Genomic DNA, 57,671 nt, shown 5'->3' on the forward strand with positions numbered 1-57,671 from the left:
ATTGCATCCCATCGAGAAGGAATTCTGGCTCCGTCATAAGCGAGCGTATACGCGGATACATGGACGTAGCCGCCTGGAATGAGGCTTCGGTCCGTTGTCGGTTTCCCGTTGACGACCGTATAATCATACCCTTCTGCAAGCCCGTATGCGTAATTCCCATCGCCCGTGCCTTGATGATCGAAGAGATAGTTCATATAGGTGAACAACAGCTTAGGATTAGTCATGTTCTTATTGATCAATAAGGCGCCGTTGCTGGGCGGATTCGCTCTGTAATAAGAGACGGGCGCGGAGCCGGTCGGCAACGGTATGGCTATTATCCGTGCATCGGGATTGTTCGCTTTCAGACTGTCCAGCGGCCAGTAGCTCATCCAGTGCGGGCCTACGATAATACCCGCTTTGCCTTGCGAGAATAAGTTAGCGGCCATTTCCTCGTCCTGCCACATCGCCTCATCGGCGATATACCCTGCAGATTTCCATTTTCGAACCGTTTCCAGTCCTTGTTTGGCCTTTGTTTGTATGGAGCCATAAGAAAGGAAGTCGCCCTCCGTCGCATTCCACTGGCCTGGCAGTACGCCGTACATGCCGAATACCCAACTGATATCCGACATCCAAGTATTGAACGAATTCTGCAGACTGGCAGCCAGTCCATACGTGTCGTTGACGCCGTTCCGATCAGGGTCCCGATTCGTGAATGCGTCGAGAACGCTTTCAATTTCGGGCAACGTCGTGGGTATAGCCAGTCCTAGATTCTGCAGCCAATCCTCTCGGATCCACATGATCGTATCGGAATTGTAATTATAATCGAGAATCGGGATGGCGTATCGTTTGCCATTGCGAATGTAGGGGTACCAGACGGAAGGATCCTCTTGCATGGCGGATTTCCATACAGGAGAGGCGTACTGGTCGAATAAATCGTCGACAGCCATGAATTGCCCGGAATCGATCAAGTCATGTACAATCTCGGTTCGAACAGGGACAATATCGGGCATTTCCCTTCCATTCAGAAGGTGAAGCTTGAGTTTGGTCGTAAACGTGCTTTCGGGAGCTGTCCATAAATATCGAATATGGATCCCGAGATGATCCCGCACCCATCGAAGATGCACATTGTCTTCAATGCTTTCTCCGTTCTTGAATTGAAGCGAAGGGCTCAGGCTGAAGACAGTCGTGATTTCAGATCCGCGCGGTTCGCTCTGCGGATCGTTGCGATTACCCAGTAAGTTTGGATGGAATAGAGAAAATGCAAGTGAAAGCAGTGCTGCGGACATAAGAGTGACGATGATTTTGACTCGATGTTTTCTCACAACAAACCCCCTTTCCTATTGTAGCATGCTCGGGGCGGGTAAGGTATGCGTATGGCGGGATGAACCGCAAATGGTTAACGATTTCGTATAAAAGCTAAGGAGTAGTTATATCGAATATTGCACTCAATTTCTATAATCTAGTCAATACAGAGAAAAGGAGAATGGGTTTGCAATGAAAAAATTATTCATGATCTGCCTGATAATGACTACGCTAATGGCTAACGGATCTGCGATTTCATACGCTGATTCAAGCATTGACAAACAGGCATTGAAGGATACCAAAGGGCATTGGGCACAATCCGTCATTGATAAATGGACGAATCTTGGTGTTATTACGGGATATGCGGACGGAGAGTTCCGCCCGAATGAAACGATGACCAGAGCGGGCATAACGGTCATGTTAAACCGTTTGTTCCGTGCTGAAGGAAAGCCAGCCGATTATCGCGATGTGTCTAGCGGTGCTTGGTATGCGGAATCGATAGCGGCAGCGAGCGCCGCCGGTTATATTGAAGGTTACCCGGACGGGACATTTAAGCCGAACAATGCGTTGACGCGCGCCGACGCAGCGGTCATTCTGGGCAAGGCGTTTCAATATCAAGACACGGGGTTAAAAACAGACGTTCTTCAAGCTTTCAAAGATCGGGCGAACATTCCGGGTTATGCACAGCCGTTTGTCACCATGCTTGTAGAATCCGGCTATGTCGCGGGTTATCCGGACGGAAAGTTTCACCCGGAGAGAAGCTTGACCAGGGCTGAGGCCGTTCAGTGGATGGACAGGCTGGCAGGCCAGCTCTATAACAAGGCAGGCGTGTATGACGCTCACGAGCAGCTGTCCAATGCGATTGTGAATACGGACGGCGTCGTTATCCGCAATAAGAACGTTGCAGGGCAGTTGTATCTTGCTCCGGGAATCGGAGACGGAGAAGCGAGAGTCGAGAAGAGCACGGTGAAAGGCCGCACATTCGTCAATGGCGGGGGATCAAACAGCATCCACCTATCGGAATCCGATCTCGGAGCGGTCACTGTAAACCGTCAGGGAGGATCGATCAGAATCGTCATCGATAGCGGCTCCAGCGTCAAGGAGCTCAAGCTTCAATCTGCCAAACGGGCGAGAATCGAGATTGCCGGACAGGTTGGAACGCTTACGCTCACACAGTCTGCGGACATCGTATTAGCAGACGGCGCATCGATTCAACAGATTATCTTGGAGGACGGCGTGACGGAGTTATCGATCGAAGGCGACGGCGATATTGAGACCATCAGCGTGCTGAATAACGGTACCGCTATCAATGGAACTGGGGTCGATGGCAAGAAGGTATATAGCTGGAACAACGGCAAATTAGAGGAAGTAAACAGCACGCCTACCCAGCCAACGGGAGGGCAAGGCTCGAATCTGGGAGGCGGAAGCAACGGAGGGGAATCCCAATGGGTGCCCGCAGCTGCAGAAGGCTCCATCCACGGCACGACGAAGGTGAACGCTGCTGTAGCAGCCGGGAATCAGCTGGCAGTCAAGATTTCGAGCGAACCGATTTCCGCGCCGGCTGCGGGAGCAGCATTAGTCGAGGGGAGGACCGTTGCTTACCCTTACGAGCCTAATAGCGACCTCTCCGGCGTTGACGCTGTAACGAACAAATACCTCGGTGTGTATGAAGTGGACCGCAACAAGACAATTGTTCGGTTCAAGGAAATCGTCTTGTCCGCTTCGCAAATTCGTTCGGAAGCCTGGACAATGGTGTGGAACGACGAATTCGACGGCGCCCAAATCGACCAATCGAAATGGAACTTTGTTCAAGGCGGCGGCGGATACGGCAATAATGAGCTGCAGAACTATACGAACCGTACGGACAATGCGAGATTGGAAGACGGCCAGCTTGTAATCGAAGCTCGCCAAGAAAATTTCGGAGGCAATGCCTATACGTCGGCGAAGCTTACGACGCAAGGCAAAGGCGATTGGACCTACGGCAAGTTTGAGATTCGCGCCAAGATGCCTTCCGGTCAAGGCATATGGCCTGCCATCTGGATGATGCCATCCGACGAGAATCTCTACTCGGGATGGCCGGCAAGCGGCGAAATCGATATTATGGAGCTTCTGGGCCATGAGCCTAACAAAGTCTACGGCACGCTTCATTACGGGGTGCCGCATGGAAGCTCGCAGGGCACTTATACGCTGCCTGGCGCTGAAAGCTTTGCAGACAAGTTCCATACCTTCACGGTAGAATGGGAGCCCGGAGAGTTCCGATACTACGTGGACGGCATTCTTTATTCCAAAATGAACGACTGGTTTACCAAAAATGCGCAAGAGGGCGGAAACTACACGTATCCTGCGCCATTCGACCGCGATTTCTTCATGCAGCTCAACCTGGCTGTAGGCGGAAGCTGGCCGGGCAATCCGGATGCTACAACGGTCTTCTCTCAGAAGATGCTGGTCGACTATGTTCGCGTGTATGAGCTTGAAGGCGGGCAATATCGTAAGCCTGTCGACCCTGCCGACGGCAGCGACTCCGCGATCATCAGGGAGCCCGGCGCTGACGGCAATTATGTAACGAACGGCGGATTTGACGCCGGCCTGCACGATGGTTGGGTATTCCAGCCTTTCGCGCCGCCTGCGGATCTGTTCGGCGGCAGCGGGACTACCGCCCTCGATCAGGGCGCATTGAAAACAAGCGTCGATAAGGAAGGCAATGAAACCTACGCCATCCAGCTGGTCCAAGCGAACCTGCCTATCGTGAAAGGCTCGACCTATCAATTAAGCTTCGATGCATGGTCGGAAGGAGCGCGCGCGATGGTGGTCGACATTTCGGGACCGGATCGGAATTACAGCCGTTATCTGTCGGATCAGACCGTGCAGCTCTCGGATCAGAAGAAAACGTACACGTACACGTTCACGATGAAAACCGAGACCGATCCGAACGGACGCCTAGAGTTTAATATGGGCAAGGCTGGCCTGCTTCCGGTATGGCTGGACAATGTTCGCCTGATCCGGACGGCGGAAGCCGATCCGAACGAACCACGAGACGTTCTGCCAAGCGGTAATTACGTATATAACGGCACTTTCGATCAAGGCAAAGATCGGTTAGGGTTCTGGACGATTGGAGGCTCGAGGGCGAAGGATGTTCAATATGCTGTAGGAAGCAGCATCGAAGATCGCCTTCTGCATATTCACTCGGAGACGTCGGGGCAAGCGGACGACTTGCTGCTAAGCCAAGATCGCATGAAGCTTACGCAGGGCAAATTGTATGTATTGTCATTCGATGCCAAGTCGGATGTCGGCGGCACAATCGCAGCGAAGCTTATGAGCATGAAAGAGCCATCGGTATACGGTAGGCAATCGTTTACCATTGGGAAGGATATGCGCAGCTATTCGGCTATCTTTACAATGAACGATGCAACGGAACCATATGGCAAGCTCGAGTTCGAGCTTGGAAGTTTGCAAGGCGATTTGGCAATGGATAATGTCGTGCTGAAAGAAATGGCTCCGCCTGCAGCGCTTCAAGGCATTACGCGAGTCGAAGCAGAGAACTACTCGGATATGTCCGGCGTGCAAAAAGGGGAAGACGGCAAAAGCGTGGGCTGGATCGACCCGGGCGATTGGATGCAATACATCGTCGACGTGAAGCAGCCTGGCAAATATAACGTATCCTATTTCGTCGCCTCGGGCTACGAGGGCGGAGGTTCCTTGACGCTGTTGACGAAGCCGGGAAGCGTATATACGGGCAACTTGCCGGTCGGCGAGATTGCTGAAGCGAATGCGGAACATAAATATGAACTAGTCGTGCCGAATACGGGAGACTGGGGAGCATTCACCATCATGAAGCAAGAGGTCGAATTGAATGCCGGCATTCAGACGCTACAGCTTTATGCTCCGCATGTGAATGTGGACTATATGATCTTTGAAGGTCAGGGACAGGCCGCGCGATTGCAGAACGTGGTTCAGAACGGAACATTCGATCACGATGTCAGCAATTGGACAACGTATCAATCCGATAAGCTGTCGATCTCCGCGGAACAGGGCAGCATGAAAGTCCATCTTCCGGCACTTGAGCCCAATGCGTGGGATCAGCAAGTGTATCAAGAAGGGCTGGCCTTGCAGCAAGGAGTAGCTTATACGCTTTCCTTCCAGGCTAGATCGACGGTGGATCGACCGATCCAAATCGGTGTAGGGAATATCGACCCGAATAACAACTATGCCTTTACCGATTATTTGAATGGCGCGAATCCGCAGTTCTCGTTAACGAGCGATCCTAAGACTTACACGTATACGTTCGTCATGAATCATGCTTCGGATACGAATGCGAAGTTGGAGTTCGACTTGGGACAACTGACGGTGGCAGGAGCGGTATACAATGAGGGCGGCGACATTTATCTGGATAATATCCGTTTAGTAGGCAGTCTCATCCGGAACGGCCAATTCGATTCGAATGCGGATAACTGGACAGCCTACTGGGGAGATGAATGGAACGGCTACTCGACAGGAATCGTTGAACAACGCGGCGGCGATCTGGCAATCCAGATCGACACGACGGGAAGTCAGAATTGGAATCCTCAGATCAGTCAAGAAGGATTAAAGCTGGAGCAGGGGAAAACCTATCGACTATCGTTCGATGCGAGAGCGGAAGGCGAGCGGAAGATCAATGTCGGCATCGGCAAGAAGCTTGATGCGGATCCTTGGTATAATGCCTACTTCGGCAGCGATGTTCTGTTAAACACGGATAAGCAGCGTTTCACATTTACGTTCACGATGAACAGCGCATCGGAGGATAATGCCAGAATCGACTTCAACGTCGGAAAGTATGATCAATCCGGCTCCGAGTTGTCGGACGTATTTCTTGATAATGTCATGCTGATCGAAGTGGAATAACAATGAAGTGAAGATGACCTCTGAATCTTTCAGGGGTCATCTTTTTCTGTTGGGTTCCTACTCCGAAAGGGTGAACATATACGCGTCAACGGGTTGTTGGCATATATGGTAGGGGTTACAATCTCTGCCGAGAGGCTGCGATTCGAAGCGGTTCAGAAGAGCTTATCGCCGAGCTTCCTCAAGGCTACGATACGCTTCTGACCAAGCAGTTCAGCGGGGGAACGGAACTGTCCGGCGGGCAGTGGCAGAAGCTTGCCATCGCCCGCTCCTATATGCGCGATGCGGAAATCGCCATGCTGGACGAGCCAACCTCTGCGCTTGATCCGAAGGCGGAATCGGATGTGCTTCGCCAATTTCTAGCGACTACGGAGAACAAGACGGCTTTCATCGTATCGCACCGCTTGGGGCTCGCCCGTTTCTGCGATCGGATCATACTGATGCAGGATGGGCGGATTGTCGAGCAGGGTTCGCACGAGGAGCTTGTTGCGAGAAACGGCGAGTATGCGCAGCTATGGGCGATGCAGTCGCAGTGGTATAACTAGTGCATTCATAAATGCACGATTCAACTGGAAATAGAAAAAACCAACCGACGGTTGGATCGCTCAAGTACGCCTCCATACCTTCGATTTCTATCAGGGAATATAATCGACTCGGGAGCAACGAAGCTGATGGGAGATTCGGTTCCGGCTCAATGATGATGAATACGAGAATGGAGTGACGAAGGATGGATAAGGAATTATGTCTACGAATCGCGGAGCTTCGGCATCGTAGAAGATGGACACAGGAGCAGCTCGGTCAGCAATTAGGCGTATCGGGTCAAGCGGTATCGAAGTGGGAGAATGGCGATTCGCTGCCGGATACGACGCTGCTCGTCAGTCTTGCACGGACACTCGATTGCACGACGGACTACTTACTCGGAGCCGACGCGGAGGGAATCGTCAGTCGTTATATCCCGTCATTGGAAGCAGGTACACGTAAGCTAGCGCCTAGCGAGAGCATTGACATGGCTTTTCGGTTGTTTCATATGCTCGATGACATTTCACGGGTGCATACCAAGGCAGTGCTGGAAGGAGAGTCAACTTCCGATGAAAAACGTTTCGTCCATGCCGGACCCGAAGGAATCACGTTATGGTGGAGCGGCAAGCTATTCTGCACCCTATCAATGGATGCGCTTAAGGAAACACCAGCATGTTTTCATGATGACACCTTGCCGTTCGACCTGTTCCCGGAAGGCTGGGATCGCGTATTGACGGCTGTGCTGCCGCAGCATCCTCTCTTCTTCTCTGGTACAACAGCAGTTGATAACCTGCGAGATCTTACCAATGCATTGGATGATGGCGATGAAGAGGTTATTCAGGCACTCATAGATTCCGGCTTCCTCGAGAAAGGCAGAGGCGGATACCGAATCGGCATTCAAGCGGAGGTGCTTCTTCGCGTGATCGGAGCCATGATGCAAATCATTGGCAAGCCGACTGATTTGTCACGTAGATCCAATTTGAGCGTGCCTACCGATTCTATATGAAACACGGTATGAGATTACTACGGGAAGAGATGTCGTTTTTGAATCAACCCGTCTTACGATTGTACAAGAAGCCGTTGAGCTGATTGATAAAGAATTAGCGAGAGCCTGGGCATATTTCATGCCTTAGGCTCTTGTTGGTTTATATGGTTAATTCTAATTATTATTTACCTATATATTCATGGGTATATTTGTAAGTTTCTGTTGTGATATGGTCTTATTTGAGGAAGAGAAATAAAGGTTGGTTTGCAGCAAATGGAAGACCGTATAGAGGAGACAATGCATTTAGGAGGTACCGATGGAAATCTACAAGCTCCGAGCGGAAAGAAGCACGCTGCATGGCTCATTTTCAAAAGAGATAGAACCTGCATTAACGATCAACTCCGGCGATTCCGTGCAATTCCAAACCCTCGATGGAGGCTGGGGCTACTATTGTCAAACCAACGGGAAGAGAATGAAGTTCCCGGAACGAAATCGTGAAACAGATAAGGGGCACGCTTTGTGCGGTCCGATCTATATCCATGGCGCTAAGCCCGGAATGACGCTTGAAGTACAAATCAACAATCTGGTTCCGGGAGCCTGCGGATTTACATCTGCCGGCCAATGGCCGAATTGGCAAAACCAGAAACTAAATTTAATGCAATACAATGAAATCACATTAGATTGGAAACTGGATGTTCAGGAAATGATCGGGCAAACGACGATCCGAGATCGAATATTCTCGGTTGATCTAAAACCTTTTATGGGTGTTATGGGAATGCCGCCGGATGAACCTGGGACTCATTCAACATTTCCTCCGCGTTTCTGCGGAGGAAATATCGACTGCAAAGAGCTGACGAGAGGCAGTTCTTTATTTTTGCCAATCCCTGTTGAAGGGGCGCTCTTCTCCGTAGGCGATGGGCATGCCTTGCAGGGCGATGGGGAAGTCAGCTGCCAGGCGATCGAATGTCCGATGGAATTGGCGGACTTAACCTTTTATATCCATGACCAGATGTCAATTACGATGCCTCGAGCGAGAACGCCGCTTGAATGGATAACGTTTGGCTTTCATGAAGATTTAAATGAGGCTGCCGTGCAGGCGCTGGACGGCATGCTGGATCTGCTTAGGGAGCAGTACGGTATTCATCGGGTTGAAGCAATGGCTCTAGGAAGCGCTGTCATTGATCTAAGAATTACGCAAATCGTAAATGGCATCAAAGGTGTGCATGCCTGCATATCGCATGAAGCATTACGGGTGTCAGGAGTCTGATGATGCACATTCGACCGTATGAGAATAAAGACGAAACAGGCTGGCTGCGATGCAGAGTCCTTGCATTCCTTGATACGGCTTATTACGATCATGTGCTAAAGGAGAAGGAGCGCTATTCCAATCCTTCAATCGAATTGGTCGCGCTGGACGATGAAGAGATCGTAGGGTTGATCGATATCGAATTTGAAACAACGCCAGGAAGTGTATGCTCGAATCGCTCGCAAGTCGGCGGGATGATCTGGCATATCGCTGTGCATCCCGATTATCGACGGAGAGGTATAGGCCATTCCTTGTTGGTAGAAGCGATTGATCGGGCCCAAAAGTTAGGCATTCAGCATCTTGAGGCTTGGACGCGCGATGATCCATGGGTGCAGGACTGGTATCTAAGAATGGGCTTTACATGGGTTGAGTCCTATCTCCAAGTCTATATGGATGGGGGCAAGGAGCTAAAAGGTTCCATTGAGTCCCGAATTCCTCAGTTATATCCCGTCCATGTGTTCGCGCATTACACGGGTGAGGATAAGGCGAATATAGGGGAACGATTCTCAAGAGTTCATGAAACGAATCTATATCGATTGATATTGCAGCAATGAAGAAAGGATGGAGGCGATGAATATACCGGAAGTAGTGAAACATCCTGTGTTTCAACATATATTTCAGTCCATTGAGCACCCGGAGGAACAATACCAACATATCGGTGATGCACTAGGCAGAGATTGCATGATTACTAGATTCAAAGATGGATGGATGCGTATGTACGATGGCGACGGTACGCGCAATGAGGATTGGTATACTTGGGGAGCGGATGTGCTTGCCCCATTCGACGGCGTTGTGAAATCTGTTTATATCAATCCAATCTCTAATTCGCCTGGGACATTGATACCAGGAAAAGCGAGTTCCATTGTATTTGCCAGAGAAGACGGCGTATTGGTTACCTATGCTCATGTGATGGATATCCGTGTTACGGAAGGCGATATGGTTACTGTTGGTCAAGTTGTCGCCAAGGCTGGCAACAATGGTTACTCCAGACACCCCCATATTCAAGTTGGTGCATGGATTGGTGAAACCCCGTTGCAGGTCCGATTTGACCTGCAGGCAATGGGCAATCAGATGAAAGCACTCGGCGAAAGACATTATTTATGCGGAGGGGAGTGTTAAGATGTTGAACGAAACAGATCGTTTAAAGATAAACAAGGACGGATGGAATAAAGTTGCCGATCAGTTTTTTCGAAGGTTCGTTTAGTTCTATAATATACGGCGTCTATTCTCCTTCTGAAGAAGAGCTTAATCTGTTGGGCGATATTAGCGGTAAGGTTATTGTAGAGGTTGGCTGCGGGAGCGGTCACACGTTAGAATATTTGGCAAAAAGAGGGGCTCGCGAACTATACGGTGTTGATTTATCTACGAAACAGATAGAGACCGCACGACGAGTTACCAGTTTATGAATATGAAGGCCCGTAGGCTCGCGCTAGCCTGTTGGCTAATTATTAATTGGAATAGGAGGAATATGTCTCTGTGAAAATTAAAGTCGCTGTATTTATGCTTCTTCTTTTCTTTATGGCGAATTCATTCGCCAGTGCAGCTGCAGCAGCTAATGTAGTAACGCCGACCTTTAAAATCGTTATCGATAACGAAGAGTTAAATTTATCTGCGCCGCCTTACGTGCAAAATGGGACAACCATGGTACCGTTTCGCTCTATTTTTACACAGCTTGGATTGGTGGTTGAATGGGATGCCGAACACCAACAAGTGGTGGGCAGGAATTCGGAGCGGACTATTACGTTAACCGTCGGTTCGGTTACTGCCCAAATTAATGATTCAACAGAGATCATGCCGTTGGCACCTGTTATACATAATGGTACAACCTATATTCCGCTTCGGTTTGTCGGAACGGCAAGCGGAGGTAAGGTAGAGTTTTACGGTGGAGGATTGAATGTCGTCTGGATTCTCTCGGCAAAACAAAATCAGCTTGTTCATGCTGTCATTACTAATGAAGTTGCCGATGTCGACAAATTATTAGAATCAGGTGCTGATCCAACCGTTATGGTTGGTCCTGTAGGTCCGGCCATCTATGATTTTGTTCATGATTCCATTGAAATCGTGAAATTGTTTCTGAAATATGGAATGGATATCAACTACTGTGATGAAGACCAGTACAACAGTATGACACTGCTTCAACATGCAGCTGGTCAAGGATATGTGGAGCTTGTCAAATTCCTTCTGGATGCAGGCGCGGATCCCTCTCTAGCAGCAGGCTTTGATTGGACCGCCTTAGAAATCGCTGAGTATTGGAAGGATAAGGTCGAGAATGGGTACCAGGATATCATCGACCCTGCGAATACACCCACTGTTGAGACATATGAAGAGATTATTAGACTTCTGACAGAAGCGATGAAGCTTAACGGCGAACGAAGTCAAAAGTTCGTTTAAAAGGGGAGTGATTTAGTATGCTCCTCAGCTGCTTGTGAATGACACCATAACGAAAGGCCATCCCTAGTAGCAACTGGGGATGGCCTTTCTGTATCGTGTTATCCTCCGGCCCCTTGGTACTTATTCGCGCCGAACATCCAGAAACGATATCCTAGCCCATAGACGATAGGACCGGCAAGCGGTACAAACCACATGGCCCAAGCAGGCATCAGAGCTGTATCGTTGTCGAGCAAGTAGGCTGCAGGATAGAAGTTGACGAATCCCAAAGGGACAACCACCGTTAACAGAAGCTGAACGACGGTGCCGAATACAGGCAAAGGGTAGGAAATGAAGTTCTTGAGCTGGAAGAAAAGCGAGAACAGATAGCTGCTCCTCACCCAGATGAACGACATTGCCCCGATCATTGTCATGATGCCCGCATGGATCATCGAGCCGCTGATAATAGCAATTAGCAAGTAGAAGTATTGAACCCAAGTCCAATGCAGATTCAATTGAAACATCGCCCAAACCAGTACAGAGCCTGAGATCGTAATATGCGCAATGTAAGCGAGATTGAAGCCTCTGCTAACGAGATAGAGATACGGGTTGACCGGCTTAATGAGCAGCGTATCGAAGGTCCCTTGTCTCACTTGCCCTTCGAGCTGGCTCATCTGAACGAAGGAGAAGGAAGCCCCCAATGCATAAGTGAACAGTCCGATGCTGTAGAGCAGGGCGATTTCCGGCCAGTTCCAGCCTGCAAGCGTGTCGAAGCGTTTGATGAATAAATAAATGACGATATAATCGCCAGCATAAGAGATGATCTGAGCCACTGCAGAGAGAAGAAAGTCTCCCCTGTACTGCATCTTCTCCTTCATTAACAACTTGACTAATTGTCCGAACAATTGAAATGTCATGCTAGAGATCCGCCTTTCCGACCATCTTTTTAACCGCCCTGCACGATAAGCCGACGAACCGCTCTCGACCACAACCACTGTACAATCGCCAGCAGTCCGATGGTCCAGGCTAGCCCTATGAGGAGCGTCTGCCACAACATAGCGTGAGACATATTGCCCAAATAGATAGCTGCCGGTACATAGCCGAGATATTGGAACGGCAGCATCCTGGCAGCGAATTCCCACCCAGGGGCATAGAACCAGATCGGCAGGAACGAACCGCTGAATATCGTAATCATTCCGCCGAGCGTCCAGCTAAGCGCGAAGTGGCTCATGAACCAGAAGGCAAGGAGCGATACGAGATAGCCCAGAAGGAAGGAGATCAGCATAGCAATAAGCAGCGCCGCGACGAATCCGACGAGAGAAACCGTCGAAGCGGGCGGAAGCATACCGAATAGCAGCCAAGCAATCAATAACGACGGAATGACAGTGAAAACAAACTTATAAAGCGTTTGGCCGAGCGCATCGAATAATAGGTACAACGGATAAGAGAGCGGTTTGATAAGCTCAACTGCAATGCTGCCGGATTTGAGACTGCCGTCAACCTTGCCGCTGATGCCGTGCAAGAGAAGCGCGACGAGCAGCGTGTTGAGGATGCTGTAAGTAATCATCTGATCAATCGTAACGCCGAAGGATTCGCCCTTTCCTATAACGGAGCGCCAGATCTCAACTTGAATCAATATGGCAAAATAATTCCCGAGCAGCCGCAGCCATACATCGGAGCGGTAGGCTAATTGGCTCGTGAACGACTTGGTCATAAATAGGATATAAGGTGTCATCCGTTCACCGCCTTTACCCGATTTGTCGGCCGATCGATTCCTCATCGGCCAACTGGCGATATAAGCGGCGGATGACCGACTCGATATCCGCGCTCTCGATCGATGCATCCTCGACCGGGTACCGGGCAGCAATTCGGTTCACAAGCTCGAATACGGTGGAATCGCTCCGTGAAACGAGATAAGTCTTCCGAAGACCTTCCTCCTGGAGCAGCGTGATGCCTGGCATATCGAGCGCCCCTGGATCTTCGCGGAAATCGATGACGACGCGCCGTTCGTTCCCAAGCCTTGCCCGAAGCTCCTCCACGGAGCCGTCGTAGACGAGCGTTCCTTTGTTCACGACAATCATCCGCGGGCATATCTCCTCGATATCTTTCATGTCGTGAGTCGTCAGCAGGATCGTAACTTTGCGCTCGCGATTCACCATGCGCAGGAAATGACGAATCTGATCCTTCGCCATGACATCAAGACCGATTGTTGGCTCGTCCAGAAATAAAATGCGAGGTTCGTGCAGCAATGCCATAGCGATCTCCACCCGCATGCGTTGGCCAAGACTGAGCTGGCGAACGGGCTTCTCGACGAACTCATGGATGGATAACAGCTCCATGCACATTTGAAGGTTTTCCTTGAATCTCGTTTCAGGAATCTGATAGATGGTCTTGTGTAGATCGAAGGAATCCGTCACCGGCAAATCCCACCACAGTTGACTTCGCTGGCCGAAGACAACGCCGATCTGGCGCGCGTTCGTTTTGCGGGCTTCGTGCGGAACGGCTCCGAGCACTTGGATGTCGCCAGCGGTCGGAACGAGAATGCCGGTCATCATTTTGATCATGGTAGACTTGCCAGCTCCGTTCGGGCCCAGATAGCCGACGGCTTCGCCTTCGCGGATCGTGAATGAGATATCGTTCACGGCTGTTTCTTCCGTGAACTGCCTCGTAAACAAGCTTCTGACGGAACCGATAAAGCCGGGAAAACGGCGATATTGACGGTAGGACTTCGTCAGGTGATTGGCAGCAATGATGTCCATTTGGTCACCTATTTCTATGAATTATTATTGTCGTTCATATTTCAAGATGTACCAATGATAAAGATATCTTCACAAAAATTCAATAGATTGGAAGAATGCCGATCGGTTAACAGGCGTCAATCGGTGAATTGTCAGGCTGTTGAACCGACAAGCCAAGAATAACGTTTTCCCCGCAAGACTAGCGGCGAATGATATATAATATTTGAGATATATCAATAAGATAGAGGGTGGTTTTCTCCTTGTTTAACCGATACAATTTGTTCAATGCGATGAGGTGAAAGCTATGGATCAGCGCCTCGTCTATGTCCATGATAATGAAATACAACATCATTATGTGAAGGAAGTTATCGATAACCCTTCATTCCTCCCAAGAAAAGAATACAGAATATCGGCACATACCTTTCATGAATGGAGATGTGAAGCTCGAATGACGCATACATCGGTAGACAATAAACAATATAAGCTCTGGTATAAACAGCATGCGGCGAATTGGAACGAGGCGCTTCCGATTGGCAACGGACGTCTAGGCGGCATGGTATTCGGAAGAGTCGGACATGAGAAGATTCAATTGAATGAGGATTCCGTCTGGTATGGAGGTCCAAGGGATCGTAATAACCCGGATGCGCTGCCGAACCTTCCCGCAATCCGTGAATTATTAATGGCAGGAAGGCTGGCGGAGGCGCAGGAGCTAACGGCTATGGCTTTGCAAGGATTGCCAGAAGCGCAGCGTCATTACTTGCCGCTTGGCGATCTGGACCTTTACTTCAGTAACCAGGGCCAAGAGGTTCAACAATATGTCCGTAATCTCGATCTTCAGCGCGGAATTGCTACCGTTAGTTATGTCAGTAACGAAGTTCAATATACGCGTGAGTATTTCTCCAGCTATCCGGATCAAGTGCTTGTCGTTCGATTGACTGCTGACCGGCCGGGCAGCATCTCTTTCAAAGCGCGTTTCAACCGGGGAAATTATCGCTATGTGGAGCGCATCGAAAGCTGGGGACAGGATGGCCTAGTGATGCGTGGCGTCTGCGGGGGCGAAGGCGGCGGACAATTCCGAGGCATATTGAAAGCCGTTGCAGAGGGAGGAAGCTGCAAGACGATCGGCGAGCACCTGATCGTGGACAAGGCTGATCAGGTAACGCTGCTGATCGCGGGAGGAACAACCTTCCGCTCGGATGACCCCGAGGCGCTATGCAAACAGCAGTTGGATGCAGCTGCGCAGAGAAGTTACGCAGAGCTGCTGGAGCGGCACGTGGCGGATTATCGCTCACTCTTCGATCGCGTGGAGCTCAGCCTATCGAACGGATCCGAGGACAAGCACATCGAGCTGCCTACGGATGAACGGCTGAAACGTGTCCAGCAGGGCGAAGATGATCCTGGACTCGTATCGCTCTACTTCCAATATGGTCGGTATCTGCTTATTGCATGCAGCAGGCCGGGCTCGCTGCCTGCGAACCTTCAAGGAATATGGAACGACAGCTTCCTCCCGCCATGGGATAGCAAATATACCATTAATATTAATGCCGAGATGAATTATTGGCTGGCCGAGAATTGCAACCTGGCCGAATGCCACCTCCCGTTGTTCGATCTGATTGAGCGCATGCGAGAGCCAGGACGCGTTACGGCTCAGGTCATGTATGGCTGCCGGGGATTCACGGCCCATCACAACACCGATATTTGGGCGGATACGGCTCCGCAGGATCTATATATGCCAGCCTCGTTCTGGCCGATGGGCGCTGCATGGCTGTGTCTGCATCTATGGGAGCATTATGCTTACAGCGGCGATAAAGCATTCCTCGAGAAGGTATATCCGACCATGCGGGAGGCTGCAACCTTCTTATTGGATTATATGATCGAAGTTCCGAATGGTCAGCTCGTGACATGTCCTTCGGTGTCGCCGGAGAACACGTACAGGCTCCCTAACGGCGAATCTGGTGTATTATGCGTCGGCGCGTCCATGGATTTCCAGATTATTCACGCCTTGTTCACGGCTTGCATCGAGAGCGCGGAGCTGCTGAAGGTCGATGATCGATTCGCATGGCAGCTGCAGGAAGCGTTGAACAGCATCCCGCAGCCAGCCATCGGCCGCCACGGACAGATTCAAGAATGGATGGAAGACTACGAAGAGATGGAGCCGGGTCATCGGCATATATCCCACCTGTTCGGCTTATATCCGGGTGAGCAGTTCAGCGTTGAAGGAACGCCGGAGCTTGCAGCTGCCGCGAGAGTAACGTTGGAGCGCAGGCTTGCTAATGGAGGAGGGCATACCGGCTGGAGCCGTGCTTGGATCATCAACTTCTGGGCTCGCCTGCAGGATGGCGGCAAGGTTCATGAGAATGTGCTGGCCTTGCTTGCTCACTCGACCTTGCCTAACTTGTTCGATAATCATCCTCCATTCCAGATCGATGGGAACTTCGGCGGCACCGCGGGCATTGCTGAAGCGCTGCTTCAAAGCCATGGCGGAATCGTTCATCTGCTCCCGGCGCTTCCTGAAGCGTGGCGGGAAGGACATGTTCGGGGCCTGCGTGCCCGCGGCGGATACACAGTCGATCTCGCATGGGAGGATGGCAAGCTGAAGTCTGCCATGATCACAGCCGAACACAACGGAGTCTGTCATATCCGAGGGGCAGGCGAAGGCGTCCGGTCTATAAAGGTAGAAGCCGGACAATCTTATTCCTTGCTATAACAGGATTGCTGTCGTTATCCGACAGGTTGTCAGCTCTCTATCAGGCAAGTAGGGCTTCGTCGTTATAATAAGAAGCAATATCAATCGTTTAAAGGTGCTGTCAATCAGACAGCACCTTATTTGTATATAATTCGTAAGGTTAAATATAGGTTTTGAAGGGTTGTTTTTCCATTTATCCATGTAGTACATTGTGACATACTGGTGCAGCTAATTTCAATTACTGTTCACAGGTACATTAGAGACTAGAGGGGGAAGGAACTACATTGGGGAAGATCAGTCTTGCATTGCACCATGCGAAAGAGAATATCGCGAACAATCTATTCGTGCTTCAACTCGCATGGCGCATCCATCCGCAGCGGGTCATCATCGATTTCACTGTGCAGGCCTGCAGGCAGTTTACGAACGTATTCTTTGCGGTTTACTTCATGAAGTACATCATCGAGTCCATCTCGATGGAACGAGACTTTCAGCAAATCGTCAATTTCATTCTTATTACGCTAGCCATGCTGCTCGTTCTAAGTTTGCTGGACCATTGGTACGTGCAGCGCTTCAAACCGATCAGCGATCTTACGATCTATGAGAAGCTGTATCTCATCCTATTCCGCAAGGCTTCCACCGTGGAATTGAAGTGTTTCGAGGATCATGAGTTTTATAACAAATATACCAAAGCCATTCAAGAGGCCGATAAGCGGACGAGCGCCGTTCTTGACAGCATCTCGAGAATTATATTCTCTTCCCTCGCAACAATCAGCATCTTCTCCGTCATGTATGCTATCGATCCATGGGTTGTTTTGTTCGCGCTGCTTCCGATTGTGGGCAATTTCTATTTCGGCAAAAAGCTTAATCGTCTGCAATTCAAACAAAACGAGGAATTCGTGCCTTACCAAAGGAAAATGGATTATGTCAACCGTGTCATCTACTTATCCAACTATGCCAAGGAGATTCGTCTGTCCCGGATTTTCTCTGTCCTGAGGAGCACTTATCAAGAGGGATATGACGGCGTCATCGCTACGATTCACAAGTATCGCATTCGAGCGGGCGTAATCTCTTTCTTCAAAATATTCCTCACCTTTACACTCATCTTCCAAGGCGTTCTGCTGTACGGCGCTTATCTAGCTATCGTAAAGCAGTCGATCTCGATCAGCTCTTTCGTCGTCCTTGGCACCGCCATGGTCAGCGGAGCATGGTCGCTTATCCGAATGTCCGATAGCGTAGTAGAAATCAACAAGAACGGTATCTTTATCGACAATCTGAAGTCTTTTCTTCGTTATGAGTCGGAGATTCCAGAGCAAACGGAACCAAACATGATTAACCCGCCGCAACTGCAGCAACTGGTATTCCGCGATCTGCAATTCACCTATGGCGGAGCGGAATCGGCAACGTTAAGCAATATTACGATCGAGCTTAACAAGAATGAGAAGATCGCGTTGGTCGGCCATAATGGAGCCGGCAAATCCACGCTGATCAAACTCATGATGCGATTGTATGATCCGACTGCGGGAGAAATCGTGCTGAACGGTCGCAATATCAAAGAGCTGGATCTGATGTCTTATCGTGCGATGTTCGGAACGGTGTTCCAGGACTTCCGAATCTTCTCGATGACGATCGCCGAGAATGTGTTGATGCGCGAAGCGGAGAGCGAGGCGGATCGTCAACTTGTGATCGAAGCGCTGAAGAAGAGCAGAGTGTACGATAAAGTAGCCACGCTGCCGCGCGGGATCGATACGATGTTAACGAAGGAATTTGACGATGAAGGGGTCGTTCTATCAGGCGGCGAGTTTCAGAAAATCGCAATCGCGCGCATTTTTGCGCAGCCCGCTGAAATTCTGATTCTGGATGAGCCTACGAGCGCATTGGATCCAATCGCGGAATATGAGATTTTCGAAAGCATGCTTGAAGCCTGCGAAGATAAAGCCGTTGTCATCATTTCGCATCGCATGTCATCGGCCATGCTTGCTGATCGAATCTATTATTTGGAGGATGGCAGCATACAGGAGTCAGGCACGCATACCGAATTGATGCATCGGCAAGGGAAATACGCAGAGCTGTTCCTGAAGCAGGCAGAGAAATATGTAGATCAGGAAGAGCTGGTAGAGGTGGCGAATCGACATGAAGCCTAATAAGCAGAGCTTTGCTCGGGTCATGCAGAATAACTGGTTTATTATGAAATACGGATTGATGTATTCGCGCAAATATATTATTTTTACTTGTCTGTATGCATGCCTCCAAGAAATCGAGATTTTTATCGAGCATGTCTTACTGATTAAGTTCGTATTCGATAGCGTGCAATATGGAACCTCTTTCTCGACTGTCGCCCTTTATATCGGACTTACGGTTCTGTTCATCGCCGGCTGTTTTGTACTGGATAGCATTTATTTTCAAAGTGTTGAGCCCAAAGGCAAAGAATTGCTGTATCAGAAGATTAGAATGGATCTCTACACGAAAGCCGTTCAGACGGATCTGAGCAATTATGATGATCCTGTTTATTACAATGAATATGTGTGGAGCGCCAACGATGCACGCAATCGAATCGATGCAACGATCAACAACATCAAGAACATCTGCAAATCGATCACGGTCATCGTGACGTCCGTCAGCTTCTTCTTATTCGTAGATAAGCTCGGGCTGGTGTTCATATTGGTATCGTTCTTGGCGACCATGCTCTTCAGTATGTTGGCTAACAAAGTCCGATTCGCTATGCGCATGGAGCTCAACGAGAAGGATCGCAAACGAATCTACTTGAAGCGGTTGTTCTACCTGGCCGATTATGCGAAGGAACTGCGTCTCTATTCGATCAAAGAGAAGTTCTTTCGAGAATTTTCCCAAACCCATGACGAGATGCACGGAATCGTTCGCAAGCATTCGAAGAAGCAGTTCTGGATCAATTTCACATCGGATTATTTCTTCAACGAATTGATCTTAGGCGGACTGTATGTCATCTACGTCGTCTTCATGGCGCTGGTGAAAGGGACGTTAAGCTACGGAAGCGCGGTTACATTGCTGAATTCTTGTTGGCGTCTCAAGGGCAATATGCAATATCTGACGTCGCTGGTCAGCGAGATGCAAGAGAACAGCATGTATATCGAGAAATTAAGGAGCTTCCTGGATCAGCCGAATGAGATGAAGGATGCCGACGACCCATTGGCAGTGCCCGACCGTTTCACTGGATTAGAATTGAAGAAGGTATCATTCCGATATAGCGAGTCAGGATCAGCGATCCTTCAAGACATCGATCTCACCATTCGTCCAGGCGAGAAAATCGCAATTGTCGGTTATAATGGCGCGGGCAAGACAACATTGACGAAGTTGATCATGCGTCTGTACGATGCGAGCTCCGGCGAAATACGGCTGAACGGCATGTCGATCGATTCGTTCAAGCTGGATGATTATCGGATGAAGTTCAGTTCGGTATTCCAGGATCATCAGTTGTTCGCGGCCACCTTGTCCGAGAATGTTCTGATGCAGCATTGCTCCCCCGAAGATTCCGAGAAGGCTAGGCTGGCGCTGGAGAAAAGCGGCTTCGGGGATAAGCTGCACTCGCTGCCCATGGGAACGGATACCTCGATTACGAGGGAGTTCGATGATTCGGGCGTAGAGCTGTCCGGCGGTGAAGGGCAGAAGGTTGCGATCTCGAGGGTGTTCGCGAAGCCAACGCTTCTCATTCTGTTGGATGAGCCCTCCAGCGCTCTGGACCCGATGAGCGAATATCATCTCAATCAGGTCATGCTTGAGAAGGCCGAGAACCGGCCGATTATCTTCATCTCGCATCGACTGTCGACGACCAAAATGGTGGATCGCATCTACATGATGGAGAACGGGCGCATTATCGAGCAAGGTTCGCATGACGAGCTCATGCGGCTTAATGGCAAATATGCGCATATGTTCAATCTTCAGGCTTCCAGATACCGGGTTGTAGTCGGAGGGTAAATAGATTTCGGCATAGACAGTAGAATGCGAAGTCTGGAGGCATAACGATGGTGACGATTAGAAAATGTACAAGGTTTGACGTACCTCAAGTGGCAGCCTTGTCGCAACAATGGTCGGACGAAGCCGTTACATTTGCATATCCTGCATCCCAAGAGGATAAAATTGCTCAGCGATTAGGTAATTACTTCTGGGTTGCTGAAGAGAATGGTCTAGTTATTGGATACACGCACGGTGCAGTCCAAACGTCTCAATATCCTGTATTCCCACTAGATGCTCAATTCCTAGAAATCTACGAAGTATACGTCCACCCCGATTTCAGGGGCGATGGAGTCGGACATCGATTGGTCGACCATATCATTGGTGAAGCGGAGTCCAACGGTGTATCCCATGCACTCGTTGGTTCATCTAACGTAGATTGGAGAAGCATAGTCGGATTTTATGAGCGTCATGGTTTCAAAATGTGGTATGTGCAAATGTATCGATAAACATGCAATAGGCCATCCCTGTGGATGGCCTATTGCATGTCGGTCGGAACATTTACACTAGAGTTACTCATCCCTATCAAACCGCTATTATTTCGCCCCGTCGGTGGGACTCGTCGCTATTGAAGAGTTCTCATTCCGGGTAGTAAGACAGGCAGCCGGCAATGACCATTCCGACGCTGATGGAGATGAACAGAATGAGCAGTCCGACCGCAATATTGTTGTTATCGACGGCTGAGCTTAATGTGACGTTGACCTTGAGGATGCGTCCGAATAACAGCGTGAACAGTTCAGTAATGTAATATAGAATAACAAGTGCCAGAACCCCGATCGCTCCCCATAGCACCATATCCTTCAGCGACACCGAATTCTCGGCCGCCGCCCGCACGACGATCGCCAGACCTGCCAGTCTTCCGCCGAGCGACAGTCCGGCAGCGGCATTCCCTTGGAAGATGAGGGCGAACTCCTTCGTCTTCGTGGTGAGCTCGAACAGCAGCAAGCCGACGAGCAGAATGGCGAGTCCGACGAGTGAATAAGAGATGAAATCCCAATATAAATTCGTTTGATTATTCATGAAACAGTAACATCCCTTCTTTTATTTGCGTATGCCGATGGGCAAGTAATAGGATCCGTTATTCGTAATCATGTCCCCGATGCGCATCCCGATTGCACCTGCCCGGCCGCCGATCAGGAAGCTGCCGATTAGACAGGATCCGTGCTGAACTCCGTTCTCTGTGCGGTATTGCGCTTGCGGCAGCTCGACGTATTGTTGATAGACGGACAGGTGATTCGCGTAAGTGATGCTCCGATCCTCTGTTACGACCTTTCCGCTTCCGTCCCTAATTTGCACCGTATCGCCTTCTCTGCCGAAAGCCGGTTTCTTCACATGCCAGCATTGTCGCTCTAGGAACGTATCTGCTTCTAGATAAGTAGGGAGACAATGCTCCTTGATCCATGCATGCTCCTCCGCTGTGAAGTAAGGGCTCTGCTCCTCGTGCAATCCCCAGATGACCGCCTGTACGGCTTTGGATTGCAGCAGGAACGAGGAGGGCGGATTAATAACGGCCAGCTTGTTCTGCTCGACGAGCTCCAGCAGCCACTGACCAATGGGGTTGCCTTCCTCATCGGCGTCCTCCAGCATAATTTCCACCGGGAACGTCTGACGGTACAGCACGTCGATGCGGGTTCCTCTATCGTCATACAGACCGTCGTCCTGAATAATCTGAAGCTGGTCCAGTGCAACGAAACGAGACGGCAGCTGCGTCAGGCTCATCAAATATTGCGTCGTGTAGTAGTCCTCGATATGGTCGGCATGTGCGGTGAACACGACATTCGGCGTGTGGCCGAGCGCTAATCCATCGAGGCTCTCCACAATCGCTCTTTCTACCGCAAGGGCGAGCTGCTTCTCGAAGCCCTCATTCGGATTGTGCAAGTCGAAATGATCGCAGACGATACCATTAATCTGATGAACCTCCTTAATGAAGGTCGGGGTATCTGCATTGATTTCAATGCATTTGTACGTATCGCCGCATTTCACAAGGTCCAGTCTGGCAATTACACTCTCGACGGACAGCTTGTGCAATCTGATGTACGACAAGGCTGCGGCGGGAAACCCGAGACTCAGCAGCGTGTCGTCATCGACAGTGCGAAGAAGCGAAGCCGTTCTGGCGAATAGATGTCCGATCCGATGAGTCGCTTCTCGAATGCGCAGCACCTCTGCCAAGGACAACTCGCGCACGTCATAGAGCGAATATTCTTGCCCGTACAAATCTGCCCAATAGTCTGGTATGCTGTCATAGAATCGACTGCGTTGCCGATGGAAGTCGTTCGTCATCGCGATCTCAGCTCCCGAACACAGAACTGCCTTTGCCGAATCCGGAGCTCTTAGGCTTCAGGGTCGACTTGTACGATTGATAGTCGCTGCTGCTCCGCAATGTGGAGCGTGATGTGAAGTAACGATTGTTATAATAGTAGGAGCCGTAGTGGGAAGAGCCTCGGTCGTCGCATTGATAAGCGGCGTCCTTGCTGTTCCATTCCCATTCTTTGCAAGTTCCGTCGTTAGGCGGCGGTGTTGAAGGCTTGGGATACGACTGACTGCAGCCGGTCATCGTTGCCGCGAGAGCGGCGCCGGAGATGCTCAGCATAACTTTTTTGGTCAAACGATTGTTCATGAACAAGTATCTCCTAAGGCAATAGAATAGAAATGCTACTTACTAGTTATACCATATATGATTCGGGATTAGGGGAAATTCCCTTGCCAATGTATGTAAAATAGAACCAACGAAGGAGTGATAGCATATGGACCGATTGACCTATTACATAGACCATGGCGACGGACACTATGAGCCGCTGCTGGCCTATCGTGCACATGATGCAGGGATCGATGAAATGTATGCGAGGCAGCTATGTACGTATCTGATCGCTGGCGGCGTCCAATATGAGCTTATATCCAATGAAATGAATGACGGAGAGGAGATTCTGCTCGTACGTCCAACCGGCAGCAATGAGCCTTACTACGATGAGGTGAATTATCGTGGACGAGGTATCCATGTCGAATTCAGAAAGCCGAATGAACGCGGCAGGCTGCTCGCTGCGATGCCATATCGAACGCATTACGAAGTCATCCGTCTGCTGCTGAAGGATATCGTTCAAGTTTCCGAACACGGCTCGATGCTGACGACATCGACGGAGGTCGATGAGGACCGCGGCTGCTATGTCATCTACGTACGCAGGATCAACGAAGCTTAGCGAAAACCATGTAAACCGCCGCCCATTGGGGCGGTTTTTTTGCGTACGGCTCGCTGTGAGCGGAATCATTCTGCCACATATTAACAGACTTCTGACTGTACCTATAAATCGAAGGGGATCAAACTATGATTCGTAGGGTTGTTGCGAGTCTACGAGGCGGCTACACTTTTAGTGCATGTTCAAAAAGCGCGGTTTTCAGCACCGAGAAGGTGCTTTTTGAACTACCTTTATAAGCAAGACAGTTAGCAGGTCACTAATGTTCATTACATTAAGGGGGCGTAACCATGAATGCAAAGCTGCATGAGGCATTCCAACAGCACTTCTTGATCGGAGCGGCTGTTAATCCGCGTACGATTCAAGCGCAACGCGAGCTTCTTGCTTATCATTTCAATAGCATTACGGCAGAAAATGAGATGAAGTTCGAGCGCGTGCATCCGACTGAAGATCAATACACATTCGATGCCGCAGATCAACTGGTCGCATTCGCGAAGTCGAACGGCATGGGGGTCAGAGGTCATACGCTCGTGTGGCACAATCAGACATCGCCATGGATGTTTACGAATGAGGATGGCAGTACAGTTGACCGGGATACGCTGCTTGCTCGGATGAAATCGCACATCGAAACCGTTGTATCGCGATATAAAGGCGAAATCTACGCATGGGACGTTGTGAACGAAGCGGTGTCCGATAACGGCGATGAGCTGCTGCGTCCATCGAAGTGGCTCGATATTATCGGGGAAGACTTCATCGCCAAAGCGTTCGAATATGCGCACGCAGCCGACCCGGATGCGCTGCTGTTCTACAACGATTACAACGAATCGAACCCTGTGAAGCGGGAGAAAATTTATACGCTCGTGAAGTCGCTGCTCGATAAAGGCGTGCCGATTCATGGGATTGGGCTGCAAGCGCACTGGAGCCTATACCATCCGGCGATTGACGAGATTCGAGAGGCGATCGAGCGTTATGCGAGCCTTGGCGTGAAGCTGCATATTACAGAGCTCGACGTCTCTGTGTTCCAACATGAAGACCGCCGTACGGATCTGGTCGCGCCAACCGAGGAAATGTTGGCGTTGCAGGCAGAGCGGTACAAGCAATTTTTCCAAGTGCTCAAAGAATACAGCGAGCATATCACGTCCGTTACATTCTGGGGTGCGGCAGATGATTATACGTGGCTCGATGGCTTCCCGGTAAGAGGGCGGAAGAATTGGCCGTTCCTGTTCGATACGGCGCATCAGCCGAAGCAGTCGTATTGGAATGTGCTGGAGGTTGCAGGTTCTTAATCGAACGTAGCAGCCCTTCCGAGAAGGAGGAGAACGCAATGATCAAGACGACAACAACGGTTACGAACCCGATTATTTGGGCAGATGTTCCGGATCCTAGCGTCATCCGCGTTGGCTCCACTTACTATATGTCCAGTACCAGCATGCACTCGATGCCTGGTTGTCCGATTATGAAATCGGAAGACCTCATGCATTGGGAGCTCGTGAACTATGCGTATGACACGTTCGAAGATAACGATATGCACAATCTGATGGATGGTAAGCACATTTATGGCAAAGGCTCGTGGGCAACGAGCTTGCGCTACAATGACGGCACGTTCTACTTGAGCTTCTCAAGTCTTGATACGAACCAATATTACGTTTATCAGACGACGGATATCGAGAATGGACCATGGGAGCGCTATGTCATCCCAGGACTGCATCATGACCCGAGCGTACTATTCGATGAGGACGGCCGCGTCTATGTGTTCCATGGCAACGGCCGAATCCGTATTGCGGAGCTGACGGCAGATGCGAAGGCGTTGAAGGCGGACGGCATTAATCAGCTGCTGTTAGAGGGCGAGACCGAAGGAATGGGGCTGCGTGCAGAGGGCTGCCATGCCTACAAGCTTAACGGCTATTATTATTTGTTCTTTATTGAATGGCCTCGCGTTGGCAACGGTCGCCGCAGACAGGTATGCTACCGTTCCCGTGAGCTTCTGGGTCCTTACGAGCATCGCATCGTGCTTGATGATCATTTGGACTACCAGAACAACGGCGTTGCACAAGGTGGACTTGTAGATACGCCGACCGGCGAATGGTACGCCGTGCTATTCCAGGACCATGGCTCGGTCGGACGCATTCCTTGCGTCGTTCCGGTATCTTGGGAGGATGATTGGCCGGTGTTCGGCATCGATGGCAAGGTGCCGCATTCGTTCGAAGTGCCGCTGCCGCAGAAGGAGGCGAAGCCGCTCGTGGCGAGCGATTCGTTCGAGTACGCAGCCAATAAGCTCGCGCTTCAGTGGCAGTGGAACCATAACCCGGACCATGCTCTGTGGTCAGTAACGGAGCGTCCTGGCTATTTGCGGCTTACGACGGGGTATACGGCACGCAGCGTGGAGTTCGCGCGCAACACGCTAACGCAGCGAACGGAAGGCCCTGCCTGCAGCGGTGTGACCAAGATGGAATTCGGCGGCATGAAGCCGGGCGACCGCGCTGGTTTGGTGGCATTGCAGCACTATTACGGTACGGTTGGCATTCTCGCAGGTGAGGAAGGCGCGCATTATGTCGCGATGTGTGTCAAAGGTGACGATGGCGAAGAGGTTGCAGTGGAGAAGATTCGATATGAAGGCAATCATATCTATCTGCGAATCGTATTCAACTTCGAAGAAAGCTCCGACATCGCGCACTTCTTCTATTCTGCGGACGGAGAAGCGTGGATCCCGATCGGTTATCCGCTGCGGATGAAGTATTTGCTTCAGCATTTCATGGGCTACCGCATCGGCTTGTTCAATTACGCGACGAAGACGATCGGCGGGCATGCGGATTTCGAATACTTCGAATATGAGAAGAGAAATTAGCTTGGCGTTAGCCAAGGAGGATACCGGCTCCGATGCAGAGCCGGTATCCTTTGGCTTGTTCAGTTGCAGCAATGCGAATTGAGAATAGAGAGTACGAATTTAAAATAGAGGAAGTGTGCACAACATGGCGCTGAAAGGTATATTGAACGCTGATATTGGCCGCGGGACGATTGACCGCAATATTTATGGACATTTCTCCGAGCATCTAGGCAGATGTATTTATGAAGGAATCTGGGTCGGAGAAGATTCTTCTATTCCGAATACGAACGGTATTCGCAATGATGTCGTGAACGCGCTCAAGCAGATCAAGATTCCGGTTCTTCGCTGGCCTGGCGGATGCTTCGCAGACGAGTACCATTGGATGGATGGAATCGGACCACGCGAATCGCGCAAACGGATGATCAATACGCACTGGGGCGGCGTGGTTGAAAACAACCATTTCGGAACGCATGAATTTATGGAGCTGTGCCGCCAGCTGGAGTGCGAACCGTACATTAACGGCAATGTAGGCAGCGGTACGGTGCAAGAGATGTCCGAGTGGGTCGAGTATCTGACCTTCCAAGGCGAATCGCCGATGTCGGCGCTTCGTACGGCGAACGGTCATGCAGAAGCATGGAAGGTCAAATACTTCGGCGTCGGCAATGAGAATTGGGGCTGCGGCGGCAATATGCGTCCGGAGTATTATGCGGATCTGTATCGCCAATACCAGACCTACGTACGGAACTATGACGGCAACCAGATCCATCGAATCGCCTGCGGTCCGAACGTGGACGATTACAACTGGATGGAAGTGCTCATGCGCGAAGCGCATCGCTTCATGGATTCCATTACGCTTCACTATTATACGGTGCCTGGCGTATGGGAGCACAAGGGGTCTGCGACAGGCTTCTCCGAGGAAGAATGGTTCGAGACGCTTCGCAAAACGCTGTTCATGGACGAGCTCATCACGCGCCACAGCGCAATCATGGACAAGTATGATCCTTCGAAACGGATCGGCCTCATCGTCGATGAGTGGGGCACTTGGTACGATGTCGAGCCAGGCACGGTGCCAGGCTTCCTCTACCAACAGAACACGCTGCGCGATGCGCTTGTGGCGGGCATTAACTTTAATATATTCCACAAACATAACGAACGCGTGCGGATGGCGAACATTGCACAGACGATCAACGTGCTGCAGGCCGTCATTCTGACCGAAGGCGAGTCGATGATTCTGACGCCAACGTATCACGTATTCGATATGTACAAAGTGCACCAAGACGCGGAACGGATTGATCTGGAGCTGGACGGCGGAGCTTACAGCTTCGAAGGCAAAGGCGAGATTCCGGCCGTTACGTCGACTGCATCGAAAGATGGTGAAGGCAAGATTCATATCAGCTTGTGCCATCTGAATCATCAGGCATCCGCTGAAGTGACAATCGACCTTCGCGGCCTGGCAGATGCCTCGTTCTCCGTAACAGGAACGACGATTACGGCTGACAAGATCGATGCGCATAATACATTCGATCAACCGGACAACGTGAAGCCGAAGACTTTCTCGGAGTTCTCGATTAACGATGGCGTGCTGACCGTATCGCTGCCTGCGATGTCGGTTACGACGCTCGAGCTTGTGTAACGGGAACGGGCTGCGATGAACCGAACGACAGGCGATTCCGGCTGCAAAGGCTGCCGCGAGGAGTACAAGGTAACCGACGCACAGATAGAGCGGCTGCTGGCTAGTCCGATGTTCTCGTCGCCAGAGCTGTGTGTAAGCGACGAAGCATATGCGGCACGGCTCGCGGCATGCAGCACTTGTCCGAAGCTGGTGAACGGCATCACCTGTCAGGCTTGCGGCTGCATTATCCCGGTCGTCGCCAAGCTGAAGCAGCGCAGATGCCCGCTTCCGGGCGGCGGCTTGTGGCAGGCGATTGTGTAGTCCGCATATGGCTGAGTGGGTACGAAACGAAGTGCAAGGGCATATCACCATGAGGTGGTATGCCCTGTTTCTTGTAGATGAGTATGTTGTGATGCCCTAACGTAGATGGATAGATCAATCCCGATTAAGCCGTCGCCTGCACAAGCTTCTCCGACTTGCTCGCGGACAGTTTGTACCATACCGAGACGGTCAGGGAGAGCAGACATACGACGAGCAGCACACGATAGACATGCTCATAGGCTAAGCCTAGCGGGATACTCTTCTGCATCGTCAGAATCATGCCGCACACCGCAACCGAGATCGATCCGCCGAAGAATTGAATGAGCTGCATCAATCCCATTCCGGACCCGATCAACTGCTTGGGCAGAATGTGCGATGTCTCGTTATTGAGCGAAGACAGCGTCGCCGAGAATGAAGGCGAGAATAATAAGTACCCGCACAGAATGACGATAGGCGAGACTTCAATGGCGAATGAGAATACGGCCAATACGATCGCCAATATCGCTTGTCCAGCTAGCAGGAATCGGATATTCCCGTAACGATCAATCCAGCGGCCGACGAAGCGGCCTAACAAGGCGGACAGAATAGCGCCAGGCGCAATCGTCAGTCCAATGACGAGGGTAGATTCATGAGACAGGTTGGCCAAGGCCAGCGGCATAAGGAATAGATTGCCTAAGTTCAGCACCAATACGCAGAACCCGATCAACGTGAGCTTGGTGTAATCTTTGGTCGAGAACAGCTTCGGATTGATGAACGTTTCTTTCTTAACGGCTTTCAAGTACCAAGCATGCACCGCAATGGAGATCACGCTTCCGATGAACCAATAGACGGAACGCTGCATGACGGCAATGAGCAGCGACGCTGCATTGATAATCGTTAAGAGTGCCCCGACCACGTCGAATTGGACAGGTTTCTTCTCTTCTTTCGGCAGTAAGCGCATCAACACCGGAAGCACGAGCAGAATAAGGCAAGTAACCGCGAACAGCCCGTTAAAGCCGATATATTCTCCGATAATGCCGCCGATGATCGGGCCAAAACCAAAAGCCATCGCACTGCCAGTCGAGATCATCGCAATCGCTCTTCCCCGACGATCGTAAGGGATGTAACGGCTTGCCATGACGAGCCCGAGACCTGCCATCGTACCGGCGCCGGCCGATTGCAGAATTCGCACGGTCAGCAGCATGCTGAAGTCGGTTGCGAACACCCCGATGACGGAGGACAGACCCAGAATGGTCAAGCCGACTAACAGAAGCTTCCGAAGCGGGATGCTGTCTGATAAACGGCTGTAGATGACGGTGGATAAGGCGTACCCGATGGAGTAACTGGATATGATCCATGAACCAAGATCCGCGGTTATATGCAGCTCTTGAATAATGCTCGGAATGGACACGTTAAACATCGTCGTATTCATAATGACGATGAATACGCCAAACATCCAGATCGGCATGACAACTTTGTCGTTCATTGTGAATTTCCTTCTCTCTATGCTTCTCTAGCTGCGACAATTCATGTTTCGATGTCACCAACTACGTTAATCAACTACTCTTCGATTTCGTCAAATATTGCTGCGCATTGTGATTGATTGCCGCCAGCATCTGTGCGAACTGCTCCATTTGCTGTTCCGATAATCCGTCGATTGCGATCTGATGCACCTTCGCATCGGCAGGGACTAACGTTTCGGTAAGTTTCTTCCCTTCTTCCGTGAAATATAGCAAGCTGGAACGTTTATCATCCGGATTGGCGCATCGTTCCACCAGACCCCGCTTCTCCAGCACGTCCAATATTCTAGTCACGTTAGCCTGATCTTTCCCGACTCCTAAGGCTAAATCCTTGATGCTGCTTCCTTCTTGTTCGTGCATTCTTTTCAGTATGGACCATTGTTCGCTCGTAATGCCGTGTTGGCTGAATTCCTGATTAAACAAACAATTCAATTGCCGAAGCGTCTTCGACAGAAGAAACCCGACATGTTGATCCAGCTTCATCCAACTCCCCCTCACTATATATATGTTATAACATGTATGTTATAGCAAGTAAAATACAGCTGGAACGAAGCGGCATTTCAGACAGGCCGTTACGGGATGAGTTTGTGTGTTTGCGTCTTTGTGTAAAAAATGATTTCTAATTATGAATGATCCAGTCAAACGCCTCGGATATTGGTAAACTTATCCTATCAAGGAAGAAGAGGGGGCTAAGAATGGTTAACGCGAAACTTATTAATAAATGGAACGAATGGTCAGAAACATGGTATCCCATCTATCGAACGGATGAGGTGATTTCCGGTATTATTCGCAACCCGGAATCGGCATTCCATCCAGCGACTTATGCCATGCTTCGGCAGGCTTGTCCGACGCTGGAAGGCAAACGAATATGTGTCCCTTCAAGCGGCAACAACCATGCGGCATTTGCATTTCATCTGATGGGAGCCTCCGTAACGTCCGTCGATATATCCGAACGTCAAATAGCGAATAGCGCTGCAATTGCGGCTAAACATGGTTGGGATATTCAATTCATCTGCGACAATACGATGACGTTAGGTGAGATTCCTTCCAATGCATATGACCTGGTATACACGTCCAATGGTGTTCATGTCTGGATTGACGATCTATCTGCTATGTATCGCAGCATTCATCGGATTCTCACAGACGGTGGCACGTACCTTATGCTGGACGTACATCCATTTAACCGTCCGTTCGACAAGGGCAGCCAGACACCAACGATCGTCAAATCATACGATGCAACCGGTCCGATTGTTATTGATGATATACCTCTGTACAACTGGCGCATGCAAGACTTGATGAACGCCATGATTACAGCAGGTTTGCGGCTCGACCAGATAGAAGAAATGTTCGCGGAGGACGGCTCGTTCTGGATTGACGATTCCATTCATGATGTCGATTCCTTCTCAGCCGAAGAGCTTGAAGATTTATGCGACTGGCGATCGAATCCGATGGCGGCCCTTCCGCAATGGTTGTCGATTAAAGCGAAGAAGTAATTTCATCGGGAGCAAGAGTCTAGTAAATCAAACGCTGCAATTGTATTTTTTATCCACACAATAACCTTAATTTTCTAACCTATGATAAAATAGACCTTTATTACCACGAAAGGAAAGGGTAGTGAGGGTCTTGAACCGTGTTAACAATTTGAATAACCTCGACATCATGAAATTCATAGCTGCAATCCTGATTGTCAGTATTCATACAACGCCGCTGCTCTCGTTGAACGAGACAATAAGCTTGGCTTTCGAGAACACGATAGCGCGTGTTGCGGTACCATTCTTCTTCGCCGCTTCGGGGTACTTATTTTTCAGCAAAATATCCACTAACGACAAGCGGACTGCTGCGAAGTCAGCGGGCAGTTATTGGGCTAAATATACGAAACGGATAGCCGTCCTTTACTTGGTCTGGAGTCTGATCTATGGCGTATATGACATCCCGCATTCCTATCAGGAGCACGATCATGATCTGCTGCGCGCCATTTTGATCTATTTAAGAGACTTTATTTTCTTGGGCGGTCACTTTCACCTGTGGTATTTTCCTGCGCTTTTATTCGCCATAACGGCGCTCTATTTCGGTATTCGAATGATGTCATTATCCAAGCTGCTGCTGTTATCGATTGGGCTGTACGTGATTGGCATGTTTGGCGATGCCTACTTCGGCGTATTAGGCGACGATACGGTGCTTTCCCGTTTGGCGATTCAATACTCGGAATGGTTCGGAACAACGAGGAACGGGCTGTTCTTCGGACTGGTGTATGTGGTATTAGGGGCCTATATGTATGAGCGAAGGGTGACGGTTCGCTACGCGAGACCAGGACTTTGGTTCTCGCTATCTATCGTTGGCGTGATCATCGAGGTTGTGTTGTTGAATCAATTCATCGTCATTCGAGATTGTAATATGGTGATCATGCTGCTTCCGGCGACGTACTTCTTATTCCAAATGCTGCTTCACAAGAAATCGCCGAATTGGTCGATCGACTTTAAGGCGCTCCGGGACAGCAGCTTATTGATATACTGCTCGCACGGCATGTTCCTAAGTTTATATTCGAATGCGCTCGGCGATGTAAAGGCGCACAGCCTGACATGGTTTGCTCTCGTATTCCTCTCGTCGCTTGCGATGTCTCTTCTAATCATTAGGTTGAGAAGCAGCGAGAAGGCGAGCCGGTACGTCAGCGTTTTCTATTGAAAATAAACGAGTCGCCAAACACCCGCGTTCCGATGAGGATAACACGGGTGTTTTTGGTTTCCTAAAAATGTCTTTACGTCCGCTCCCGGCTTTGATAAACTGGTCACGACTGTTTGTTAACCAATAATCATTAAATATAGGTTAACATATATGGATAGGAGCTGATGATCATCCAAACGACAGACCGTGTAATCGCGTGGCAGTCACTTGCAAATAAGGCACTTCGCGGGGAGTGTTTGACAGTAGAAGAAGGATTAGCCGTTCTGAATGCGCCGAATGAACAGGTGCTCCCGCTGCTGCAGGCGGCTTTTCAAGTGAGGAAACATTATTATGGCATCAAAGTGAAGCTGAACATGATCATCAATGCGAAGAGCGGACTTTGTCCCGAGGACTGCGGCTATTGCTCGCAATCGATCGTATCGACTGCACCGGTGAAGCGATACTCCATGTTGGATCGCGAAACCCTCCTTGCAGGTGCACGTGAAGCGATGGCCCGCAAGGCGGGGACGTATTGCATCGTGGCTTCGGGCAGAGGTCCGACGTCGAGGGAGATGGATCAGGTGGTGTCTGCGGTAGAAGAAATTCGCGCAACGATGCCGCTGAAGATTTGTGCATGCCTTGGTATTCTGAAGAGCGATCAAGCGCAGCGTCTTGCGGATGCAGGCGTGCATCGGTATAACCATAACCTCAATACGAGCCGGTCCAATTATTCGTCCATCACGACAACCCATACATATGATCAGCGGGTAGATACGGTAGAGCAGGTGAAGACGAGCGGCATGTCGCCATGCTCCGGCGTCATCATCGGGATGGGAGAGTCGAACGAAGAAATTGTAGAGATGGCCTTTGCGCTTCGGGACCTGGATGCAGATTCCATTCCGATCAACTTCCTCAATGCAATTCCGGGCACGCCGCTCGAGAAAGCGGGACGCACACCGGCAATGAAGGCGTTGAAGGTATTGGCGCTGTTCCGTTTCATCTGCCCGTCCAAAGAAATTCGTGTCGCAGGCGGGAGAGAAGTGAACCTTCGCACGCTGCAGCCTTTGTCTTTATACGCAGCCAACTCCCTCTTCGTAGGCGATTATCTCACAACTGCGGGGCAGGAGATTACGACGGACCATCAGATGATCGAGGACTTGGGCTTCGAGATCGAGTTGAATGCATTAGGTTAAAAAATACCCCTGCCATAATGCCATGGCAGGGGTATTATTGTTTATCGCCTAATCGGCGCGGAACTGATGACGCCGTACCGATACAGCGCCTTGCGGCCGATCCATCCAACCAGTCGGTCGGTCAGGAAACCCATCAAGCCAAGGCTGATGAGGCCGACGAAGATCCAGTCGGTGCGGAAGAACAGCCGGGAGTTCCAGATGAGGAAGCCGACGCCTTCGTTCGCGGCAATCATCTCGGCACCGATAATGGCCATGTAGGACGTGCCCATCGCCAAGCGGATGCCGGTGAAGATGTAAGGCGTCGTCGCCGGGATGACGACATGGACTAGAATTTGCCACTCCGATGCGCCCATGCTGCGAGCGGAGCGAATCTTATCCTCTTCGACCGCCAGGACGCCGGTCAGCGTATTCATCATGACGATGAACAGCGTCGCGTACATGATAAGGGCGACCTTCGACTGCTCGCCGATGCCGAACCAGACGAGAAACAGCGTAATGAATGCAATCGGCGGAATGAAGCGAATGAAGTTCAGGAACGGCTCCGCGAATACGCGGATAGCGGTTACTTTGCCGATGACGAGTCCGACTGGAATCGCGAGCAGGCTGCCGAGCGCCCAGCCGAGGAAGACGCGGTAGAAGCTGACGCCGATATATTTGACGAGCGAACCGTCTTCGAGCAGCTCCTGCGCACCTTTCCAAGTTGCGACTGGACCTGGGATAATCTCCGGCCCATAGATCCAAGCGCCGATCTGCCAAGCGAAGATGGCGAACAGCCACAGCACGGGGACTGTAAACCATTTGTTATGAAGGAGGCTTCGTTTCATGGATGCAGGCCTCCTTCCAGCTCCGCATCGAAGTGGGATTGGATCGTACGGTGCAGCGCCTGGAATTCCGGCAGCGAGGCATCGCGCGGATAACCCATCGGCACATCGTAAATATCGGTAATTCGTGCATTCGGTCCATGCGACATCACGGCGATCCGACCGCCGAGCAGAAGCGCTTCTTGAATATCGTGCGTGACGAAAATAACCGTTTTGTTCGTTTCCTGCCAGATCTGGCTGAGCTCCTTCTGCATCGTGCGCCGCGTCATCGCGTCGAGCGCGCCGAACGGCTCATCCATGAGCAGAATGGCTGGATCGTTGGCGAGCACGCGAGCCAGCTGCACCCGCTGTTTCATGCCGCCGGAGAGCTCGCGCGGAAACTTGTTCTCGTGCCCGAACAGGCCGACAAGACGGATGAATCGATCCGAGATTGCACGCCGCTGATCCTTCTGCATCTTCTTCATCTTCAGCCCGAACTCGACGTTCTGACGTACAGTGAGCCAAGGGAATAGGGAGGAGTCTGCCTGCTGGAACACAACGGCGCGCTCGCGTCCAGGCTTACTGATCTCCTCGTCACCGACCCGCAGGTTGCCGCCGGATTTGGATACGAAGCCTGCAATGATATTGAGCAGCGTCGACTTGCCGCAGCCGCTCGGACCGAGCAGGACGAAGAACTCGCCGCCCTTAATGACAAGGTCGATGTCTTTGATAATGTAGTGAATGCTGCCGGGTTTGTGGTCGGCATAGCTTTTGTTAAGCCGCTCGATCGTGATCGTATTGGACGACAACGCAGCAGCGTTGGTGTTAGCAGACATGGGCCATCCTCCTAAAAGCAAATTGCTTACTTCCTTGAAAATACGTCTTGCTGGCAATTTGCTCGCATCGAAAGCATACGCTAAGCAAATTGCTTTCTTCCTTGAAAATACGTCTTGCTGGCAATTTGCTCGCATCGAAAGCATACGCCAAGCAAATTGCTTACTTCTTATTAGATTTATTTGCCGTAAGTCACGCGATCTGGCGCGGCTTGTTTAATGCCATCGAGGTTGAGTTTGCTCGCGAGGTCGAAGTCATCCTTGATGATGCCAGCGCCGATCATATACTTCTTCTGGCTGGACAAGCTGTCGAACGACTCTTGCTTGAAGCCGATTTCCCAGTTATTCGTCGACAGGTCGCGGAGCGTCGATTCCTTCGGCTGTTTCACTTCGTCGAACAAAATGTCAGCTGTTTTCTCCGGATTTTCGGTGATGAATTTGGAAGCTTCATCCAGGGCGCGAAGGAGGTTGGCAACTGCCGTCGGGTGCTCCTTGATAAGGCTGTTTGGTGCGATGATGCCGCCGCCGATCCGGACGCTCGTCTTCGACATATCCGTAAGCTCGTGCACGCTTTCGATCGCATTGAACTTCTCGATCATCGCTGCGCCTACGACCCAAGCCGCGTCGATCTCGCCTTTCTTGAGCGCTACATAAGCCTCGTCGAAGCCGCCTTGGCCAATCTGTTTCGTTTCATCGGCAGCTACGCCGTTGTCTTTCAAATATTCATCCCATAGATAAGGGAGGAACGTACCGCGAAGCGTGCTGAGTTTCTTGCCCTTCAGATCGGCTGCCGATTGGATATCGGATCCGACGTACAGCTTCCACTTCTCCGCTGCAATGTCCGTGTTCGTACCGGTTGCTGCAATGATGGAATAGTCGCCTTTGCTCACAGCGTTAAGGATCGGGAAATCCGCGCCCCATGCGATATCCGCTTGCTTGATGAAGATGGAGTTGATGCCCTCGGCGGGTGTTGCGAATGTGATGATTTGTGCGTCAATGCCATATTTCTCGAGGAAGCCCTGCGTCTTCGCGATGCGGAATACCGGATTGGTGAGAATGTCGGCGACCTTGATGGAGATCGGATCGGCTGCGGCATCCGATGTCTGGCTACTACCAGATGTATCGGCTGCGCTGGTCGTCTTCGCCTCGTCCTTGCCGCATGCGCTGAGCAGCGCGGCGATCAATACCGTAATAAGCAGCAAGCTGTATGTTGAACGTTTTTTCATTGTTTTCATAGAAGGGTCCCCCCTGTAAAATGTAGCAATCGCCTCACCCGTCACAGCGGACGGGTGAGACCTTGCATCTGATAATCTCTTCCCTTACTCTTCCGAACTTTGCCCTGACGTTTCGTCCGTGCTCGCGACGCAGAAGGCACCCTCATCGAAGGAGTGCGTGCCTACGACTTCGACAGCGGAAGCTGCGCCTCTTGGCGCGGAACCCGGCACGCGATAATCCGCTACGTCGATCGGAATGATCGCTTCCTCTTGCGGCTTCTCAAGCTGCGGAACCCACTCGTAAGGCACGCGGTATGCACGATAGACCATGTTGGCGTTGATTTTATTTTTATAAGGAGAAATGTATTCCCACACGAGTTCATGCTCGCGAGTCACTTCGAAGATACGTCCGTCCGCGCCTTCGGTAATGAGCGTGTTGCCGTTAGGCAGACGTTGCGCAGAGCTGATATAAGGGCTGTAGAAACGGTATGAGTCAAGCGGCTGCATGAAGCCAGCCTCAGTTGGCGTATACTGCCATTCGATCTCGAGCGTTACTGGGTTGATCTCGAGGATACGCGAATGGTCGCGAACCGCGTTCTTCTGACCGTATTGCGATGCCGGATTCGGCAGGCCGTAACCGCCCCAGCCGCCGTTATCGAATACGAGCAGGTTGCCTTCGCCCGGCAGTCCGCGCGGGATGATGTGCGCATGGTGCTGACCGATAATCCAACCCAGATGCTTCACTTCAGGCTTGGAGTAGTCAGGGCCGAGCTGCCAGACGATCTTGCCCGTGCGGCGGTCCGTGATACCGATAATGTTTGATTCGCGCGCATCCCAGATAATGTTGTCCGGATGGAACCGCTCGTCGCCGGCATCATAGAATTTGTTCGGGCCAACCCATGATGCGGAGTTGATGTGCATCCAGTCGCCGCCTGTATTGCCGCCGAAATGGCGTCCGTTCGGATCGCGGAACAATACGTTCTTCGCGGCTTCGTCGAAGCCGAGCTCCTCGAAGTGGTCGCTGACAGCCCACTCCCAGATGATGTTGCCTTCCCAGTCCACTTCGATGATCGTGTCATCAAGCAGCAGTTTATCGGAGATTTCCGGTTTCGTTACGTTCTTATGCGCTAGAATGAGCGTTTTGCCGCTATTCGTCTGCGGCTCTTGGCCTGGCGCGTAGTAGCCGACCGGATTGCCTTCACGCTGATAGTCGTGATGCGCACGAGCCATCCACTCCGGCGCATAGCCTGGGTCGTTGATCAGCTCATACCGGTCGAATTTCCAGACGACGTTGCCGTTGAAATCAACTTGGACGAGGTTCGCTTCGTCCTGGAAGCCGTACTTCGGATCGCGTTCCTTGGTGCTGCCGGTTACGAAGCCGCCTGGCAGGATTTTGTTCGGGAAGCCGCGCAGTCCTTTCCATAGATGAACCTCTTTGCCGTTCATGTCGATAAGCAGTGCGCCGAGTTGCGCAGCTTGGAAGATCGTGTAGCCGCTCCAAGCTTTCTCAGGCAAATAAACCGTTGCGCCAGTTGGATAAATAGTAGGATGTCCCATAAGTGAATCGCTCCTTAAAAGTTATTTGCGCCGCTTCCTGGAGTCATCTGCCTGTAAGCAAATAACTAGCATCGGAAGCGTACGCTTTGATGTAGTTTGATAGATTGGCCGTATTGGCAGGTGACTAGTAGCTCAAGAAATTGCTCTTCGTCGGTACTTCGCGTACAGGGCGGTTGATGCTCGGTTGAGGCTGCTCCTGCTCCGCATCCTGTTTCGCCAGCTTCATAATGTTGTCGGCGTATTGCTCGAGATTATCGGTGATTCGCGTAAAAGCAGCCTTCTGCGACTCCAGCTCCTGCGCGGTAAAGCTTCCGAACAGGAGCTTGATACATTGCAGGCCAACGCTGCGATTGCGAGCCAGCATGTCTCTTCCTTCATTCGTAATGTCAAGCATGACCGTTCTGCGATCCGCTTCTAATCGTCGTCTCATAGCGAAACCACTTTTCTCCAGCTTGTCGCACAAAGCAGTGATGGCACCGGATGTCAAATCAAGTTCCTCGGCCAGATCGCCAAGCTTCTGCTCTCCGTCTCGCATTACTTTGTTAAGAATGAGGAGGCCGGGTAGTGCGATTCCTTCAACTGTTACTTTGTCGCGTTCCTTCACGAATTTCCGGACCATTCGCCGGAACAGCCAGTCGATTTCTTCTAGTTGAGACCATTCGATGCTCACTTTGCGCTCCTTTCTTTGGACCATTGTTGTGCAGGTACCACAAAAAAGACCGCAACATCATCCCGCACGCAGCGCGAGAATCGTTGGGGCCTTTGGTTATCCAATCGGCGATATGATATTACTTCAATGCTAAATTAATGAGCGTTGAAATATCTTGAGTTGATAATAATCCAATAATTCCTACCAGTCAAGTGGGTGAAAAGAAAAAGTTAGCTATTTGTTCAGTAACGCAAAGTTTACTTGAGTAAAAGGAGAGTCTCGTTGAGGTTAGTTGGTATATGAACGTAATAGAATCACTAGATTCCGATGACAATTCGTAACGGATCTCGTGCATAACGGTTGCAATAGTGACTATTTCGAGAAAAAGTAGGAGTTTGGATGATTAAAGGTTGTGAGAGAGGCTATTGTTGCAGAAATGATCGGATGTAGGACTTAGTACCTTGAATTAGGTTCCACACCGCAGCGGGCTATTGCTGAACCGTATCTCTCCCGCCAGTAACCAATCTGCTACTTCTATCACGCGAGGCAGGTATACGACGAGCGAACATTTATTTTAAGAACCCGGGCATGGAGGTCAGTAAAGCGAAGGGGCGGAATTGTTCTGGAGAAGCGATATAGTCTAAACTTCCGAAGCTGCTTTTCTCCGAAAAGCTTTAGCATTGCTCAACCGTATCTCTGCCGCCAGTAACTAGTCAAATCACCAAGTTAGCCAATGACTAACGAAGTTAGCTGCAACCTGTATTGTATAACAGCGCACGTCTGCCCATACTGTGGCGTTTATCACAAGCATGTCCCGAGCGGGCAGGCTTTTTTATTTTGCACAACCATTCGATCCCTATGCGCCACACACAAAGTCCCCATTTCTCCAAACGGCTACTAGCATACACGCACCGCAGGCGACGCACGCTAAGGACGTTCCTATTTCGATATCCGAATGGAGGAGTACGATGCAGCAGAAGTTCAAAATGATTGCCGCCTCTCTTGCGCTCGGTACGATGCTCGCTGGTTGTGCGGCGAATCAAGGTGATCTGGGCAACCGTCATCCGGTCGAGCAGCAAAGCGTACGTTACGATATGATGGGCAATCGAATCATGAGCAAACGGTTCGCGAACGATCAGATGAACGAGATGAACCGAGTCAACGGTTTGCGTCAGAACAGCAACAACCTTGTCGGCATCCATGATAACTACCGCATGGAGATGAGCCAGAATATCGCGGACAGCTTGGCGTCGAAGAAGCTCGTCAAGAGCGCACAAGTCATGTTGACGAACCACAATGCGTATGTGGCCGTATCCCTTCATGATGGTGTCAGCCCAGGCGGTTCGAACACGATGCAGCGCTCGAGCCTTGGTCTTGGCAGCAATGGCTATGGCAGCAAGCCGCTTCCTTCTACGCCATCGCCTGGCGCTTCGTTTAATGGCACCATGATGAATAATTCTGACATCGACCGTACCGGTCATCTCGGCTATCGCGTGATGGGGCTCAGCAATAAGAAGAATGCTTACAAAGGCGCGAGCGGCATGAATGGCGTTCGCAACTTCAGCGAAAGCATTGGCACCGGTATGACGGGCTCGCCGCGTTATGGCACATACAACACGAACACGAACAACTATCGCCCTTATGCGAATAACAACATGTACAATGATGGCAGCCTGTACCATGCTCGCAGCGGCGGTGCAGCAGCCAATGCCGATATGCAGCTGACCGAGCAAGTGAAGAACAGCATCGCAGCCGAAGTTAAGCGGATGGCGCCAAGCGTCGATCACGTGTACATTTCGGCGAACCCGGACTTCGTTGACCGGATGAACGGCTACTGGAACGATGTGAAGGCGGGCCATCCGATCCAAGGCTTTATCGCGGAGTTCAACGCAATGGTCGATCGCATCTTCCCTGTGAAGGTCGATACGAACCGCCGATAATTAAGATCAAGGCATCATCTATATTCATACAAAATATCCCCGCTGCATCGATCGCAGCGGGGATATTTCCATCAGTCATTCCGCGATTGCATGCACGTGATGCCACTTGTCGACATTGTGCCCAATCCGTCCATCGTTCATTACATATTCACGCTGGTTTTCGCGTTGACAAGCTCTTTGAACACTTCCAGCATCATCGAGGAAGGGATAGCGAATCCAATGCCTTGTGCTTCTGTCTCGCCAGCCGTATTCATGCCGATAACCTCGCCATTCGCATTCAAGAGCGGTCCGCCCGAGTTGCCTGGGTTGATCGAAGCGTCTGTCTGCAGCAAGTGCTCATAGCTGCGCACCGTGTTGCCGTCTTGGATTTGAATCGGACGTTCCTTCGCACTGAGAACGCCGACCGTAAGCGTCTGATCAAAGCCATACGGGTTGCCGATGGCGACGACCATATCGCCGATGTTCGCAGCACTCGAGTCGCCGAACGAGACGGTAGGGAAGGTGCCGCTGCCCTGTTTCTCGATTTTCAGAATGGCGATATCAAGATCTTCGCGCGTTCCGACGACGGTTGCCGTATACGGCGTTTCTTCGCCTTGCAGCGTAACTTGAATTTGGTCCGCATCAGCGATAACGTGTTGGTTCGTCATAATATAGCCGGAGCCATCTACGATGAAGCCGGTGCCGGTCCCAAGCGCTTCAAGGCTGCCTTGGCTCTGCTGATCTTGGGCTTGGCCTTGATCTTGACCGCTTTGTCCGCTTTGCGAATCATCTGGCATATAGCCGCCGCGTGTGCCAGGCTCGAACCAAATACCGCCTCTTGTCCGCATATTTTGCTGCTGCTGCTGGACGAATGTCTCGACTTTAACAACGGCAGGGCTTGCTGCGCTGTAAATCGAAGAAATATTGCCTGTCTCAACGGTATTTGTTACCGATGCAGAAGCTGTCGTGATGCCAGCCCCTTGTCCAGCCGTCGATTGCGAGGTCGAGGCGGTCGTCTGGATAATCGGTTTATTGCTGAACCAGCTGCTCTGATCCGCCGCATACATGAACCCGCCAATCGTTACGACGCCAGCCAAGAATGCGGCCGCGAATGGGAGCAGCGAGCGTTTAGCCGAATGGCTTGTCTTGCTTTCGTTTGCCATTGGCTGCGCTGATTTGGCGCCTCTTCCGAAAGTCGCAATGTACGTGCCGTCCTCCGCCTGCTTCGTTTCGATCCACTCGTTATTGTTATCGTTATGGTTATCATTCATCATGATTAGTTCCTCCTCAGCCCCGTCTTGTGCTGCTCTTGTGCGGGTTTTGTTTGTGACTTCATCATGACGGTTGAACCTTAATCGAGTCTTAAATGAACCTTTAAGCATCATAAAACGAACCTGAACGTTTCTTGAAAGCGACAAAAAAGCGGCAGCAGCCATCGATAACGATGACCACAACCGCTCCGTATTTCCGTAAACAAATTCAATAAATCATCATTACTGCTTCATATAGAAGTCGATAATGAATTCTCGAAGCCGTTGAGCGGCAATCGATAGATAGTGTTTCTTCGACCATACAAGTCCCGTCGTCACGACAAAATTCGGATGGTCGGTAATGCGGAGGCGATGGGGCATGAAGGATTCACGCTTCCGCCAAGCTGTCTCCGGAACGAAGATGATGCCTAGATGTTTGCGGAGAAGCAGCACGAGCGCGTCGGATTCATTGACTTCAATTCTTGTATTCGGTACAAAACCAGCTTGTTTGCATAGGTTATCAATCAATGTTCGGAACCAATATCCCTGCTGAAGTCCGATGAACACTTCGTCCTTGAGATCATAGATCGAAACAGAAGACTTGCCTGCAAGCGGGTGCTCGTCATGAACTACTGCGAAGATCTCTTCCGTCCGCAGCGGCAGCCATTCCATATCGGGACCCTCAATTGGCTCTGCAGTTAAGCATAGATCGATTTCCCCGTCTTCAAGCATTCGCTTAATGACAGCCGATGGCTCCAGCACCTGGCGGAGATGAACGTTAGGATACAGGGCGAGAAACTCTCCAATCAAATCAGGCAGCGTGCTGACGATCGTAGCGGACAGTGTAATGCTCCCTCGATTCAACCCCGCCATATCCCGCACCTCGCGCAGTCCTTCATCCAGCTCGCGGAATATCCGCTCGACCCGCAGTAGAAAGGCTTTGCCGAATGGATTGAGCCGAATATTGCGGCCTTGTCGGTCAAATAGCGGAGCGCCAATCTGGCTCTCCAGTCTCGTTATCGTCTTACTCAGCGAAGGCTGCGCGATCTTCAGCTCTTCTGCGGCCTTAGTAATATGCTCCAACCTTGCGACGGTTTGGAAATATTTTAGCTGAAGCAGCTCCATAACGCTTATTTCTCCTTATTCATAGACTAGAAGCTATCTTACCATAGTTTATTATGTATTATACATCAGTAATCCCCGTGTCTATAATTAGGGACGAAGTTCATAAAACATTCACACGGAGATGATTCTTATATGAAAGCTGCAGTATTGGAAGCGTTTAATGAGCCATTGGTTATTAAAGAAGTAGCGGATCCGACGCTTACGCCTGATGGCGTTATTCTTAAATTGGAAGCAACCGGCGTATGCCGCAGCGACTGGCATGGCTGGACGGGCCATATGAAGAACGCAATGAAGGAGCTTCCTCATATTCTCGGCCATGAGATGAGCGGAGTCGTGCAAGAAGTAGGTTCGAACATTCGCAATTTCAAGAAAGGCGACCGCGTTATCGTGCCTTTCAGCCAAGGCGACGGCACGTGTCCGCACTGCCAAGCTGGGCATCACAACGTATGCGACAACATGAAGATGGTCGGCTTTAGCTTTGAAGGCGGCTTCGCGCAATACATTCACATTCCGAACGCAGACCTGAATCTGCTGCACCTGGCAGACAGCATCGACTTCTTGACGGCTAGCGCAATGGGCTGCCGCTTCATGACGGCGTTCCATGGCGTCGTATCCCGCGGCGCAGTGCGCCCAGGCGAATGGGTAGCCGTGTACGGCTCCGGCGGCGTAGGCTTGTCCGCAATTCAGATCGCATCGGCTGCAGGCGCGAACGTTATCGCGGTCGATATCGCAGATGACAAGCTTGAGTTTGCGAAGAAGTTCGGCGCAGTAGCAGCGATTAACAGCAAGAACGAGAACGCACCGCAAGCGATCAAAGAACTGACGAAGGGCGGCGCGAACATCTCGATCGACGCACTCGGCATTCAAGATACGGTGATCAACTCGCTGCTCAGCTTGACGAAGCGCGGCCGTCACGTACAGCTCGGCATCAGCTCCAACCCGAACGGCGGCATGACGCCAGTGCCGGTTAACCTGATCACGATGAACGAGCTGCAACTGGTTGGTTCGGTATCGATGCCGATTCCGGAATACCGCAACATGCTGAACATGGTAGAGCAAGGCAAGCTGAAGCCGGGCGAGCTCGTAACGAAGCAAATCGCGCTGGAGCAAATCAACGAAGCATTCGACGATATGACGAATTATGCAGGCTTCGGCGTTACGGTTATTACGAAGTTCTAAGGTTGAATAAGGAGGGCCTAACCTTGTCTAATAACTACAATAAGCAGTATATCAATGGCGTATGGCGCGACGGTTCGAGCGAGCAGGTGTACGACAACATCAACCCGTTCGACAATGAAGTGATCTGCCGGATCAAGCTGGCGAATCGTGATGATATCGATGAGGCGTACAACGCCGCGAAGACCGCGCAGAAGCAGTGGGCGAAGTCTTCGGCAGAAGAGCGCAAGCAGGTGCTTGGTCGTGCCGCGCAAATTATGATGAGCCGCAAGGATGAGATCGTTGCGCTGATGGTCAAGGAAACAGGCGCATCGTACGTGAAGACGATGTCGGAGTTTATGGCTGCGGCAGGCTCGATCATGTCCGCGATTGAATATGTGGATCTCATGTTCAAGCCGCAAGTATTCGCAGGCCAGATTCCAGGCAAAGAAAATCATGTGTTCCGCTATCCGCTGGGCGTTATCGGCGTTATTAACGCATTCAACTTCCCGCTGTACATGGCGATGCGCGTCGTTGCGCCAGCAGTAGCAGCAGGCGATGCGATCGTTATCAAGCCGGATACGCAGACGTATATGTCGGGGGGGCCGATTGTAGCTGAAATCTTCGAGCAAGCAGGTCTGCCGCAAGGTATCGTCAACGTCGTTGGCTACGATATCGCCGAAGTCGGCGATTATATGATCGAGCATCCTGTGCCTCGCATCATTTCGTTCACGGGCTCGACAGGCGTCGGCCGCCACATCGGCGAGCTGTGCGGCAAGAATCTGAAGCGCGCTTCGCTGGAGCTCGGCGGCAATAACCCGTTTGTAGTGCTGGAAGACGCAGATCTGGACCAAGCGGTGAACGCTGCTGTATTCAGCAAATATATGAATTCGGGCCAAGTATGCATTTGCACGAACCGTTTCCTTGTGCATCGCAAGCACTATGATGCGTTCGTGGAACGCTTCGCGGAACGTTCGAAGCAAGTAGCTTTCGGCAACCCGGCTGACCCGCGCGTGGTCATCGGACCGCTCATTAACGAACGCCAGATTCAGAAGGTGCTCGGCATCGCCGAAGCGGCGAAGCAAGAAGGCGCACGCCTTGTACTGGAAGGTCAGCGCATCGGCAACGTTGTAACGCCGTTCATCTTCGCAGACGTGGATCCGAAGTCGCAGCTTGCGGGTACGGAGATTTTTGGACCAATCGCAACGATCATTCCGTTCGATACGGACGAAGAAGCGCTTTCCATCGCGAACGATACCGAATATGGCCTGTCCAGCGCTGTATTCACGACGGATCCGGATCGTGCAATGACATTCGCCGCCGCGATCGAGAGCGGTATGACGCATGTGAACGATACGACGATTAACATGGATATGAACGCGCCATTCGGCGGCGAGAAAGCTTCCGGCATCGGTCGTTACCATGCGAGATCGGTTTCGAGGAGTTCACAACGTCCAAATGGGTTTCGGTTCAAAAGGAAGAGCGTAAGTTCCCGTTCTAATAACATCCCGTTCTTATGGGGATTTTTGGATATTGAGAAGCCTTGGCGCCATGACGCGCCAAGGCTTTTTGCTTGTTTGTTTATTTCATATAGCTCGACAAAACACTCCATTTTTAGATTAATGTATTTATTAATAAATTTAGCTTGAATATGCGTTAATTAAGTAATATTATTGTTAATGTCCTCATATGTATGCGCCTTCATTTTCTTTCCTGCTTACCGCTAGATGTATCTTACTCACATTAAGATCGTTTGATAATGATTTCCGAACAACAGCTCGACCTTCGTTTGTAAGCGTTTTTATTTGTAGGAGGTGATGCGTGCAGCACACTATGATCGCGTTAACAGGTTATAGGCTATGTCACTCTCTTCTTTGTAATAACCACCTAATAGGAGGTATTAACCGATCGTGAAACAATCGATGAAACGTAAAATTGCGATGCTGCTTACGGCGTCGCTGCTTGTGCCGTCTGGCGCTTTTGCCAGCGATATCCATGCAGTGAACGCAGTTGACAATACAAGCGCAGCAAGCATTGGCGGCTCTGTCGCCGGCTCGGATGCAGTTGGGCATTGGGCGGAGCAGGATTTTGCAGCATGGTTCAACAAGCATTTGCTGACTGGATATGCCGATGGAACGTTTAAGCCTAACCAAGCGATTACGCGGGCAGAGTTTGTTGTATTGCTCGACCGAGTGTTTAATTTTGTAGACAAAAGCGATGTATCGTTCACGGATTTGAAACCTACGGATTATTCCTATGCAGCATTCGAGAAAGCTGTTGCTGCAGGCATTATCCAGGGCTACGCCGATGGCTCGGTTCATCCGAATGCGCCAATCAGCCGGAAAGAAGCAGCCGTTATGCTGTACAGAGGCTTTGAGCTGGCTGCATCGACAGCAGCGACTTCGCTGAACGACGTTGCCGCTTTGCCGGCATGGGCGAAGGAAGCGGTAGAGACGCTTATCAATGGCGGTTATGTAAACGGTTACCCGGACGGCACGTTCGGCGGCGACAAGTCGATTACGCGAGCAGAAGCGATTCGCATGATGAATAATCTGTCCGGCGAGATTGTGAATGCAGCCGGAACGTATTCGGATTTGAATACGCGCAACATGGTCATCAGCAAGCCAGGCGTTGTGCTCGAGGATTCGGTAATCGAAGGCGATCTGTATCTGACTGCAGGCGTTGCCGAAGGAGACGTCGACCTTAACCGCGTAACCGTCAAAGGGCAAATACATATTAACGGCGGCGGCGTCAACAGCATTAAACTGAACGATTCGACGATCAAGACGATTATTATCGATAAGAAGAACGGCCAGATTCGCGTCGTGACGCAAGGAAATACGACGGTAGAGCAGACCTTCGTCATCTCTGGCGCGAAGCTGGTTGAAGAGAACGATGCGGCTGGCAAAGGCTTCTCTTCGGTTATTTTGGACGAGACGATGTCTTCAGGCGCAACGGTTCAACTGGAAGGTAACTTCGACAATGTGGACGTTCGTACACTCACGACGCCAGAGCTTCAGCTGCTCGCAGGTATTATCAATAACTTGAACCTTCAGCAGCAAGCCGTTCTGAACGTCGACGAGAAGGGCGAAGTGAAAGCGGTTGTCATCAAGGTCGATGGCAGCATTCAAGTGAAGGGCACTGGCAAAGTAACGGCTTCTGATCCGAAGGCGCAAGGGCAGCTTGTGTTCCAGAATGGGAATGGCACTGGGAATACAGGCAATACGGGGAACACTGGCGGTGTAATTGTTACCCCAGACACGAAGCCGGCGTTTACGAACGTATCCGTTCATGACCCTTCGATTGCAGTCGATAAGGATACGGGCGAATTCTATGTGTTCGGTTCGCACATCGATGCAGCTAAGTCGAGCGACCTGATGAACTGGACGCGTTTCACGAACGGTTATACGACGCCTAACAACGTGCTGTTCGGCAATCTGTCGGAGAATCTGGCTGACTCGTTCGCATGGGCTGGCGAGAATGACGCAGACAGCAAAGGCGGCTTCTCGGTATGGGCGCCGTTTACGTTCTACAATAAAGATTATGTGAATGAAGATGGCTCGAAAGGTGCATATGTGATGTACTATTGCACTTCCGCAACGTATATTCGTTCGGCCATCGGTTATGCGGTATCGCAGAATATTGAAGGTCCTTATAAGTATGTAGATACGATTATGTATTCTGGCTTCACGCAAGGCGATGCAACAGATGCGAACAGTTCGGTTAACAAGAAGTGGACCAACACGAACATCCAAGCGTTGATTGATGATAAGACGCTCGCTGGTGCGAACAGCGGCTGGTTCAATGGTGATGGCACTTATAAGAACAGCCAATATCCGAACGCAATCGACCCTGCCTTGTACTATGATACGGAAGGCAAGCTGTGGATGGTATATGGCTCCTGGTCTGGCGGTATCTTTGCACTGGAGATTGATAAAGCCACAGGCGAAGCGATCTATCCAGGCGCAGATGGCGAGACGGAAGACGGCCGTATGATTGACCGTTATTTCGGCATTAAGGTTGCAGGCGGCTTCGGCAAATCAGGTGAAGGTCCGTTCGTTGTGTACGATAAGAAAACAGGCTACTACTTCCTGAATGTAACGTATGGCGGCTTGGCTTCTGACGGCGGTTACAACATGCGGATGTACCGCTCGACTTCGCCAACGGGTCCATTCCTTGATGCGAAAGGTCAGAACGCAGTCCTCAGCTCGAGCGCTAACCTCGATGATTTTGGCAACAAAATGATGGGCAACTACCAGTTCGAGCGTCTGCCGGGCGACCCAGGTACGGGCAGCGGTATCGGCTACATGTCGCCTGGCCATAACTCGGTCTATATCGATGAGAAGACGGGCCAATACTTCCTGATCTTCCATGCACGCTTCCCTAACCAAGGCGAGGGGCACGAGGTTCGCGTTCATCAGATGTTCCTGAACGAAGACAATTGGCCAATCGTGTCGCCTTATCGATACTCGGGCGAGAAGTTAGCCAAAGTGTCAGAGCAGGATCTGGTTGGCGAATACAAGTTTATCAATCATGGCAAGGCGACGACGAAAGACCTTACGAAATCGTCATTCATTCAATTGAATGCGGATCATACGGTAACAGGTGACGCACAAGGCGCATGGAGTCTGGCAGGCGACAACGAAGCTATAATCACAGTCGGCGACGCAATGTACAAAGGCGTATTTGTAACCGAATGGGATGGCACTTCGCAGCGATACGTTATGACGTTCACGGCGATGTCGGGCGAAGGCGTGACGATCTGGGGCAGCAAGCTGCAAGATGAGACGGAGCAGCAGGTTGTTAACGATGTCGTGAATGGCATCGTTGCCGATCTCGGCGATGTAAGCAATGTGATAGCGGATATGAAGCTGGCGACGGTTGGTACACGGCATACGGCTATTACATGGCAAACGTCGGATGCGAATGTCGTAAGCTCAACAGGTGTTGTTAATCGTCCTGAATCTAGCGATCCGGCGGCAACTGTTGCACTGACGGTTACTGCAACTAAGGGCGCTGCTACTGCATCGCAAGTCATCAACGTGACGGTTAAGCCGAAGGCGGCTGCAGTTCTTAGGGCGAAGTATTCATTCGAGAACGATCTAACGGATGCTACTGGCACTAACGCTGCCGGTACAATTACAGGTGATCGAGCGGATAATACAGGTGGAACGATTACTTATGCAGCAGGCAAGAACGGTGATGCTGCAGTGTTTAATGGAAGCTCGGGCGTTCGTCTTCCTGACGGATTGATTCAAGGCAATAACTATTCCATCTCGCTATGGGTTAAACAAGCGCAGACGTCGACCGTTACTGACTGGACGCCAGTATTCTTCGGAGCAAGAGATGTAAATAACTGGATCAGTATGCTGCCAAAAGGTTGGGGCCAAACGTTCGTATGGGCCCATGAGTTGGATGCATCTAACAATGAGAACTGGTATGACTGGCTGTCTGGCACTGGGATAGCAACCGGCCAGTGGAGCCATCTAGTCCTCACGGTCGAGAATGATGTTGCAACAATGTATGTGAATGGGGTGAAGAAGGTTTCCAAGCCTAATTTCCCTAACATTTTTACGACGAATAATGGCGTATTTGCGCTTGGAGTCAACTTCTGGAATTTCCCGTTCGAAGGTATGATGGACGATCTTCAAATTTACGAAGGCGCACTCTCGTCCAAGAATGTGAGAGATTTGTTCTATGATTCGGCGGTTAAGATCGACCAAATCCAGCTCGGCTTCTCGGAGAAGCGTGTGTCGGTAGGCAGTAAGTTTAAACCTCAAACTGTTGCTGTAACGCCATCATACGCAGGTAATCAAACACTGCAATGGGTTGTAGCAGATCCAACTATTGCTACTGTGAATGAATCGGGAGAAGTAACAGGTCTGCAAGCGGGTCAAACGACCGTTACCGCAATGGCAGCTGACGGCAGCGGCAAGACAGCGACATACACACTAGATGTAATTGACGGTGCAATTGCGCATTATTCATTCGAAGGAAACCTGAACGATTCAACGGGCTACGGCGCAGGAACGATTACAGGTAACCGTGCGACCAATACGGGCGGCACAATTACGTATAGCAATGACAGTGTGGCTGGTCAATCTGCTGTATTCGATGGCAATTCGGGTATTCGACTGCAGGATGGTTTGATCTCAGGCAGTACGTACACCATTTCGATGAACATTAACTTGGGTCAAGGCACCCAGCATACGACTGCGTTCTTCGGAGGACCTTCCGGCACACGATGGATTAGCTTGCTGCCGCGAGGAACAGGCGATACACAGCCAACCATGCTGTGGGCTAATGCGGATATTAGCGCATACCCGTATTACAACAAAGCGAGCTTCGGCGAGCAGATTCCGCTCAATCAATGGGTGAACGTCACTTACTCGGTTAACAACGGCAATATCGTTCTCTATGTTGACGGCGTTGTGAAGTTTACGGGTACCGACTTCCCGAACGTGTTTACAACCGACAATGCGTTGTTCGCGCTTGGCGTCAACTACTGGGACGTACCGTTCAAAGGCATGATTGACGAGCTTCAAGTGTTTGACCGCGCGTTGACGGCAGAGGAAGTGGATGCGCTTCAGCCAGTAAAAGTAGTGCCAGCTCCGTAGGAGTAGTACTAGTAGGTTAGATAATTATTTGTGATCCCCGCACATCGGGTCCAGTTCGGACTAGTTGTGCGGGGATTTTTAATTGCATGGCGTTAACGTTCACTTCGAGCTGTTGGTTCAGGATAAGACGACAGGAGGTATTGCTCAACGAATAAAGCAGTGAGGCAGTTAGAGAGGTGCGTAATCATATTACAAATGTAATACAGAAATTGAATGGGCGGATGAGAGTTAATTGTTAGTTTTTATGAATAGATGGTGTATCCACATGCCCGCCGAATGCGATTTTGACTCGTCTGTCTCAGTCACTTGGCTGGCAGGCATAATAGAGCACAAAAAAGTGCCTTAACGGGCTCGACGCACGATGGCAGGCAGGATAGAGCACAAAAAAGTGCCTTAACGGGCTCGACGCACGATGGCAGGCATAATAGAGCACAAAAAAGTGCCTTAACGGGCTCGGCGCACGATGGCGGGCATAATAGAGCACAAAAAGTGCCTTAACGCGCTCGACGCACGATGGCAGGCAGGATAGAGCACAAAAAAGTGCCTTAACGGGCTCGTCTCTAGCAGACTGGCTACCAATCAAAAAAACCTCCACATCCATGCTCCTATACGGAGTCCCGGACATGAAGGTCGATTCCATAACGAATCAGGATCTATGCGATCAATGATAACTAGATTACTAGCTCCCCAAGCTTGATCAGCTCGACAACTGCTTGTGAACGACCTTTGACATTCAATTTCTGCATTACGTTAGAAATATGATTACGCACGGTTTTCTCGCTGATAAACAGTTGCTGAGCAATATCTCTTGTCGTTTTATCCTGCACCAACAGCTCGAATACCTCGCGTTCCCGATGTGTCAACAAAAATTTGCTCTTGTGGTCGCTGCCCTTCAAGTGTCACCCCTCCTTGCTCGGGTTTGTATGGTTTAACAAGGTTAAGGGATACAGTCAACTTATCTTATGAAATAGACGAACGGATGGTGCGATGTACCGGGCAAAATGGGCACTCGTTTATGACCTGAGATCAGGATAATAAGCAGCATTAAACAGTGACGCAAACCCTTGATAGCACTCAACCCCTAACGAATGTGAGCACATGATTATTGCAGTAATGCAAAGTCATGCCGCTATGATACAGATGTCGGCAGGGGGGCCGGCAGCAAGTATCCCGCAGCAACCCATATGAGAGGAGGCGTACATCGTCTAATCATTCGCAATTAAGCTTGATTCGAACTGCTGGCACTCAGTGCGATGCCGGATCAGACAGATGACGCGCGTCATGCTGCCTGGAAGGCACTTTGCTGTATCAACATATTCCATTCGTAAGCTGGTTGTCAGCGAAACAAATATTTGTAAACCAATAGGGAGGCGTAATAATGACGAAGCGCAAGAGCAAGCGAATAGGTGGAGGATTGCTGGCTGCGGTAATGGCGGTAGGCATGTGGACGGGAGGAACGGTACAAGCTGCGGATTTGTTCACGGACAATTTCGACGATGGCAATGCGACTGGCTGGACCGCAACGACGGGGACTTGGTCGGTTGTGCAGGATAGCGGCAATTATGTGTACTACCAATCGTCGACCTCGGAAGGACGGACGTCCGGCGGCAGCGCAACATGGACCAACTACAGCGTACAATCTCGGATCAAAGTGGACAGCTTCAATGGCTCCAATCGGATCTATCTGGCAGGACGGTATAAAGATGGCAACAACTACTATGCGGCATCGTTCGATAACAGCAATGGCGGAACGCTTGAGCTCCGGAAGAAAGTAAGCGGTTCCAGCTCGACGTTGGCGACTAAGTCGTACGCTCTCTCCGCAGGCACATGGTACACGATCAAACTCGAGATGAATGGCAGCTCGATCAAAATGTACGTCAACGGCGTCCTCCAGTTGTCGGCCACTGATACGTCATTAACGAGCGGCGCTGTCGGGCTCGTTGCGTTCAAGACGGCAACGAAATACGACGATATCGTCGTCTCGGACCTGTCCGGCTCGACGACGGATCCGGGAACGACAGATCCAGGTACGACCGACCCAGGTACAGGCACCGGAACCACGACGCCTGCCACGGGCGATCTCATTGTTGCGCCGAACGGCTCGGCTAGCAATCCAGGTACACTCAGCCAGCCTACAACGCTGGCATCGGCGCTAACGAAGATTGCCGCAGGCAAGACGATTTACCTCCGCGGCGGTACGTACTCCTATTCGGCTCCGCTGACGATTGATCGCGCTAACAGCGGCGCATCGACGAGCTCCCGCAAGCAGATCGCAGCGTACAACGGGGAGAAGCCGGTGCTTGACTTCTCTGGTGAAGCATTTGATTCTGCACAACGCGGTTTGCAAGTGTTCGGCCACTACTGGCTCGTGAAGGACATCCGTGTAACGGGGGCAGGCGATAACGGCATCTATGTCGGCGGCAACTACAACCGGATCGAGAACGTCGAGACGGATCATAACCGCGATACAGGTCTGCAGCTGGGCCGCTATAATTCCTCGGTTGGTTATGCGGATTGGCCGAAGTACAACGAAATCATCAACGCCTATTCCCATGACAACTATGACCCTGACAACGGCGAAGACGCGGACGGCTTCGCAGCGAAGCTGACGGTTGGACCTGGCAATGTGTTCGATGGCTGCATCTCGGCATACAACGTTGACGATGGCTGGGATCTGTACACGAAGTCGGATACAGGCGCCATCGGTGCGGTTACGATTCGCAACAGCATCGCGCATCATAACGGTCAGACGTCGAACGGCACGAGCACGACGGACAGCGACGGCAACGGCTTCAAGCTGGGCGGCGAGAGCATCGCGGTCAACCATATCGTCATCAACAGCATCGCATACAGCAACAAGAAGCACGGGTTTACGTACAACAGCAACCCAGGTTCGATTACGATGACGAACAATACGTCGTACAGCAATGGCGGCAGCAATTTTGCATTCGATGCTGGCACGCATGTATTCTCGAACAACTTGAGCTTCCAAGGCAGTTCGAGTGACAAAACAAGCGGTACGGATGTGTCCGGCACGAACGTGTGGTGGAAGAACGGCGCATCGACGAACGCCAAAGGTCTGGTGGTTAGTTCCGCGGACTTCGTCAGTCTGACGCCAAGCATCTCGCGTGCGGCTAACGGCGCACCGGTTCTCGGCAACTTCTTGAAGCTCGCAACGGGCAGCGATCTGAAGAGCGCAGGCACGCCTGCCGGTACGGATATCGGAGCTAAATTCTAAGAGCAATCCCATGCTCACCGGTTTGAATGATTGGTGCCGGGCGTGCGTACGCGCGCTTGGCACTTTTCATTTTGTCATTTTGTGAAAGGCGAAGGTCATCAAAGTGACAGCTAAGAAGTCATGATATTTGCTAGTCCGACTAGTATCGATGCTATAAATTGATATTACCACCATAAACGGGCTTCGGACTCGTCGAAGAAAGGAGGAAGGTAGGCGACACAACCTAGATACTTGGAATTCAATCGGCAAAGGAGAGGGAGAACCTTAATGAGACGTACGCGGACAATGGCTGTCAAGCTTCTTGCGTACACGCTAACGGCATGTCTATTGCTAGTCGGTTCACCATTGGGCGGATCGATTCAACAGGCGAGCGCAGCAGGCAATTACAATTATGCCGAAGCGTTGCAGAAAGCGATTTATTTCTATGAGGCGCAGCGTTCGGGCAAGCTGCCCTCGAATAATCGGGTAGAGTGGCGGGGGGATTCCGCACTGACGGATGGCGCTGATAACGGCGTAGATCTTACGGGCGGCTGGTATGACGCTGGCGATCACGTGAAGTTCGGACTGCCGATGGCGTTCTCGGCTGCCATGCTGGCATGGTCGGTATATGAGTATCGCGACGGGTATGTACAATCGGGACAGCTCGATGAGATGCTCGACAACCTGCGCTGGGTGAACGACTACTTCGTCAAGGCGCATACCGCTCCGAATGAGCTGTATGGTCAAGTCGGCACAGGCGGGATCGACCACCAATGGTGGGGGCCGGCCGAAGTGATGCAGATGGAACGCAAGTCGTACAAAATAACCGCTTCTTGCCCTGGCTCCGACCTGGCAGGAGAGACAGCGGCGGCGCTTGCAGCGTCTTCCATCGTCTTCGCCAGCACGGATTCGGCGTATTCGGCGAAGCTGTTGACGCATGCGAAGCAGCTGTATAACTTCGCGGATACGTATCGCGGCAAGTATTCCGACTGCATAACGGATGCGAAGCAGTTCTACAACTCCTGGAGCGGTTATTATGACGAGCTGACATGGGGCGGCATCTGGCTCTATCTGGCGACGAATGATCAGACGTATCTGGATAAAGCGATTCAAGCAACGAATGGCTGGGGCAGAGATCAATCCGGCGAGATCGGCTTCAAATGGACGATCGGCTGGGATGACGTTTCGTACGGATCCTCCGTGCTGCTTGCTCGTACATTGACTCAGCTCGGACGCCCAGAGGCTTCGACGTGGGTTGCGCAGACGGAGAAAAACTTGGATTACTGGACGGTCGGCACAAGCGGTCAACGGATTACGTATACGCCAGGCGGTCTGGCATGGCTCGATTCGTGGGGCTCGCTGCGCTACGCATCGAATGCCGCATTCCTCGCGTTCGTCTACTCGGATTTTGTAACGGATGCGACGAAGAAGTCGCGGTACGTCAATTTTGCAACGAAACAAATCAACTATGCGCTTGGTGACAACCCATCGAATCGAAGTTATGTGGTCGGCTATGGCGCCAACCCGCCGCAGCATCCGCATCATCGGACTTCGCACAGCTCTTGGGCTGACACGATGCTCGATCCGACCAATCATCGGCACGTGCTGTACGGCGCGCTGGTAGGTGGTCCGAATGCTTCAGACAGCTACACCGATTCGGTGTCCGATTATGTGAGCAATGAAGTCGCGACCGACTACAATGCCGGTTTCACGGCATCGCTCGCGAAGATGAATTTGCTCTACGGCGCGGGTCAGCAGCCGCTTGCGAATTTCCCGGTTGCCGAGACGAAGACCGATGAGATGTTCGTTGAAGCGGCGATTAATCAAGCGGGAACGAATTTTACCGAGATCAAGGCGCTGCTGAACAACCGTTCCGGCTGGCCGGCACGGATGGGCGATAAGCTGTCGTTCAAGTATTTCATGGACCTGAGCGAAGTTTACAATGCGGGCTACACCGCAGCGAACCTGACTGTCGTGACGAACTACAACCAAGGCGCGACGGTATCGCAAGTGCTGCCTTATGACATCGCGAATCACATTTATTACGTGAATGTCGATTTCACGGGAACGAAGATTTATCCAGGCGGTCAACCTTATTACAAGAAGGAAGTACAGTTCCGGATTACGGGGCCGCAAGGTGCGTGGGATCCTGCGAACGATTACTCCTATGCAGGGTTAGTGACGCAGACACCGGCGAAGACGACGCTTATTCCGGTTTATGACGCAGGCGTGAAGGTGTTCGGTCAAGAACCGACGGCTGCGCCAGTAATGGTTCCTTCTGCTCCAGCGTCGCTCACCGCGGCAGCGGGCAATGCGCAAGCGGCATTGAATTGGAGCGCGTCGACAGGTGCGACGAGCTACAACGTGAAGCGGGCAGCGGCAAGCGGTGGTCCATACACGACAGTAGCAACGGGCGTCACAGGCACGACTTACACGAACACTGGCCTGACGAACGGCACGACGTACTACTACGTTGTAAGCGCTGTGAACAGCGCTGGCGAATCGACGAACTCCGCGCAAGCGAGTGCGACGCCGCAAGCGATTGTTAGCGTACCGGCTGCGCCAGCATCGCTCACGGCGACGGCAGGCAATGCGCAGGCGACGCTGGCGTGGACGGCATCCAACGGTGCAACGAGCTATAACGTGAAGCGAGCGACGACGAGCGGCGGCCCTTATACGACAGTGGCGACGGGCGTCGCAGGCTTGTCCTATACGAATACGGGCCTGACGAACGGCACCACGTACTACTATGTTGTAAGCGCTGTTAATAGCGCAGGCGAATCCGCGAATTCGGCGCCAGCGAGCGCAGCGCCGGCAGCGCCAATTACAGTGCCTTCTGCGCCGGCTTCACTCACTGCGACTGCAGGCAATGCCCAAGCGGCATTGAGCTGGACGGCATCCATCGGAGCGACGAGCTACAACGTGAAGCGGGCGGCGGTTAGCGGCGGTGCCTTCACGACAATAGCAACGGGTGTGGCGGGTACGACGTACACGGACACGGGTCTGACGAACGGCACGACGTACTACTACGTTGTAAGTGCGGTGAACAGCGCCGGCGAATCGGCGAATTCGGCAGCAGCAAGCGCATTGCCGACAGGCGGCGGTACGACGCCAACGAGCAATCTTGTCGTTCAATACAAGCTGAACAACTCGAACGCATCTGACAATATGATCTACGCGACATTCAACATTAAGAATACGGGCGCTTCGGCGGTAAGCTTGAGCGGTCTGAAGCTGCGCTACTATCTGACGAAGGACTCGGCAAGCGCATCGCTGAACTTCTGGACGGATTACGC

General features: G+C 51.2%; 42 protein-coding genes and 1 pseudogene (2 of these 43 only partly in view). 26 read left to right on the forward strand and 17 right to left on the reverse strand.

The window, feature by feature from the left end:
- Positions 1–1,301, reverse strand: the 5' portion of a protein-coding gene (locus SBI19_RS03335; protein WP_317964916.1) for an extracellular solute-binding protein. Its footprint begins 268 nt before the window's first position; 1,301 of the gene's 1,569 nt are visible here — the first part of the coding sequence; it begins with the start codon at positions 1,299–1,301; its stop codon lies off the left edge, out of view.
- Positions 1,302–1,473: 172 nt separating this feature from the next.
- On the opposite strand from SBI19_RS03335, the gene SBI19_RS03340 reads away from it, so the two are divergent.
- The 8 genes from SBI19_RS03340 (at position 1,474) to SBI19_RS03370 (ending at position 11,357) form a co-directional block, all read left to right on the forward strand.
- Complete coding sequence (locus SBI19_RS03340; protein ID WP_317964918.1) at positions 1,474–6,159, forward strand: carbohydrate binding domain-containing protein; 4,686 nt, start codon at positions 1,474–1,476, stop codon at positions 6,157–6,159.
- Positions 6,160–6,323: 164 nt separating this feature from the next.
- Positions 6,324–6,701, forward strand: a complete 378-nt coding sequence (locus SBI19_RS03345; protein WP_348538006.1) for an ATP-binding cassette domain-containing protein — start codon at positions 6,324–6,326, stop codon at positions 6,699–6,701.
- 182 nt (positions 6,702–6,883) lie between these two features.
- Positions 6,884–7,681 carry a helix-turn-helix domain-containing protein gene (locus tag SBI19_RS03350; protein ID WP_317964920.1) on the forward strand — a complete coding sequence of 266 codons (798 nt, stop codon included), beginning with the start codon at positions 6,884–6,886 and terminating at the stop codon, positions 7,679–7,681.
- A 295-nt stretch (positions 7,682–7,976) separates the two neighbouring features.
- Positions 7,977–8,927: an acetamidase/formamidase family protein gene (locus SBI19_RS03355; protein WP_317964922.1), complete on the forward strand. Its 951-nt coding sequence runs from the start codon at positions 7,977–7,979 to the stop codon at positions 8,925–8,927.
- Positions 8,924–9,520 carry a GNAT family N-acetyltransferase gene (locus tag SBI19_RS03360; RefSeq protein WP_317965010.1) on the forward strand — a complete coding sequence of 199 codons (597 nt, stop codon included), beginning with the start codon at positions 8,924–8,926 and terminating at the stop codon, positions 9,518–9,520. The genes SBI19_RS03355 and SBI19_RS03360 overlap by 4 nt, the downstream gene beginning before the upstream one ends.
- 16 nt (positions 9,521–9,536) lie before the next feature.
- Positions 9,537–10,085 (forward strand): M23 family metallopeptidase, encoded by a 549-nt coding sequence (locus tag SBI19_RS03365; protein ID WP_317964924.1) that lies wholly within the window; start codon positions 9,537–9,539, stop codon positions 10,083–10,085.
- Between the two features lie 134 nt (positions 10,086–10,219).
- Positions 10,220–10,372, forward strand: coding sequence for a class I SAM-dependent methyltransferase (locus SBI19_RS29550; protein ID WP_350340445.1), 153 nt, complete (start codon positions 10,220–10,222; stop codon positions 10,370–10,372).
- A gap of 70 nt (positions 10,373–10,442) precedes the next feature.
- A complete protein-coding gene (locus SBI19_RS03370; RefSeq protein ID WP_317964926.1) occupies positions 10,443–11,357 on the forward strand; it encodes a stalk domain-containing protein in 915 nt (304 codons plus the stop codon).
- A 98-nt stretch (positions 11,358–11,455) separates the two neighbouring features.
- Here SBI19_RS03370 and SBI19_RS03375 read toward each other — a convergent pair whose 3' ends face one another.
- From SBI19_RS03375 to SBI19_RS03385, 3 genes are read right to left on the reverse strand one after another with little or no spacing between them, the layout of a single operon-like run.
- A complete protein-coding gene (locus SBI19_RS03375; protein ID WP_317964928.1) occupies positions 11,456–12,250 on the reverse strand; it encodes an ABC transporter permease in 795 nt (264 codons plus the stop codon).
- A gap of 29 nt (positions 12,251–12,279) precedes the next feature.
- Positions 12,280–13,068: an ABC transporter permease gene (locus SBI19_RS03380; RefSeq protein ID WP_317964930.1), complete on the reverse strand. Its 789-nt coding sequence runs from the start codon at positions 13,066–13,068 to the stop codon at positions 12,280–12,282.
- Between the two features lie 13 nt (positions 13,069–13,081).
- Positions 13,082–14,092, reverse strand: coding sequence for an ABC transporter ATP-binding protein (locus SBI19_RS03385; protein ID WP_317964932.1), 1,011 nt, complete (start codon positions 14,090–14,092; stop codon positions 13,082–13,084).
- Between the two features lie 427 nt (positions 14,093–14,519).
- Here SBI19_RS03385 and SBI19_RS03390 point away from each other — a divergent pair, with 427 nt between their 5' ends.
- The 4 genes from SBI19_RS03390 to SBI19_RS03405 all read left to right on the forward strand — a co-directional run bounded on the left by SBI19_RS03390 (position 14,520) and on the right by SBI19_RS03405 (position 21,190).
- Complete coding sequence (locus tag SBI19_RS03390) at positions 14,520–16,778, forward strand: glycoside hydrolase family 95 protein (protein ID WP_317964934.1); 2,259 nt, start codon at positions 14,520–14,522, stop codon at positions 16,776–16,778.
- A gap of 263 nt (positions 16,779–17,041) precedes the next feature.
- On the forward strand, positions 17,042–18,898 hold the full coding sequence (locus tag SBI19_RS03395) for an ABC transporter ATP-binding protein (protein ID WP_317964936.1): 1,857 nt from the start codon (positions 17,042–17,044) through the stop codon (positions 18,896–18,898).
- A complete protein-coding gene (locus SBI19_RS03400) occupies positions 18,888–20,705 on the forward strand; it encodes an ABC transporter ATP-binding protein (protein WP_317964938.1) in 1,818 nt (605 codons plus the stop codon). Before SBI19_RS03395 ends, SBI19_RS03400 begins: the two co-directional genes overlap by 11 nt.
- Positions 20,706–20,752: 47 nt before the next feature.
- Positions 20,753–21,190: a GNAT family N-acetyltransferase gene (locus SBI19_RS03405; RefSeq protein ID WP_317964940.1), complete on the forward strand. Its 438-nt coding sequence runs from the start codon at positions 20,753–20,755 to the stop codon at positions 21,188–21,190.
- 130 nt (positions 21,191–21,320) lie between these two features.
- Here SBI19_RS03405 and SBI19_RS03410 read toward each other — a convergent pair whose 3' ends face one another.
- Genes SBI19_RS03410 through SBI19_RS03420 form a run of 3 tightly spaced genes read right to left on the reverse strand, consistent with a single transcriptional unit; the run spans position 21,321 to position 23,358 of the window.
- The gene (locus tag SBI19_RS03410) at positions 21,321–21,761 is read right to left on the reverse strand and encodes a DUF350 domain-containing protein (protein ID WP_317964942.1); all 441 of its coding nucleotides are present in this window, start codon (positions 21,759–21,761) and stop codon (positions 21,321–21,323) included.
- Between the two features lie 21 nt (positions 21,762–21,782).
- Positions 21,783–23,021 carry a glutathionylspermidine synthase family protein gene (locus SBI19_RS03415; RefSeq protein WP_317964944.1) on the reverse strand — a complete coding sequence of 413 codons (1,239 nt, stop codon included), beginning with the start codon at positions 23,019–23,021 and terminating at the stop codon, positions 21,783–21,785.
- 7 nt (positions 23,022–23,028) lie between these two features.
- Positions 23,029–23,358, reverse strand: coding sequence for an aminotransferase yhxA (locus SBI19_RS03420; protein WP_317964946.1), 330 nt, complete (start codon positions 23,356–23,358; stop codon positions 23,029–23,031).
- 127 nt (positions 23,359–23,485) lie between these two features.
- On the opposite strand from SBI19_RS03420, the gene SBI19_RS03425 reads away from it, so the two are divergent.
- The 5 genes from SBI19_RS03425 to SBI19_RS03445 all read left to right on the forward strand — a co-directional run bounded on the left by SBI19_RS03425 (position 23,486) and on the right by SBI19_RS03445 (position 28,686).
- On the forward strand, positions 23,486–23,935 hold the full coding sequence (locus SBI19_RS03425; RefSeq protein WP_317964948.1) for an RNA helicase: 450 nt from the start codon (positions 23,486–23,488) through the stop codon (positions 23,933–23,935).
- Positions 23,936–24,219: 284 nt separating this feature from the next.
- Entirely contained in the window at positions 24,220–25,215 is a 996-nt protein-coding gene (locus SBI19_RS03430) for an endo-1,4-beta-xylanase (protein WP_317964950.1), read from the forward strand.
- A gap of 38 nt (positions 25,216–25,253) precedes the next feature.
- Positions 25,254–26,774, forward strand: a complete 1,521-nt coding sequence (locus SBI19_RS03435) for a glycoside hydrolase family 43 protein (RefSeq protein WP_317964952.1) — start codon at positions 25,254–25,256, stop codon at positions 26,772–26,774.
- Positions 26,775–26,898: 124 nt separating this feature from the next.
- Positions 26,899–28,386, forward strand: coding sequence for an alpha-N-arabinofuranosidase (locus tag SBI19_RS03440; protein WP_317964954.1), 1,488 nt, complete (start codon positions 26,899–26,901; stop codon positions 28,384–28,386).
- Between the two features lie 15 nt (positions 28,387–28,401).
- Complete coding sequence (locus SBI19_RS03445; RefSeq protein ID WP_317964956.1) at positions 28,402–28,686, forward strand: DUF6171 family protein; 285 nt, start codon at positions 28,402–28,404, stop codon at positions 28,684–28,686.
- A 124-nt stretch (positions 28,687–28,810) separates the two neighbouring features.
- On the opposite strand, the gene SBI19_RS03450 is transcribed toward SBI19_RS03445, so the two are convergent.
- Together SBI19_RS03450 and SBI19_RS03455 are read right to left on the reverse strand one after the other, a co-directional pair.
- Positions 28,811–30,151 carry an MFS transporter gene (locus tag SBI19_RS03450; protein WP_317964958.1) on the reverse strand — a complete coding sequence of 447 codons (1,341 nt, stop codon included), beginning with the start codon at positions 30,149–30,151 and terminating at the stop codon, positions 28,811–28,813.
- A gap of 70 nt (positions 30,152–30,221) precedes the next feature.
- A complete protein-coding gene (locus SBI19_RS03455; RefSeq protein WP_317964960.1) occupies positions 30,222–30,668 on the reverse strand; it encodes a MarR family winged helix-turn-helix transcriptional regulator in 447 nt (148 codons plus the stop codon).
- A gap of 212 nt (positions 30,669–30,880) precedes the next feature.
- Between SBI19_RS03455 and SBI19_RS03460 the strand changes: the two genes are divergently transcribed.
- The 3 genes from SBI19_RS03460 (at position 30,881) to bioB (ending at position 34,039) form a co-directional block, all read left to right on the forward strand.
- Positions 30,881–31,678 (forward strand): class I SAM-dependent methyltransferase, encoded by a 798-nt coding sequence (locus SBI19_RS03460; protein ID WP_317964962.1) that lies wholly within the window; start codon positions 30,881–30,883, stop codon positions 31,676–31,678.
- A 130-nt stretch (positions 31,679–31,808) separates the two neighbouring features.
- Positions 31,809–32,867: an acyltransferase gene (locus tag SBI19_RS03465; protein WP_317964964.1), complete on the forward strand. Its 1,059-nt coding sequence runs from the start codon at positions 31,809–31,811 to the stop codon at positions 32,865–32,867.
- 164 nt (positions 32,868–33,031) lie between these two features.
- Positions 33,032–34,039: a biotin synthase BioB gene (gene bioB, locus SBI19_RS03470; protein WP_317964966.1), complete on the forward strand. Its 1,008-nt coding sequence runs from the start codon at positions 33,032–33,034 to the stop codon at positions 34,037–34,039.
- Positions 34,040–34,080: 41 nt separating this feature from the next.
- Here bioB and SBI19_RS03475 read toward each other — a convergent pair whose 3' ends face one another.
- The 5 genes from SBI19_RS03475 to SBI19_RS03495 form a co-directional block, all read right to left on the reverse strand.
- The gene (locus tag SBI19_RS03475; RefSeq protein WP_317964968.1) at positions 34,081–34,863 is read right to left on the reverse strand and encodes an ABC transporter permease; all 783 of its coding nucleotides are present in this window, start codon (positions 34,861–34,863) and stop codon (positions 34,081–34,083) included.
- On the reverse strand, positions 34,860–35,675 hold the full coding sequence (locus SBI19_RS03480) for an ABC transporter ATP-binding protein (protein ID WP_317964970.1): 816 nt from the start codon (positions 35,673–35,675) through the stop codon (positions 34,860–34,862). Before SBI19_RS03480 ends, SBI19_RS03475 begins: the two co-directional genes overlap by 4 nt.
- A 176-nt stretch (positions 35,676–35,851) precedes the next feature.
- A complete protein-coding gene (locus SBI19_RS03485) occupies positions 35,852–36,907 on the reverse strand; it encodes an ABC transporter substrate-binding protein (protein ID WP_317964972.1) in 1,056 nt (351 codons plus the stop codon).
- A gap of 84 nt (positions 36,908–36,991) precedes the next feature.
- Positions 36,992–38,443: an aryl-sulfate sulfotransferase gene (locus SBI19_RS03490; RefSeq protein WP_317964974.1), complete on the reverse strand. Its 1,452-nt coding sequence runs from the start codon at positions 38,441–38,443 to the stop codon at positions 36,992–36,994.
- A 124-nt stretch (positions 38,444–38,567) separates the two neighbouring features.
- Positions 38,568–39,137, reverse strand: coding sequence for a MarR family winged helix-turn-helix transcriptional regulator (locus SBI19_RS03495; protein ID WP_483312230.1), 570 nt, complete (start codon positions 39,135–39,137; stop codon positions 38,568–38,570).
- A 923-nt stretch (positions 39,138–40,060) separates the two neighbouring features.
- Here SBI19_RS03495 and SBI19_RS03500 point away from each other — a divergent pair.
- A complete protein-coding gene (locus tag SBI19_RS03500; protein WP_317964978.1) occupies positions 40,061–41,032 on the forward strand; it encodes a YhcN/YlaJ family sporulation lipoprotein in 972 nt (323 codons plus the stop codon).
- Positions 41,033–41,172: 140 nt separating this feature from the next.
- On the opposite strand, the gene SBI19_RS03505 is transcribed toward SBI19_RS03500, so the two are convergent.
- Positions 41,173–42,285: a S1C family serine protease gene (locus SBI19_RS03505; protein WP_317964980.1), complete on the reverse strand. Its 1,113-nt coding sequence runs from the start codon at positions 42,283–42,285 to the stop codon at positions 41,173–41,175.
- Between the two features lie 219 nt (positions 42,286–42,504).
- Complete coding sequence (locus SBI19_RS03510) at positions 42,505–43,386, reverse strand: LysR family transcriptional regulator (RefSeq protein WP_317964982.1); 882 nt, start codon at positions 43,384–43,386, stop codon at positions 42,505–42,507.
- 132 nt (positions 43,387–43,518) lie between these two features.
- On the opposite strand from SBI19_RS03510, the gene SBI19_RS03515 reads away from it, so the two are divergent.
- The 3 genes and pseudogenes from SBI19_RS03515 to SBI19_RS03525 all read left to right on the forward strand — a co-directional run bounded on the left by SBI19_RS03515 (position 43,519) and on the right by SBI19_RS03525 (position 51,158).
- Positions 43,519–44,565: a zinc-dependent alcohol dehydrogenase family protein gene (locus SBI19_RS03515; RefSeq protein ID WP_317964984.1), complete on the forward strand. Its 1,047-nt coding sequence runs from the start codon at positions 43,519–43,521 to the stop codon at positions 44,563–44,565.
- A 23-nt stretch (positions 44,566–44,588) separates the two neighbouring features.
- Positions 44,589–46,042, forward strand: a pseudogene (locus tag SBI19_RS03520) (aldehyde dehydrogenase family protein).
- A 409-nt stretch (positions 46,043–46,451) separates the two neighbouring features.
- A complete protein-coding gene (locus tag SBI19_RS03525) occupies positions 46,452–51,158 on the forward strand; it encodes a LamG-like jellyroll fold domain-containing protein (RefSeq protein WP_317964986.1) in 4,707 nt (1,568 codons plus the stop codon).
- 671 nt (positions 51,159–51,829) lie between these two features.
- Here the strand turns inward: SBI19_RS03525 and SBI19_RS03530 are convergent.
- Entirely contained in the window at positions 51,830–52,054 is a 225-nt protein-coding gene (locus SBI19_RS03530) for a helix-turn-helix domain-containing protein (RefSeq protein WP_317964988.1), read from the reverse strand.
- A 545-nt stretch (positions 52,055–52,599) separates the two neighbouring features.
- On the opposite strand from SBI19_RS03530, the gene SBI19_RS03535 reads away from it, so the two are divergent.
- Together SBI19_RS03535 and SBI19_RS03540 are read left to right on the forward strand one after the other, a co-directional pair.
- Complete coding sequence (locus SBI19_RS03535) at positions 52,600–54,396, forward strand: right-handed parallel beta-helix repeat-containing protein (protein ID WP_317965012.1); 1,797 nt, start codon at positions 52,600–52,602, stop codon at positions 54,394–54,396.
- A gap of 267 nt (positions 54,397–54,663) precedes the next feature.
- On the forward strand, positions 54,664–57,671 hold the 5' portion of the coding sequence (locus SBI19_RS03540) for a glycoside hydrolase family 9 protein (protein ID WP_317964990.1). Its footprint extends 280 nt past the window's final position; 3,008 of the gene's 3,288 nt are visible here — the first part of the coding sequence; it begins with the start codon at positions 54,664–54,666; its stop codon lies beyond the right edge, outside the window.

This window comes from Paenibacillus sp. CCS19 (assembly GCF_033239625.1).
In the GTDB taxonomy this organism is placed as follows: Bacteria; Bacillota; Bacilli; order Paenibacillales; family Paenibacillaceae; genus Paenibacillus_T.

What these genes read in the sequence shown, in the direction of transcription:
- SBI19_RS03340 (WP_317964918.1), top strand. Translation starts at nt 1,474, where the DNA reads ATGAAAAAATTATTCATGATCTGCCTGATAATGACTACGCTAATGGCT.
- SBI19_RS03350 (WP_317964920.1), top strand. Translation starts at nt 6,884, where the DNA reads ATGGATAAGGAATTATGTCTACGAATCGCGGAGCTTCGGCATCGTAGA.
- SBI19_RS03355 (WP_317964922.1), top strand. Translation starts at nt 7,977, where the DNA reads ATGGAAATCTACAAGCTCCGAGCGGAAAGAAGCACGCTGCATGGCTCA.
- SBI19_RS03365 (WP_317964924.1), top strand. Translation starts at nt 9,537, where the DNA reads ATGAATATACCGGAAGTAGTGAAACATCCTGTGTTTCAACATATATTT.
- SBI19_RS03375 (WP_317964928.1), bottom strand. Translation starts at nt 12,250, where the DNA reads ATGACATTTCAATTGTTCGGACAATTAGTCAAGTTGTTAATGAAGGAG.
- SBI19_RS03380 (WP_317964930.1), bottom strand. Translation starts at nt 13,068, where the DNA reads ATGACACCTTATATCCTATTTATGACCAAGTCGTTCACGAGCCAATTA.
- SBI19_RS03385 (WP_317964932.1), bottom strand. Translation starts at nt 14,092, where the DNA reads ATGGACATCATTGCTGCCAATCACCTGACGAAGTCCTACCGTCAATAT.
- SBI19_RS03390 (WP_317964934.1), top strand. Translation starts at nt 14,520, where the DNA reads ATGACGCATACATCGGTAGACAATAAACAATATAAGCTCTGGTATAAA.
- SBI19_RS03400 (WP_317964938.1), top strand. Translation starts at nt 18,888, where the DNA reads ATGAAGCCTAATAAGCAGAGCTTTGCTCGGGTCATGCAGAATAACTGG.
- SBI19_RS03405 (WP_317964940.1), top strand. Translation starts at nt 20,753, where the DNA reads ATGGTGACGATTAGAAAATGTACAAGGTTTGACGTACCTCAAGTGGCA.
- SBI19_RS03410 (WP_317964942.1), bottom strand. Translation starts at nt 21,761, where the DNA reads ATGAATAATCAAACGAATTTATATTGGGATTTCATCTCTTATTCACTC.
- SBI19_RS03415 (WP_317964944.1), bottom strand. Translation starts at nt 23,021, where the DNA reads ATGACGAACGACTTCCATCGGCAACGCAGTCGATTCTATGACAGCATA.
- SBI19_RS03420 (WP_317964946.1), bottom strand. Translation starts at nt 23,358, where the DNA reads ATGAACAATCGTTTGACCAAAAAAGTTATGCTGAGCATCTCCGGCGCC.
- SBI19_RS03425 (WP_317964948.1), top strand. Translation starts at nt 23,486, where the DNA reads ATGGACCGATTGACCTATTACATAGACCATGGCGACGGACACTATGAG.
- SBI19_RS03430 (WP_317964950.1), top strand. Translation starts at nt 24,220, where the DNA reads ATGAATGCAAAGCTGCATGAGGCATTCCAACAGCACTTCTTGATCGGA.
- SBI19_RS03435 (WP_317964952.1), top strand. Translation starts at nt 25,254, where the DNA reads ATGATCAAGACGACAACAACGGTTACGAACCCGATTATTTGGGCAGAT.
- SBI19_RS03440 (WP_317964954.1), top strand. Translation starts at nt 26,899, where the DNA reads ATGGCGCTGAAAGGTATATTGAACGCTGATATTGGCCGCGGGACGATT.
- SBI19_RS03445 (WP_317964956.1), top strand. Translation starts at nt 28,402, where the DNA reads ATGAACCGAACGACAGGCGATTCCGGCTGCAAAGGCTGCCGCGAGGAG.
- SBI19_RS03450 (WP_317964958.1), bottom strand. Translation starts at nt 30,151, where the DNA reads ATGAACGACAAAGTTGTCATGCCGATCTGGATGTTTGGCGTATTCATC.
- SBI19_RS03455 (WP_317964960.1), bottom strand. Translation starts at nt 30,668, where the DNA reads ATGAAGCTGGATCAACATGTCGGGTTTCTTCTGTCGAAGACGCTTCGG.
- SBI19_RS03460 (WP_317964962.1), top strand. Translation starts at nt 30,881, where the DNA reads ATGGTTAACGCGAAACTTATTAATAAATGGAACGAATGGTCAGAAACA.
- bioB (WP_317964966.1), top strand. Translation starts at nt 33,032, where the DNA reads ATGATCATCCAAACGACAGACCGTGTAATCGCGTGGCAGTCACTTGCA.
- SBI19_RS03475 (WP_317964968.1), bottom strand. Translation starts at nt 34,863, where the DNA reads ATGAAACGAAGCCTCCTTCATAACAAATGGTTTACAGTCCCCGTGCTG.
- SBI19_RS03480 (WP_317964970.1), bottom strand. Translation starts at nt 35,675, where the DNA reads ATGTCTGCTAACACCAACGCTGCTGCGTTGTCGTCCAATACGATCACG.
- SBI19_RS03485 (WP_317964972.1), bottom strand. Translation starts at nt 36,907, where the DNA reads ATGAAAACAATGAAAAAACGTTCAACATACAGCTTGCTGCTTATTACG.
- SBI19_RS03490 (WP_317964974.1), bottom strand. Translation starts at nt 38,443, where the DNA reads ATGGGACATCCTACTATTTATCCAACTGGCGCAACGGTTTATTTGCCT.
- SBI19_RS03495 (WP_483312230.1), bottom strand. Translation starts at nt 39,137, where the DNA reads ATGGTCCAAAGAAAGGAGCGCAAAGTGAGCATCGAATGGTCTCAACTA.
- SBI19_RS03500 (WP_317964978.1), top strand. Translation starts at nt 40,061, where the DNA reads ATGCAGCAGAAGTTCAAAATGATTGCCGCCTCTCTTGCGCTCGGTACG.
- SBI19_RS03505 (WP_317964980.1), bottom strand. Translation starts at nt 42,285, where the DNA reads ATGATGAATGATAACCATAACGATAACAATAACGAGTGGATCGAAACG.
- SBI19_RS03510 (WP_317964982.1), bottom strand. Translation starts at nt 43,386, where the DNA reads ATGGAGCTGCTTCAGCTAAAATATTTCCAAACCGTCGCAAGGTTGGAG.
- SBI19_RS03515 (WP_317964984.1), top strand. Translation starts at nt 43,519, where the DNA reads ATGAAAGCTGCAGTATTGGAAGCGTTTAATGAGCCATTGGTTATTAAA.
- SBI19_RS03535 (WP_317965012.1), top strand. Translation starts at nt 52,600, where the DNA reads ATGTGGACGGGAGGAACGGTACAAGCTGCGGATTTGTTCACGGACAAT.